This window comes from Sulfurovum sp. (genome assembly GCF_049668085.1).
In the GTDB taxonomy this organism is placed as follows: Bacteria; Campylobacterota; Campylobacteria; order Campylobacterales; family Sulfurovaceae; genus Sulfurovum.
This window is the reverse complement of record NZ_JBATIY010000079.1, coordinates 1-57,671: the sequence shown is the minus strand read 5'-3', so window position 1 is coordinate 57,671 and position 57,671 is coordinate 1. Positions and strand designations below refer to the sequence as shown.

The 57,671-nt window shown below is 37.2% G+C and carries 58 protein-coding genes and 1 riboswitch (1 of these 59 running past the window's edge); of the genes, 34 read left to right on the top strand and 24 right to left on the bottom strand.

Features of this window, described 5'->3' with window-relative positions:
* The 4 genes from WBM70_RS05085 to WBM70_RS05070 all read left to right on the top strand — a co-directional run.
* A protein-coding gene (locus tag WBM70_RS05085; protein ID WP_424557430.1) for a complex I subunit 5 family protein crosses the window boundary here: on the top strand, positions 1-943 show its 3' portion. Its footprint begins 731 nt before the window's first position; only the last 943 of its 1,674 coding nucleotides appear in the window; its start codon lies beyond the left edge, outside the window; the stop codon is at positions 941-943.
* Between the two features lie 490 nt (positions 944-1,433).
* The gene (locus tag WBM70_RS05080) at positions 1,434-1,568 is read left to right on the top strand and encodes a hypothetical protein (protein WP_424557429.1); all 135 of its coding nucleotides are present in this window, start codon (positions 1,434-1,436) and stop codon (positions 1,566-1,568) included.
* Between the two features lie 17 nt (positions 1,569-1,585).
* Positions 1,586-1,723 carry a hypothetical protein gene (locus tag WBM70_RS05075; RefSeq protein ID WP_424557428.1) on the top strand — a complete coding sequence of 46 codons (138 nt, stop codon included), beginning with the start codon at positions 1,586-1,588 and terminating at the stop codon, positions 1,721-1,723.
* Between the two features lie 433 nt (positions 1,724-2,156).
* Positions 2,157-2,423 carry a hypothetical protein gene (locus tag WBM70_RS05070; RefSeq protein ID WP_424557427.1) on the top strand — a complete coding sequence of 89 codons (267 nt, stop codon included), beginning with the start codon at positions 2,157-2,159 and terminating at the stop codon, positions 2,421-2,423.
* Between the two features lie 82 nt (positions 2,424-2,505).
* Here WBM70_RS05070 and WBM70_RS05065 read toward each other — a convergent pair whose 3' ends face one another.
* The 4 genes from WBM70_RS05065 to WBM70_RS05050 form a co-directional block, all read right to left on the bottom strand.
* Entirely contained in the window at positions 2,506-3,090 is a 585-nt protein-coding gene (locus tag WBM70_RS05065; RefSeq protein ID WP_424557426.1) for a cytochrome b/b6 domain-containing protein, read from the bottom strand.
* A gap of 86 nt (positions 3,091-3,176) precedes the next feature.
* Positions 3,177-3,803 carry a DUF1104 domain-containing protein gene (locus tag WBM70_RS05060; protein WP_424557425.1) on the bottom strand — a complete coding sequence of 209 codons (627 nt, stop codon included), beginning with the start codon at positions 3,801-3,803 and terminating at the stop codon, positions 3,177-3,179.
* Between the two features lie 176 nt (positions 3,804-3,979).
* A complete protein-coding gene (locus tag WBM70_RS05055; protein ID WP_424557424.1) occupies positions 3,980-6,178 on the bottom strand; it encodes a cytochrome c peroxidase in 2,199 nt (732 codons plus the stop codon).
* A gap of 212 nt (positions 6,179-6,390) precedes the next feature.
* Positions 6,391-7,914, bottom strand: coding sequence for a DUF4403 family protein (locus tag WBM70_RS05050; protein ID WP_424557423.1), 1,524 nt, complete (start codon positions 7,912-7,914; stop codon positions 6,391-6,393).
* A 211-nt stretch (positions 7,915-8,125) separates the two neighbouring features.
* Here WBM70_RS05050 and WBM70_RS05045 point away from each other — a divergent pair, with 211 nt between their 5' ends.
* Positions 8,126-8,833: an HlyD family efflux transporter periplasmic adaptor subunit gene (locus WBM70_RS05045; RefSeq protein ID WP_424557422.1), complete on the top strand. Its 708-nt coding sequence runs from the start codon at positions 8,126-8,128 to the stop codon at positions 8,831-8,833.
* A 125-nt stretch (positions 8,834-8,958) separates the two neighbouring features.
* On the top strand, positions 8,959-10,611 hold the full coding sequence (locus WBM70_RS05040) for a molybdopterin-dependent oxidoreductase (RefSeq protein ID WP_424557421.1): 1,653 nt from the start codon (positions 8,959-8,961) through the stop codon (positions 10,609-10,611).
* Positions 10,612-10,635: 24 nt separating this feature from the next.
* Here WBM70_RS05040 and WBM70_RS05035 read toward each other — a convergent pair whose 3' ends face one another.
* The 4 genes from WBM70_RS05035 to WBM70_RS05020 form a co-directional block, all read right to left on the bottom strand.
* Positions 10,636-11,355: a fumarate reductase iron-sulfur subunit gene (locus tag WBM70_RS05035; protein ID WP_424557420.1), complete on the bottom strand. Its 720-nt coding sequence runs from the start codon at positions 11,353-11,355 to the stop codon at positions 10,636-10,638.
* 2 nt (positions 11,356-11,357) lie between these two features.
* Entirely contained in the window at positions 11,358-13,328 is a 1,971-nt protein-coding gene (locus tag WBM70_RS05030) for a fumarate reductase flavoprotein subunit (protein ID WP_424557419.1), read from the bottom strand.
* Positions 13,318-14,088, bottom strand: coding sequence for a fumarate reductase cytochrome b subunit (locus tag WBM70_RS05025; RefSeq protein WP_424557418.1), 771 nt, complete (start codon positions 14,086-14,088; stop codon positions 13,318-13,320). The genes WBM70_RS05030 and WBM70_RS05025 overlap by 11 nt, the downstream gene beginning before the upstream one ends.
* An 83-nt stretch (positions 14,089-14,171) precedes the next feature.
* A complete protein-coding gene (locus WBM70_RS05020; protein WP_424557417.1) occupies positions 14,172-14,753 on the bottom strand; it encodes an adenylate kinase in 582 nt (193 codons plus the stop codon).
* A gap of 186 nt (positions 14,754-14,939) precedes the next feature.
* Between WBM70_RS05020 and WBM70_RS05015 the strand changes: the two genes are divergently transcribed.
* From WBM70_RS05015 to WBM70_RS05005, 3 genes are read left to right on the top strand one after another with little or no spacing between them, the layout of a single operon-like run.
* Entirely contained in the window at positions 14,940-16,124 is a 1,185-nt protein-coding gene (locus WBM70_RS05015; protein WP_424557416.1) for an aspartate aminotransferase family protein, read from the top strand.
* Positions 16,099-17,298, top strand: coding sequence for a TolC family protein (locus tag WBM70_RS05010; RefSeq protein WP_424557415.1), 1,200 nt, complete (start codon positions 16,099-16,101; stop codon positions 17,296-17,298). Before WBM70_RS05015 ends, WBM70_RS05010 begins: the two co-directional genes overlap by 26 nt.
* Positions 17,288-18,274, top strand: a complete 987-nt coding sequence (locus WBM70_RS05005) for an SAM-dependent methyltransferase (RefSeq protein WP_424557414.1) — start codon at positions 17,288-17,290, stop codon at positions 18,272-18,274. The genes WBM70_RS05010 and WBM70_RS05005 overlap by 11 nt, the downstream gene beginning before the upstream one ends.
* A 7-nt stretch (positions 18,275-18,281) precedes the next feature.
* Here WBM70_RS05005 and WBM70_RS05000 read toward each other — a convergent pair whose 3' ends face one another.
* From WBM70_RS05000 to radA, 3 genes are all read right to left on the bottom strand, one after another.
* Positions 18,282-18,659, bottom strand: coding sequence for a hypothetical protein (locus WBM70_RS05000; protein WP_424557413.1), 378 nt, complete (start codon positions 18,657-18,659; stop codon positions 18,282-18,284).
* Positions 18,660-18,752: 93 nt separating this feature from the next.
* On the bottom strand, positions 18,753-19,103 hold the full coding sequence (acpS, locus tag WBM70_RS04995) for a holo-ACP synthase (RefSeq protein ID WP_424557412.1): 351 nt from the start codon (positions 19,101-19,103) through the stop codon (positions 18,753-18,755).
* Between the two features lie 16 nt (positions 19,104-19,119).
* Positions 19,120-20,472, bottom strand: coding sequence for a DNA repair protein RadA (radA, locus tag WBM70_RS04990; protein WP_424557411.1), 1,353 nt, complete (start codon positions 20,470-20,472; stop codon positions 19,120-19,122).
* A gap of 139 nt (positions 20,473-20,611) precedes the next feature.
* Between radA and WBM70_RS04985 the strand changes: the two genes are divergently transcribed.
* Positions 20,612-21,292 (top strand): lysophospholipid acyltransferase family protein, encoded by a 681-nt coding sequence (locus WBM70_RS04985; protein ID WP_424557410.1) that lies wholly within the window; start codon positions 20,612-20,614, stop codon positions 21,290-21,292.
* Here WBM70_RS04985 and WBM70_RS04980 read toward each other — a convergent pair whose 3' ends face one another.
* From WBM70_RS04980 to WBM70_RS04970, 3 genes are read right to left on the bottom strand one after another with little or no spacing between them, the layout of a single operon-like run.
* Complete coding sequence (locus WBM70_RS04980; protein WP_424557409.1) at positions 21,293-21,850, bottom strand: hypothetical protein; 558 nt, start codon at positions 21,848-21,850, stop codon at positions 21,293-21,295.
* Positions 21,851-21,865: 15 nt separating this feature from the next.
* Positions 21,866-22,732, bottom strand: a complete 867-nt coding sequence (ftsY, locus tag WBM70_RS04975; protein WP_424557408.1) for a signal recognition particle-docking protein FtsY — start codon at positions 22,730-22,732, stop codon at positions 21,866-21,868.
* A gap of 6 nt (positions 22,733-22,738) precedes the next feature.
* The gene (locus WBM70_RS04970; RefSeq protein WP_424557407.1) at positions 22,739-23,479 is read right to left on the bottom strand and encodes a TlpA family protein disulfide reductase; all 741 of its coding nucleotides are present in this window, start codon (positions 23,477-23,479) and stop codon (positions 22,739-22,741) included.
* Positions 23,480-23,538: 59 nt separating this feature from the next.
* Between WBM70_RS04970 and WBM70_RS04965 the strand changes: the two genes are divergently transcribed.
* The 7 genes from WBM70_RS04965 to WBM70_RS04935 all read left to right on the top strand — a co-directional run bounded on the left by WBM70_RS04965 (position 23,539) and on the right by WBM70_RS04935 (position 28,818).
* On the top strand, positions 23,539-24,102 hold the full coding sequence (locus WBM70_RS04965; RefSeq protein WP_424557406.1) for a 5-formyltetrahydrofolate cyclo-ligase: 564 nt from the start codon (positions 23,539-23,541) through the stop codon (positions 24,100-24,102).
* Positions 24,103-24,113: 11 nt separating this feature from the next.
* Entirely contained in the window at positions 24,114-25,637 is a 1,524-nt protein-coding gene (gene rny / locus WBM70_RS04960; RefSeq protein ID WP_424557405.1) for a ribonuclease Y, read from the top strand.
* 48 nt (positions 25,638-25,685) lie between these two features.
* Positions 25,686-26,219, top strand: coding sequence for a peptidylprolyl isomerase (locus WBM70_RS04955; protein ID WP_424557404.1), 534 nt, complete (start codon positions 25,686-25,688; stop codon positions 26,217-26,219).
* Positions 26,220-27,125 (top strand): tRNA 5-methoxyuridine(34)/uridine 5-oxyacetic acid(34) synthase CmoB, encoded by a 906-nt coding sequence (gene cmoB, locus WBM70_RS04950; protein ID WP_424557403.1) that lies wholly within the window; start codon positions 26,220-26,222, stop codon positions 27,123-27,125.
* A 133-nt stretch (positions 27,126-27,258) separates the two neighbouring features.
* On the top strand, positions 27,259-27,918 hold the full coding sequence (locus WBM70_RS04945; protein WP_424557402.1) for a winged helix-turn-helix domain-containing protein: 660 nt from the start codon (positions 27,259-27,261) through the stop codon (positions 27,916-27,918).
* A 281-nt stretch (positions 27,919-28,199) separates the two neighbouring features.
* Positions 28,200-28,583 carry a thioesterase, FlK family gene (locus WBM70_RS04940; RefSeq protein ID WP_424557401.1) on the top strand — a complete coding sequence of 128 codons (384 nt, stop codon included), beginning with the start codon at positions 28,200-28,202 and terminating at the stop codon, positions 28,581-28,583.
* Between the two features lie 52 nt (positions 28,584-28,635).
* Positions 28,636-28,818: a hypothetical protein gene (locus WBM70_RS04935; protein ID WP_424557400.1), complete on the top strand. Its 183-nt coding sequence runs from the start codon at positions 28,636-28,638 to the stop codon at positions 28,816-28,818.
* A gap of 14 nt (positions 28,819-28,832) precedes the next feature.
* Here the strand turns inward: WBM70_RS04935 and WBM70_RS04930 are convergent, their stop codons facing one another.
* Positions 28,833-29,438 (bottom strand): MBL fold metallo-hydrolase, encoded by a 606-nt coding sequence (locus tag WBM70_RS04930; protein WP_424557399.1) that lies wholly within the window; start codon positions 29,436-29,438, stop codon positions 28,833-28,835.
* Between the two features lie 16 nt (positions 29,439-29,454).
* On the opposite strand from WBM70_RS04930, the gene WBM70_RS04925 reads away from it, so the two are divergent.
* The 6 genes from WBM70_RS04925 to WBM70_RS04900 all read left to right on the top strand — a co-directional run bounded on the left by WBM70_RS04925 (position 29,455) and on the right by WBM70_RS04900 (position 36,291).
* Positions 29,455-30,282: a ferritin-like domain-containing protein gene (locus tag WBM70_RS04925; RefSeq protein ID WP_424557398.1), complete on the top strand. Its 828-nt coding sequence runs from the start codon at positions 29,455-29,457 to the stop codon at positions 30,280-30,282.
* The gene (locus WBM70_RS04920; RefSeq protein ID WP_424557397.1) at positions 30,279-31,190 is read left to right on the top strand and encodes a tetraacyldisaccharide 4'-kinase; all 912 of its coding nucleotides are present in this window, start codon (positions 30,279-30,281) and stop codon (positions 31,188-31,190) included. The genes WBM70_RS04925 and WBM70_RS04920 overlap by 4 nt, the downstream gene beginning before the upstream one ends.
* A complete protein-coding gene (gene argB, locus WBM70_RS04915; RefSeq protein ID WP_424557396.1) occupies positions 31,187-32,038 on the top strand; it encodes an acetylglutamate kinase in 852 nt (283 codons plus the stop codon). Before WBM70_RS04920 ends, argB begins: the two co-directional genes overlap by 4 nt.
* 11 nt (positions 32,039-32,049) lie before the next feature.
* Positions 32,050-33,252, top strand: coding sequence for a hypothetical protein (locus tag WBM70_RS04910; protein ID WP_424557395.1), 1,203 nt, complete (start codon positions 32,050-32,052; stop codon positions 33,250-33,252).
* Positions 33,253-33,317: 65 nt separating this feature from the next.
* A riboswitch (cyclic di-GMP riboswitch) is annotated at positions 33,318-33,392 on the top strand.
* A 251-nt stretch (positions 33,393-33,643) separates the two neighbouring features.
* The gene (thrC, locus tag WBM70_RS04905; protein ID WP_424557394.1) at positions 33,644-35,110 is read left to right on the top strand and encodes a threonine synthase; all 1,467 of its coding nucleotides are present in this window, start codon (positions 33,644-33,646) and stop codon (positions 35,108-35,110) included.
* Between the two features lie 14 nt (positions 35,111-35,124).
* Positions 35,125-36,291, top strand: a complete 1,167-nt coding sequence (locus WBM70_RS04900; protein WP_424557393.1) for a LysM peptidoglycan-binding domain-containing protein — start codon at positions 35,125-35,127, stop codon at positions 36,289-36,291.
* Here WBM70_RS04900 and abc-f read toward each other — a convergent pair whose 3' ends face one another.
* Positions 36,292-38,226 (bottom strand): ribosomal protection-like ABC-F family protein, encoded by a 1,935-nt coding sequence (gene abc-f, locus WBM70_RS04895; protein ID WP_424557392.1) that lies wholly within the window; start codon positions 38,224-38,226, stop codon positions 36,292-36,294.
* A gap of 99 nt (positions 38,227-38,325) precedes the next feature.
* Between abc-f and WBM70_RS04890 the strand changes: the two genes are divergently transcribed.
* The 5 genes from WBM70_RS04890 to WBM70_RS04870 are packed head-to-tail and all read left to right on the top strand — an operon-like array spanning position 38,326 to position 42,258.
* Positions 38,326-39,597 carry a M48 family metallopeptidase gene (locus tag WBM70_RS04890; protein WP_424557391.1) on the top strand — a complete coding sequence of 424 codons (1,272 nt, stop codon included), beginning with the start codon at positions 38,326-38,328 and terminating at the stop codon, positions 39,595-39,597.
* A complete protein-coding gene (gene prmC / locus WBM70_RS04885) occupies positions 39,587-40,417 on the top strand; it encodes a peptide chain release factor N(5)-glutamine methyltransferase (RefSeq protein ID WP_424557390.1) in 831 nt (276 codons plus the stop codon). The genes WBM70_RS04890 and prmC overlap by 11 nt, the downstream gene beginning before the upstream one ends.
* 2 nt (positions 40,418-40,419) lie before the next feature.
* Positions 40,420-40,899, top strand: coding sequence for a DUF4149 domain-containing protein (locus tag WBM70_RS04880; RefSeq protein WP_424557389.1), 480 nt, complete (start codon positions 40,420-40,422; stop codon positions 40,897-40,899).
* A 4-nt stretch (positions 40,900-40,903) separates the two neighbouring features.
* Positions 40,904-41,392: a DNA-deoxyinosine glycosylase gene (locus WBM70_RS04875; protein WP_424557388.1), complete on the top strand. Its 489-nt coding sequence runs from the start codon at positions 40,904-40,906 to the stop codon at positions 41,390-41,392.
* Positions 41,392-42,258 carry a symmetrical bis(5'-nucleosyl)-tetraphosphatase gene (locus tag WBM70_RS04870; protein WP_424557387.1) on the top strand — a complete coding sequence of 289 codons (867 nt, stop codon included), beginning with the start codon at positions 41,392-41,394 and terminating at the stop codon, positions 42,256-42,258. Before WBM70_RS04875 ends, WBM70_RS04870 begins: the two co-directional genes overlap by 1 nt.
* A 24-nt stretch (positions 42,259-42,282) precedes the next feature.
* On the opposite strand, the gene WBM70_RS04865 is transcribed toward WBM70_RS04870, so the two are convergent.
* The 3 genes from WBM70_RS04865 to WBM70_RS04855 form a co-directional block, all read right to left on the bottom strand.
* Positions 42,283-42,531 (bottom strand): hypothetical protein, encoded by a 249-nt coding sequence (locus tag WBM70_RS04865; protein ID WP_424557386.1) that lies wholly within the window; start codon positions 42,529-42,531, stop codon positions 42,283-42,285.
* A 243-nt stretch (positions 42,532-42,774) separates the two neighbouring features.
* A complete protein-coding gene (locus WBM70_RS04860) occupies positions 42,775-43,956 on the bottom strand; it encodes a glutathionylspermidine synthase family protein (RefSeq protein ID WP_424557385.1) in 1,182 nt (393 codons plus the stop codon).
* Positions 43,957-43,959: 3 nt separating this feature from the next.
* The gene (locus WBM70_RS04855) at positions 43,960-44,544 is read right to left on the bottom strand and encodes a UPF0323 family lipoprotein (RefSeq protein ID WP_424557384.1); all 585 of its coding nucleotides are present in this window, start codon (positions 44,542-44,544) and stop codon (positions 43,960-43,962) included.
* 160 nt (positions 44,545-44,704) lie between these two features.
* Between WBM70_RS04855 and WBM70_RS04850 the strand changes: the two genes are divergently transcribed.
* Complete coding sequence (locus tag WBM70_RS04850; protein ID WP_424557383.1) at positions 44,705-46,657, top strand: alkaline phosphatase PhoX; 1,953 nt, start codon at positions 44,705-44,707, stop codon at positions 46,655-46,657.
* Positions 46,658-46,729: 72 nt separating this feature from the next.
* Positions 46,730-48,433 carry a hypothetical protein gene (locus WBM70_RS04845; protein WP_424557382.1) on the top strand — a complete coding sequence of 568 codons (1,704 nt, stop codon included), beginning with the start codon at positions 46,730-46,732 and terminating at the stop codon, positions 48,431-48,433.
* Positions 48,434-48,487: 54 nt separating this feature from the next.
* On the opposite strand, the gene ftsZ is transcribed toward WBM70_RS04845, so the two are convergent.
* The 4 genes from ftsZ to WBM70_RS04825 all read right to left on the bottom strand — a co-directional run bounded on the left by ftsZ (position 48,488) and on the right by WBM70_RS04825 (position 54,072).
* A complete protein-coding gene (gene ftsZ, locus WBM70_RS04840; RefSeq protein WP_424557381.1) occupies positions 48,488-49,633 on the bottom strand; it encodes a cell division protein FtsZ in 1,146 nt (381 codons plus the stop codon).
* 37 nt (positions 49,634-49,670) lie between these two features.
* Positions 49,671-51,062, bottom strand: coding sequence for a cell division protein FtsA (gene ftsA / locus WBM70_RS04835; RefSeq protein WP_424557380.1), 1,392 nt, complete (start codon positions 51,060-51,062; stop codon positions 49,671-49,673).
* Positions 51,059-52,534, bottom strand: a complete 1,476-nt coding sequence (locus WBM70_RS04830) for a peptidylprolyl isomerase (protein WP_424557379.1) — start codon at positions 52,532-52,534, stop codon at positions 51,059-51,061. Before WBM70_RS04830 ends, ftsA begins: the two co-directional genes overlap by 4 nt.
* Positions 52,535-52,827: 293 nt before the next feature.
* The gene (locus WBM70_RS04825) at positions 52,828-54,072 is read right to left on the bottom strand and encodes a tetratricopeptide repeat protein (protein ID WP_424557378.1); all 1,245 of its coding nucleotides are present in this window, start codon (positions 54,070-54,072) and stop codon (positions 52,828-52,830) included.
* A gap of 127 nt (positions 54,073-54,199) precedes the next feature.
* Here WBM70_RS04825 and WBM70_RS04820 point away from each other — a divergent pair, with 127 nt between their 5' ends.
* The gene (locus WBM70_RS04820; protein WP_424557377.1) at positions 54,200-54,664 is read left to right on the top strand and encodes a hypothetical protein; all 465 of its coding nucleotides are present in this window, start codon (positions 54,200-54,202) and stop codon (positions 54,662-54,664) included.
* A gap of 13 nt (positions 54,665-54,677) precedes the next feature.
* Here WBM70_RS04820 and WBM70_RS04815 read toward each other — a convergent pair whose 3' ends face one another.
* On the bottom strand, positions 54,678-55,253 hold the full coding sequence (locus WBM70_RS04815) for a class II aldolase and adducin N-terminal domain-containing protein (RefSeq protein WP_424557376.1): 576 nt from the start codon (positions 55,251-55,253) through the stop codon (positions 54,678-54,680).
* An 84-nt stretch (positions 55,254-55,337) separates the two neighbouring features.
* Between WBM70_RS04815 and rsmH the strand changes: the two genes are divergently transcribed.
* From rsmH to WBM70_RS04800, 3 genes are all read left to right on the top strand, one after another.
* Positions 55,338-56,273 carry a 16S rRNA (cytosine(1402)-N(4))-methyltransferase RsmH gene (gene rsmH / locus WBM70_RS04810; protein ID WP_424557375.1) on the top strand — a complete coding sequence of 312 codons (936 nt, stop codon included), beginning with the start codon at positions 55,338-55,340 and terminating at the stop codon, positions 56,271-56,273.
* Entirely contained in the window at positions 56,263-56,532 is a 270-nt protein-coding gene (locus tag WBM70_RS04805; protein ID WP_424557374.1) for a hypothetical protein, read from the top strand. The genes rsmH and WBM70_RS04805 overlap by 11 nt, the downstream gene beginning before the upstream one ends.
* On the top strand, positions 56,532-57,671 hold a 1,140-nt coding region (locus WBM70_RS04800; RefSeq protein ID WP_424557373.1), incomplete at its 3' end, for an efflux RND transporter permease subunit. The genes WBM70_RS04805 and WBM70_RS04800, both read left to right, overlap by 1 nt.

The following is a 57,671-nucleotide window of genomic DNA, read 5'->3' as shown; positions in this document are numbered from 1 at the left end:
TGCTATGATCATTTTGGGACTTTTTACAGCTTTTTACGGTGTAATCATAGGGTTAACACAGCGCGATCCCAAAACGGTTCTAGCTTATTCAAGTATCAGTCAGGTCGGAATCATTACAATGTCAATTGGTTTAGGGATGCAAGTGCCTGAAATTTGGCCTGTCATGCTTACAGGAATTGCATTTTATGCACTTCATCATGGTCTTAGCAAAGGAGCACTGTTCTTAGGTGCAGGTCTTTGCGGAAGCCAGCAGCAGATCCACCGGGTTTGGATATGGTTGGGGCTTTGGTTACCTGCTTTGGCAATAGCAGGTGCTCCGTGGACCAGTGGTATGCTCGCCAAGGATTTAGTTAAAAGTTATTCCTTGTATGCACCAGCTCCCTGGGATACATTATTGCCACTCTTATTGTCAGGCAGTGCAGTAGCTACGGCACTACTCATGGCAAGACTGCTGTACCTAGTACGTCCATCTGCTGAACCCTATGGAGCTGAACCGTTGATTGGTCTAGTATTACCATGGGTGGCATTACTGCTAATTATCATCTTAGTTCCTTGGTTACCAGTCTATTCATTTGAATACTCCATGAGCAACCAAATATTTGGAAGCCTATGGCCACTTCTGTTAAGTCTTGTTATTAGCGTTGGGGTATACAGAATTCATATATTTCAGACAGCAAAACCAATTCCCGCAGGCGATATACTTGTATGGATTGAATCTGTATTAAGTGTATTGCGAAATCATTTGAAAAAATTGAATGATTTTGCTCAACAATATATTTTATTGCAGCAATATAGTAAGTTACGAATCAACTCCATTCAAACAGTTTTTTTTACGAAGTTAGGACAGATAGAATCATCTTTGGCCCGCTGGGAGGTATCGATGCTATTTATGGTCATTATCATTACCTTGGTAGGGCTTCTTCTATATGGAAGTTCGACTTAATGAATTAATGTGTAGTCATAGCCATCATAGGTATAGGATTCCTTGCTGCAGTACTTAGCTTTCTCCTGAATAATATATGCTATCATCATGCTCTCATGGATATTAGGAACGATCAAGTAGGATATGTAGAAATTGAAGTACTTGTCTGTGGAAATATATACCAGAATCTAATTTTGGTTTTCAGAGACTCCACAGGTTCACTAGTACCCCTTCATTATCTACATGTTTTTGTACAAAGAAGTATAGGGGGCACTTGAAAGTAGGACTATCGATTACTTTACCAGTGCTATTCATCGCACTTTTGGGTTTGCCCTATATATTTTAAGATTTATGATGTCTCTAATAAGTAAAAAACCTTAAAAAATATATAACTTTATAAGGTTTTCTTTTCACACTACTTTCACACTTCTAGTTTATACTTCATATTGTAATTCAAAAACACGGTTCTGATCTTAAGATCAGATGGATATTTAAATAAAAAGGATTTTATATGAAAAAATTAACGACAATACTACTTTTAACAATCGGTTTGGCATCAAGCGCTATAGCACATCACCCATCACCATCAGATACAGCGGGTGGAAATATGTCAGATAGTTCAGGTCACCTTACGGTATTTGGATAAGATAAAGAAGGATTACTATGAAAAAATTAACAACTATAGTTTTATTAGCGATCGGTTTAGCATCAAGTGCATCAGCACACCACATGGCAGAGTATGATGATGCTGGTGTAAATATCCCTGAATCTTCTCCGCACCTATTGATGACATTTTATTAATAGCTAAGACATTCTCTTCCCAAGGCATATCCTTCAATCTAGGATATGCCTTTTTCTCTTTTCTCCCAGAAAAACAACTATATCTAGCTTCACACTAAATTCATACAATCAGAATATACTAACAACATGAAAGCTATATAACATTATCCCTTTTTCATAGTTTGGCTTTCTAGGTAACTTTTTTTAATTTAATGTGTCACCCTCCCTAAACTTCCTTTTGGGTGTACTCCTTTAAATTGTCCAAAACATAAAGTTGCCTTCCCTCTAAATATAAATACACCAACATAAACCTATTATTAACAATGATAAAGAGAAGAAGAACTTTCATTAATGGTGACTAACTTATTTCATGTCTTACAATCTTCATGGACGCTTCACACTTTTTTTCTATACTTTTAATGTAAAAATAATATTTATAATTTAAGGATCTAACATGAAAAGAACATTATTAACCTTAAGTGCCGTGGCACTTCTAGCTTCACCTTCACTATTTGCAGTTGAGGATAGCCTTCAAGAACACCTCAGAATGGAACAGAAACTTAAACAACAAGAACAAAAAAGATTAAAAGATGGTAGTGGTAGCGGTAACAAACATCAATACAAATACCAAAATCAACATCAATATAAGGGTACCAGCCCAAGTAGACCAAATACAGGTTCAATGGGAGGACAAAGAAGTGGGGGTGGGGGTCGCCACTAAAATAGAATATTATGCTAATGATATATTTTATATGCAACAAATAGAGCGCGTTGAAGGTATTGATAACATACCTTCAATTGAACTACTTCTCATCTCCTCCATTAACCATATCTGAGATAATCCCTTTTTCATCTTGATTTTCTGCTATAAAAACACCGATGATATGCAGAGGTACAAATATAAGAATAGCATTAAAAACAAGTTCATGAATCTCTTTGATGTCATGTGCTACATCTTTGGTAAGACCAAGTGCTTCATAAAAATGGATCATCAACCCACTTACAGCCATAAAGACAAGAACCCCATAGATCACAATATAGCCTAACTTTACTATCTTTTTATAAACGTTTTCTTCTTTGAGATTTTGGTAGTTTTGTTTTCCGCTTTGGGTAAAGAAGAGGATGGCTCTCCATAGCAACAGAGCAGCTAAAGCATATCCAAGGATGATATGCCATTCCCACATGGGGGCACGTATCGCCTTAGCAAGTACTTTTGCCTGTTCTGCTGTAATTTCCAGATTGATCTCAAAGAGTTTCTGTGTCAAGAGTTCGCTGTTTGTTCTCCAGCTTAAAAATGTTTTTCTCAAAAATACAGTTCCAAGCAATCCTAGAACGACTGCTGCATGTATCCAGTGCCAAATTCTAAAATCTAAACGCCATCTTTTCATAGCTACCACCTTATTTCAACTATATAGATCTATTGACTTATTTTGTCAACCCTTATGCCTTGGGCTGAACAATTGTTTACACAATCTTAATTATTTTGCATGTTCATTCTCTGGCTTTGGTGTAAGCGGAACTCTTCTTGGCTTATGCTTCCATCATTATTGGTATCAATATCTGAAAATACAGGCTTGTTTCCTGCATTTTTCCCTTCTCTTGTACCTGGGCTTTGACAATTACCATTTGCACAGTTTCTTGTGTTGCACTTATTCATCTGCTCTGTTTGATGTAAACGGAATTCTTCCTGGTTTAATATGCCATCGTTATTTTTATCCATCGTGGAAAATGCAGGGGCATTTCCTGCATTTCTAAGCATTTTTCCTTCTTTAGCCTTCTGGTTCATACGTTTTGCTCGTGCTTCTTCCAATTCACTTTGCGTTATCTTGCCGTCATTATTAAGATCATACTCAGAAAAGCTAGGTTGATTCTTCATACAGTTTTGTCCCATTCCTTGACCTTGTCCTCTCATACCTTTATACTTTTGTCGTTCTTCCGGAGTCATACTCTGCATTCTTTTTTGCATCTCTTCTTGAAAAGCAGGACGGTCTGCTGCAGGAACAGTCCCTCGCATATTAATCATCTCATCCATGCTCATCTGTGAAAAATCAGCGGCAAATGCCCCTGATGCTAACAGTGTTATGATTATTAATTTCTTCATCGTTTATCCTTTTATACTTTTGAAGTAAAGCATTATCTGTTTTTTTGATTATACTGCAAATAGTTTACTGTTGCAATATTCGTTGAGTTAAATGAAATGTTTTATATGCTAGAGATCATGTAGATATTGATGCAAAGCTTCCATCCCTAAAGAGATGGAAGGAATAAATAAAGGTTTTATGATTGAATTCTTCGTCTAAATGGATAAAGCAGTCCTAGTGCCAAGATAAACAAGAATGACATATCAAAGTGCTTACTGTTAGGATCGTATGTACAACCACCTCCGCCTCCGCTAGTACTAACATTTTCTGTTATAGAGGGGTCTTCATCCACCATAGCTGTATCAGTTGCAGGTGCTAAATTTTTATAGAATGTTGGAAGAGGATCTCCACCTTCTGCACCAACTGCTGGAATTTCAATTAAAATATCTTTTGCCTGTCCATTTTCATCCATTTCAACAGCTGTATTGTCTCCAACATGTCCTGCAGGTACAAATAGTTGAGGATGATCAAACGGTGCCTTACGGTATAAAACACGCTCGTCAGTCAACGCTTTTAAAAATGCTACAAGACTTGCTTTATCAGCATCATCAAGTCCTGGACCTGAGTCAAGTAGTTCACCTGTTAAGATACCCAAACCAGTGATTGGTGATTCTTCCATTCTATCTGCCGAGTATCCAATGATAGGATGTGATAAACCTTCATCAAATTCCCTAAAGTTACCACCACGGAAGTAAAAATCTATCACATCTTCAAGTGTACTTTCTCCACCATTATGAAAATATGGTGCAGTCAATGCAATATTTCTTAATGGTGGAATCTTAAATGCACCATCATTTCCAAGGTCGGCAGTCATTTCTTCAGTGTCATCAATGTTAGGGTTGTCGTATAATCCCAACTGTGTTTGACGTGCATAACCCAATGCATTTCCAAAAGGGTCAATCCCACCGACACCAAGGTCATCCAAGGTAGGACGTACACCGATGTTGTTAAAACCTTCATCAATGAGGTCACCTTTCCTGTTACGTGTGAGACCCTGTTCGTTGATACGGCTTACAGAAGCAAAAGTAAGTTCACTACCGCCATGACAGTTCAGACAACGTCCTTCAGCATCAGCTAAATGGAAACCGACGATCTCTTGCTCAGTCAATGCTGAAGTATCGCCCTCTAAGTATTGGTCAACACGTGTGTTATCTGAAACAAGTGTTGCTTCATACAGTTGAACGGCTAAACCAAAGTAGAGTGAGAAGTTCAACTCCATTTGTGTATGTGTGGTATTGTCTTCTAATGTAATGGTCTCATTTGAACTCCACCATTCAGGCTGAAAAGCAGCTCTGATCATGGCATCATAACTTGTTACATTTAATCCTGTACCATTTGAGTCTACAAGCTCTCCCAAGACACTGTCTGTAGGAGAAACTTTTTGATTAGCCAAAGGTTTTGCAGCTAAAATCTCACGAGTCACTTCACCAATTCCTTGGTTTCTTCCCTGACCGCTATCTGTATCATTAAATAGGATCTCTACTCCTACATCCGACCATGTCCTACCGTCTGCTGACATCTCGATATTACTTGTAATTGGGTCTGTAGCTTGTGATGCCAAAGATGCATTATCAATACTGATATTTATACCTGTTGCTTTTCCATCAATTACTTTATAGACAAGAGCATCTACATCCGCATCTCCATGTGTATTTTTACCATTAAAGATATTGCTTGCACGTCCATCCCAAAATTGTCGGTGATTAAACACAGCATTAATGACTGTAGGTGAATTTCTTGCCTGCACACGTCTGGTATTTGTGCCAGCGACTTCAAAACCATCTGGATCAGCTAAAAGGTCTCCTTCTCCAGCCTCAGTGAATAAAGAGTAATGTACTCCTTGGGAACCCAATACATCATCTGTATCACGTAATACGTTTGAGATAAATAAATTTGGATCTGATTTTACATGACGAGGAAAGTCCGAGACACTTAAGTGATAGTTTGGTCCCTGATCTTCATCAAATACATTACTTGAATTAGAAGTTCCATCTTGGTTTGCATGTGCAAAACCAGGGTTAATCTGGTTTTTAGCACGGCTGTCAGCACCTGCATTAAAGTGACATGAAGCACAGGCGGTAGCACCATCACTACCTAATTGCATATCCCAAAAAAGTGCTTTACCTAAAGCAATGGCATTTTGCTTGTTTTTTACATACACATCTAAATCTGCAGGTTCTGGAATGGGAACAGTTTTTAACGATTGAATCTCCGGTCGTATACTTCTTTCTCCGCTTGCGATCTCTGACAATATCTGCTCTGTCATATCAGCATGTGTTTGTGTTAATAAGAGTGTGCTTCCTATCAAGAATGATCTTAAATATTTTATTTTCATACCCATACCTTTAATATTTTCTAAATAATATGATAATTTAGAAGTATGAAGTGAGTGTGAAAAGAAGAGTAAATATTTGTGAAGTTAGACGAAAACCTTATAAAATGTTCTACATAGGAGGTTTTATAAATACGGAAGTAGGGCACAACTTGAAGTTGCACCTATGATAATTATATATTTTATTTTTTAAATTACTAAATTTTCTTTACGATTTATAATTTGGCATTTACATCCAATATACCGGAGAGGTGTGTATTGAAGTTAACACCTTCTTCGTTCACTAGAATCTCTTCTATTGTAGCTTCTTCTAAACGTCCAGTAACATTGAGATCACCATGATAGACGCTATTTAGTGCTTTGTTCGCTTTCTTGACAGCCTTATCAATTCTTTTACTATAATCATATTGTACGATGCTTTCAAAATAATATTGTATTGGTCCAAGATCCGTTGCGTCGACCAATAGATCAAAAAGATCACTGTTTGTATTGGAATCATATTCCATTTCGTCAAAAACGAGGCTTGATGTCTTTGTGTCGATTTTTGGTAAACCAGTGAAAGTTATTTCTCCTTTTACATCAAACCAATTGAATTTATCAATACTTCTCAACCATTCATCTCTATTATCGTAACTCACCTCTGCGCTCATCTCTATTTTCCCTTCACTGCCTTTTTTTATCTTTGGGTTAGTGATCCTTAAAATCCCTGGCATAGCACTTTGACGCATATCAATGATATATCCATTTGGATGTTTTTTGTTTGTTCTGGCTAATAGCTCATCATATGTAACCACGACAGGCAGATCAAAATTAAATATTCCTTTTTGGTAACAGATCAATTCAAGATCTGTAAGTTCAGTTTTGTTGTAATCTACAGGAGGTTTACCTAGAAAAATCTGTGTTTTACCTTTTGCACTTATAGTACTTTTAAGCACTTGGTCAACGATATCAATTTGAGAACAAGCGGCAATTTCAGGTCTGAACAGTAGATATGTTTCTCTATCATCATCTATTTTGAAAGGTTCTTGAATGTCTTCCCACTCTTCGCTCATCTTCCCTTTTATATCAAGTTTTGCAAGAAGTTCCGGTACTCTCTTCGCAAATTTATCCATCCTTTTTCGAAGTTTAGGTTCTATGACTTTTTTAATGTTGATCTTTATGAGATCAAACAATTTTAAATTGGGTTCACTTGACCAGGTAAAATCGTGTGCAATGTCAACAGAAATTGTCCAGTCCTTGTTAAAACGTAGTGTGGCATCTAGATATAGGACAGCTGCGGCTCTTGCTGTACCATAGAGATATCCATCCGCAGATGCTTGTGCCTTAATTGGAAATGCAAAAGTTAATGTCGATCCTTTACCAGATACCAAGATACGCCCATTTCTTTTTATCCAGCCTTTTACATCACATTTTATTTTTGGGGTTGTTCTTAGATCAGTTGTCCAATCTTTGCAAGATAGTTTAAAACCTTTCATCCTGCATTTTGGAAAAGTTGGTACCTTCATATGTTGTGGTCTCACACAGACCTTATCGCGCTCATCTAAGTCGGCTAGATCATTTTTGATATATTTATTAAGGTGTTTTTCCAAGACACTTAGATCAGCCTGTATAGGTAGTGTGATGATGGAATCATTGTGATCATGGACATTAGCAATAATACTATTAGGGTAAAGAAAAACAAGGAATAGAAAAAGATAGATAAAAGGCTTTATCGGATTGGAGTGTTTATTTTTACGCATAGGTCTCTCTTAGGTTCTTTATTTAGCATATTCAAAAAATGTATTAATTAGTGTACTATAATTTTTATATAATCCCTAATATAATTTGATTGATTTTACAGTTAACTGTAAGTAGTGGCCGGTGAAATACTCATATTCTTTGTACTTATTGTGATTCAACATTTAGCACTTAATTCTATTTTGCTATAATCATTCAAAAAAGAGATTATTAATGAAAATTCTTCTGTTATTATTTACGCCACTTTTCCTATTTGCAAAAGTACACTATGCCAAAGTAGAGCCTTATGAATCTGTGATCCTAAAGTCTGCAGTCAGTGCTTTGGTAATGGATGTAGATCTCGACGCTGAAGGGAGTGTAGTAGATCAGAAACGTGTTATTTATTTGGACGATCGTTTAGATAAAATGAACTTGAAAACATCAAATGAAAATCTTCTCATTCTTCATGAAACTTTAAAAAGACAAGAGTCATATTTTCAACGCATGGATAAGTTGAAAACAGCTTCCACGACCCAAAAAGACAATGCATTTTACAGTTTTGCTTCTTCAAAAACACAGTATTTGGATGTGCAGTATAAGATCGCTCAGCTTGAAGACAGTATTGAAAAAAAATCTATTGTACTTCAAGATATGTATCTGTATGAAATTATGGTACGCAAAGGTGATTATGTAACTCCTGGTTCACCTTTAGCAAGAGTGGTAGATGCGAGCAGAGCAAAGTTGGTACTTTTTTTAGAGCCTGCGGAGTTGGAGCAGATAGAGCAAAAAACTGTGTATCTTAATGGTGAGAAAACAGACTATAAAGTTGATAAAGTATGGAGAGTGGCAGATGAGAAGTTTATCTCTTCTTACCGTGCAGAGATCTATATTACTGCGCCAAAGGGGTCCTTTTCTAAACTGCTGAAAGTAGAGATCAAATAATTTATACAGCTTGTGGACTTGATTGCTATGATGCGTGTCGTATCTACGTAGAGGAGGGGAAACTCAGCGGTGATGCTTCTCATCCTGCAGGTAACGGAGCACTTTGTGCTGTACTTAACAAGTATATGGATGAGACCCCGCGTATCACCAAGCCAATAGTGGATGGCAGAGAGGTGAGTATGGAGGAGGCATTGACAGCAACGGCTGCAATACTTAAAGCTAACAATAGCCTACTTTGGAGAGGTTCAGGCAATGTAGGTGTGATGCAGGAGGTGAGTGACCTTCTCATGGAACAGACAGGGGGAATACTGACCAAAGGAAGCCTCTGTGACGGTGCAGGTGCAGCAGGGATAGAAGAGGGTAGAGGTGTCAATAAAACACTTCCTCTTGAACAGATAGAGAAGTCTGAAGTGGTTGTTATATGGGGTAGAAATGTTACAGTGACGAACGCTCATATGATGCCGTATCTGGAGGGAAAAAAACTTGTTGTGATCGATCCTGTTAGAACAGAGATCGCCAAGAAGGCGGATCTGTTTCTTCAGATCGCTCCTGGTACAGACTATTATGTGGCATTGATGCTTTCACGTCTCATCCTCATGGAGGATCGTGAAGTAAAAGTGCGTATGGATGAGTTTGCTCCTGAGTATGAAGATCTTTATGATTTTAGCAGAGAACACCATACAAAAGCTATACTCCAAGATATGGAAATAGATCTTGATGATCTTGGAAGACTACTGAACTATTTATATAATAGAAAAGTAGTCTTCTTGATTGGTGTTGGTGTGCAGAAATACACTACGGGTTCTTATGCTCTTCATGCGATTGATTCACTGGCAGCTAACCTTGGAATGTTTGGTCGTGAAGGGTGTGGTGTAAGCTATCTAGGAGACAGTAAACTTGGTTTTGAAAATCCGTTCAAGACTAGCTGCAAGCGTGTTTCTAAGGTCGATACGGCATTCTCTGACTTCGATACGGTACTGGTACAGGGAGGCAATCCAGCGGAGAGTATGCCTGACAGTAACCGTGTAAGAAAGGAGTTGGAGGGAGTAGATAATCTGATCTACTTTGGTCTGCATGAAAATGAGACTTCAAAGATGGCTCGTATCGTGATCCCGGCAAAGAGTTTCCTTGAAAAAGAAGATGTGAGACTCAGTTATGGACACCAATATGTTACACCGATGAAAAAAGTGGTCGATAGTGAAGTAGGCATCAGTGAGTATGATTTTACGAAAGCTATGTTTGAAACACTTGGACTGAATGGACTGGAAAGCGAGGAGTACTACATCAATACTTGGCTTTCACAGTGTAAAGAAATGAATGGTGAACTGGTCAGCCCTGTATATGAGGCAGTGCCTTACAGTGAAGGCTTTGGCGCGGATGGGGATGATGCGTTTAAGTTTATCAAAGATCATAGTGATAACTTTATCAACACCAAGCGCATCACTAAGTACCGTAAGCAGCGTAAAAACAAATCAGAAGCTGAGATGCTTTGGTTAGTCTCTCCCAAATCACGTGGGACTATCAATACACAATTTAAAAGAGATAGCAGGATAAGACTTAACCCTGTACTTGGTTTTAAAGATGGTGAGAAAGTTAAAGCCTGCTCTGAGTATGGTGAATATCTCTTTGAAGTAAAGTGTTCTGAAGACCTTAGAACTGACATCGCATTGATCACCAGTAATACAGTAGGTCTAAACTTTCTTACCCCTTCGGTTATCAGTGAAGAGGGTGAAAGTGCATGCTATCAAGAGGTTAAAATATCTATTGAGAGAGTATAAATTCTCTGATAGATCGAAAAAAGATCAATCTATCTTTACCATCTTTCGGCGCATATAGGCTATTTTACTCTGGAGTGGTAGGTCTTTAGGGCAGTGGTCTTCGCAGGCAAGTAAGCTCATACATCCAAAGATCCCTTCATCATCACCGATGAGTTCATAAAAGTCCTCATCTGTTCTTGCATCGTGCGGATCGATAGAAAATCGTGCAACTCTATTCAGCCCTACAGCGCCTACAAAATCTTCTCTCATAATAGCCGTAGAACAACTGGCTACACATAAACCACACTCTATACATCTATCCAGTTCAAAGATCTCTTCAGCCACCTCCGGTTCTATTCTTTTTTCCAGTTTGGAAATATCGGTCTCTTCATTGGCAACGATCCAGGAGTTAACACGCATACTCATCTTTTTCATCCATGAGCCCGTATCGACAGAGAGGTCTTTGATGAGTTTAAATGTTGGTAGGGGTAAAAGTTCTATTTTCCCCTCTTTGAAATCACTGGTTAATGTTTTACATGCCAATCTCGGTTTTCCATTGATCACCATACCGCAAGCCCCACAAATACCAGCCCTACATACAAAATCTGAACTCAGATCATGATCGATACTTGCTTTGATCTTTGTTAAAGCAATGTAGAGGGTCATTCCAGGGGTCTCTTCTAGTTTATACTCAACAAACTTTGGTTTGGAATTACAATCAGAAGGATTGTATTTTAAGGCCGTGATGGTTATCTCTCTACTCATCCTTAATCTCCTAATCTTTCATTTTTTCGTTTATATGCTTGTTGCAGTTCATAAGGCATCAGTTTCTCTTGGAGTTCGTATCTGTCACCTTGGTGTTCTTCCACGATCTTATCTATTTCCTTTTGTCTTTGTTCACTCAATGGATTCTCCATGATAAATCCTTTTCTACCATAACCTCTAAAGGCAGGAGGCATTTCCATTTTCTTGATGTCTAATGCTTCATATTTTAATGTAGGTTCTAGATCCTCTTTATTTTCCCAGTAACTTAGGGTCTTATTGAGCCAATTTACATCATCTCTTTTAAGATAATCTTCTCTATAGTGTGCACCTCGACTCTCTTTTCTGTCTCTTGCACCTTTAGCAACACACAGAGCCACTTTTAACATCATAGGTACTTTGTATGCCTCTTCGAGTTCAGGGTTTAATAATCGACACTTGTTGGCAACAGTGATATTCTTTGTTTTTTGCAGTAATATTTTTAACTCTTCTACTGCTTCTTCGAGATCTTTACCATTTCTAAAAATACCCACTTTTTCTTGCATAATGTTTCGCATTTCATCTTTGATATCATAGATCTTTTCATCTCCATCTCTTGCTAAGAGCTCCAAAATATAATCATCTTGTTTTTTGAGTTCATCTTCAACGACTTTGGTATCAATCATTATTTCAGTCTCTTTACAATAATCAGCAAAATAGTTACCTACGATCATACCGGCAACAACTGTTTCACTTACTGAGTTCCCTCCTAGTCTGTTAAAGCCATGCATATCCCAGCATGCAGCTTCACCACAAGAGAAGAGTCCTTTAATATTGATACTTTGACCTTTTGGTGTAGTTCTGATCCCGCCCATGGAATAGTGTTGCATCGGTAGAACCGGCATCCAACCTTTTTCACCCTCATCTGCAGGGTCAATACCGTTAAAGGTCTTACTGATATCCTGAACATCTCTAAGGTTCTTTTCAACATGTTTTCTGCCTAAAATGGAGATATCAAGCCATAGATGGTCTCCATAAGGAGATTTTACACCTTTCCCTTTTTTGATATGTTCCAACATTCTTCTGCTTACGACATCTCTACTTGCGAGATCTTTCTTCTCAGGTTCATAATCTGGCATAAATCTGTAACCATCTTTATCTCTAAGTACACCACCATCACCTCGACACCCTTCTGTCAATAAAATCCCAGAAGGAACAATAGGCGTCGGGTGGAATTGCACCGCTTCCATATTTCCCAGTGCTGCACCGGCTTCTAGGGCGATAGCATGTCCTGTACCCTTACATATAGTTGCGTTAGTAGATTGTTTATAGATGCGACCGTATCCACCGGTTGCGATCATCGTACCCTTTGCCACATACGCAACAAGACCACCATGTTTTAGGTCTCGTACAATGGCCCCATAACATTGGTCATCTTTAGTAATAAGTGAGATAGCTTCCATTTTATCTTGGATCACTACACCTCTTTTCATTGCTTCATTGGTGACAGCGTAAAGCATGGTGTGACCTGTTGCATCTGCAGTATAGCAAGTACGCCACTTTTTTGTCCCACCAAAATCTCTGGCATTGATAAGACCGTGGGCTTCATCTTTTTCTGTGATCGTTGTATGTTCCGCATTGATGACAACAGGTCTGTCACCTCTGGATATACGGTTCCAAGGCACACCCCATGCAGCCAGTTCTCTGATCGCTTTGGGTGCAGTGTTAACGAACATCCGTGCCACTTCCTGGTCACAACCCCAGTCGCTACCTTTTACTGTATCGCTAAAGTGTACATCTTCATTGTCACCTTCACCCATAATACTATTCCCAAGGCTTGCTTGCATACCACCTTGTGCTGCTGCGGAGTGAGATCTCTTCACCGGTACTAAACTTAAAACGATCGTATCTAAACCTCTTTCACTTGTGGCAATAGCAGAACGAAGTCCTGCCAATCCTCCTCCAATGATCAATGCATCTGTATATCTAATGCGCATGTTGTACCTCTGCTTGTGGTGTATATCTCTCTCCATAGTTGGCCTGATGTTCAGCACCTATCTTCATATAAGCGATCAGTGTTGCAACACCCAGTGTCAACATTACACCACTTAATATCCACTTTGCTTTTTTAAGTCGTGCTCGACTCTTTTTAGGATCATCCCCCTCAAACCATCCCCACTTCACGCTTAATCTATATAAACCTATCGCACCATGAAATTCAACAGCTACAAGCAGCATGATGTAGAGTGGCCACATCAGGTCACTATAGACTCTGTCTGCAGAAGCATATGGACCAATATTCCCTGGATTTGTCAACATAATATATAGATGTACTGAACCCAAAAAGAAGAGAGCAAACCCTGTACCGACCTGAATGATCCAAAGTTTTGTATCTCCATGATTCATGAGATCAGAATGGGTTTTTAGACGAAGAAACTCTCTATAGGATATGGGAAACTTTCTCATTGCTAAAAACGCATGAAATATAAAAATGATAAATACAACTAAGATGGTTATGAATACAGGAATACTGCTTCCTCCTTCAAATATGAAACTAAGTTCAAATGTCTTGGTGACAGAAAGCATAAAATCTTTACTTATAAGTATAGAGGAAACAAAAAGCATATGAAATATCATGAAAATGGCGAGAAACAACCCTGTAGCACTTTGAAGGAAATCAAGTCTAGCAGGTATTCTACTTTTCTTTTTTTGCGTAGTTTTACCTAAAAGACTCTCTACAATACTCTCTTTAGACACAGTGGAATCCTTTGTTAATTAATATGAATGAAAATTTAAAAATAGGGTAAAATGGTAGTCAGGAAGCAAAATGCTTCCTACTATCATGAAGGAAGAAGATCTACTTGTTGCTGAAGAAAAGTATCAATCTCTTCTATGACACTATCCATATCTCTCTCTCCATCGATTACTTTGAGGAGGTTGTCATGGTTATAGAATTCTTCTATCTCTGCTATGGTCTCTTGGTAGATTCTCATAGTATTACTGAACAGATCTTTACTTTCGGATCCACTACTTCCTAATACACGTTCTCTGGCTACATCTTCACTTACTCTTATCTCAATAACAGAGCTAAGTTCTATACCATCGATATTATTAAGACAGTCAGCAAAGAATTTCATTTGTTTTTCTTTTCTTGGAAAACCATCCAGCAAGATAATATCCGTTGGTGCATTTCTGACTGCGTCAACAATCGTATCAATGACGATGTCTGTTGGGACCAATTCACCTTTATCGATGAAAGCCTTGTTGATCTTTCCTAGTTTACTACCTTTCTCTATCTCACTCTTGAGTAGGTCACCTGTAGAGTAGTGTGTGATATCTGAATGGTTTTTGGCAATATGACTGCCATCTGTTGTTTTTCCTGAGCCTGGTGCTCCAATAAGAAGTATGAGCTTTTTTGACATTTTGTCTCCTAAAATACTATATTGTTGTAATTATAACAAATATAATATTTATATACTTGATGTAATAGCTTAAATTAGAAATTTGAGCTATTTGGCAACAAAATGATATCGGTAACAATTAGATTTTATCATCATAAAATAACACTTCGCTATAATACTGTAAAGACTAAGATAGATGGACAAAAAATGAATTTAGAAGAACAAGATAAACATTATGTATTGCAGACCTATGCGCGTGACTATACGAATTTTGTAAATGGTGTGGGTTCTACACTTTATGATGATAAAGGAAAAGATTATATAGACTTTGCATCAGGTATAGCCGTAAATTCTATAGGACATGGAAATGAGAAGCTTGTTGCAGCGATCTGTGAACAGGCAAAAAACATGATCCATATCTCTAATTTACAGGTAATAGAACCTCAGGTAAAATTGGCAAAAAAAATGGTTGAACTGAGTGGATATGATATGGGAGTATTTTTTGCGAATTCTGGTGCAGAAGCGAATGAAGGTGCTATTAAAATAGCACGCAAATATGGAGAGACAAGGTTTGAAAAGAAACGCTATAAGGTGATTACTCTGGAACATTCATTCCATGGGCGTACAATCACGACTGTGAAAGCCACAGGGCAAGAGAGTTTTCATACGCCAAACTTTTCACCATACCCGGCTGGATTTTCTTATGAAAAATCTATAGCTGATGTCTATAAAGCCATAGATGATGAAACTGTAGCCGTACTCATAGAGTTGGTACAAGGCGAGGGTGGAGTCCAGCCTTTTGAAAAAGAAGAGATACAAAAATTGGCAGCACATCTTAAATCTGAAGGTATTTTGCTTATTGTGGATGAGGTACAAACGGGTGTGTACCGTACAGGTGAATTTTTGGCTTCTAATTTGTATGAGATCGAGCCGGATATTATCACATTGGCCAAAGGACTTGGCGGTGGAGTACCCATTGGTGCGGTGATGACAAAACATAAAGATGTTTTGGTCGCAGGTGATCATGGGAGTACTTTTGGCGGTAATTATTTGAGTACTGCTGCAGGACTAGCAGTTTTAGATGTGTTGCATCCTTTATATGATAATGGAACCATAGATGAAACCTTGGTTTATTTTTCCCAAAAACTACAAGAGTTGGTTGTGAAATATGAAAGTTTATTTGAAAAAGAAGTAGGGCTTGGATTGATGCGTGGACTTCGTGCCAAGAGTGCGGATATTCAAGCTGCTGTGATCAAAAATTGTATGAATGAAGGTGTTGTTGTATTGAAAGCGGGACGTAATACAGTCCGTTTTCTACCTAGTATTACGATCAGTAAAAATGAAATTGATGAAGGGTTTAAACGTTTTGAAAAAGCTATTTCTTCTTTGTAGTCTATTGGCATCATCTGCTTTATATGCAGATGAGTTGGGTGATATACTTTCAGATAATAAAGAGTTACTCTTTGATTATCAGTTCCAAAGTAATGAACTTGAGAGTGATATACTTTCTAAGAGTTGGATGAATCCTGTGATTTTACAATATAGTAGAGATTACTCTACTCAGATTCAGGATGTTACTAGAGAGACTGGAAGATACTCTGTCATTGTAGATCAGCCTATCTTCAGATCTGGTGGCATCTATTATGGTATCAAATATTCTCAGGCATTCCGTGATGCTAATATAGCAGAGTTAAAACTACAGAAACGTACGATGATAGGTGATGCAATCTCTATACTTTTTAACTTGAAAAAGACAAAACTTGAACAGGAAAAGTTGAAATATCAGATCAAAAACGACATCATTGATATACGCCAAAAACGTGACAGTTATGAATCAGGTTTGTTGGACAGTAGTTTCTTGGATCAAGCTATTTTAAAGAAGAGTCAGGATGAAACGGCATTACTTCAATTGGAGCTCACACTTATGGAGCTAAAACAGCGATTTGCACTTTTAAGTGATAAAGATCCAAACGCACTGCGACTTCCTAACTTAAAACTGATGAGCAAGACAAACTATAGTTCAGACAACCTGGAGCTTAAAAGAGACAGACTACGTGCAGAACAGTCAGACTACAATCAAAAGGTGACCTGGGCCAAATATCTTCCTACGGTCTCTCTTCAAGGACAATATACAGGTTTAGGTGGCGATGCTCCACTATTTCAACCCTCGGGCTTGAAAGATCAGTACTATAATTATGGGTTTAGCATTTCAATGCCATTGGACATTAACTCTTTTTCTGATATTGAAGCCAGTAAAGTTGAAAAATTAAGAGCAGCTGTAGAAGTACTTGATCGAAAAGATACGGTAGTGGAAGAGTATAACTGGATACAAAATAGTTTAGGTATCTTAGATAAAAAGATTAACTTAGCACAGAAAGATGAAAAAGTTTATAAAAGCCTTTATCGTCTAACCAAGAATCTTGCTGAGGCAGGGGAAAAGACCTCTTTCGATGCAGATATTATGAATAACTCTCTGCAGATCAGAAAGTTAGACCAAAAGATATTCAAGATCGATAAACAAATACAGTTATTGAAACTTTATGTACGGGTAGAGAATGCAATTTAGCAGCTACATGAATGAGTGGCTGTACGGTGAAGATGGGTACTATAAAAATTTTAAGGCTATAGGAAAATCAGGGGATTTTTATACGGCAGTGAGTACGAGTAGTTTCTTTGGTGCAAGTATTGCCAATTATTTCTATTCTCTTCTGAAAGAAGGGAAAGCAGATAGAAATGGTTGGCTTATAGAGATAGGTGCACACCAGGGATACTTGATATGCGATATGATACAGTGGCTCTATACATGTGATCCTACTCTAGTGAGTACACTAAAGTTTGGTATTGTGGAACGTCAACCTGAAGTACAAAAAGCACAGTTAGCTTATATACAAGAGCGTTTTGGAGATGATGTACAGATCACACATTTTAATGACATTTCAGAAGTTGAAACAGCCTATGCTTTTGTCGTGGCTAATGAGATTTTTGATGCATTCCCTTGTGAGCTTTTTAAAGATGAAAAGATCGCTGAAGTAAATGAACATAGGATAGAGTGGGTAGGTGCACCAGTAGAGATGTTGTCATGGGCTAAAAAACACTATTTAACACAAGGTGAGATAGCGGTAGGCTATGAAGATCTTGCAGAAAAGATGGCACGTGGTATAGAAAAATGTGATTTTGTCTCTTTTGATTATGGTGAGAAGTATGTGCGAAATGATTTCTCTATACGTGTCTATAGATCACATGAAACCTTTCCTCTGTTTGATGAAGCACTTACTTTATCTGAATCCTATAAACAAGATGATATTACCTATGATGTAAATTTTGGACATGTCTGTGAAGCTTTTGTAGCAGCAGGTTTTGAAGAAATGTTCTATGAGACACAAGCACGAGCTTTAATACGTTTTGGACTCATTGATATTCTTGAACTTTTTTCCAAGCAGACGACTCAGTCAAGATATGTAAGTGAAGCTGACAAGGTGAAAACACTCATTTCTCCTACTATGATGGGAGATAGGTTTAAGTTGATACATTTTAGAAAGTAGGCTACAATTACCTTGCAGCCTTAATCATTTTACATCGTTTAATGGAGGCAGCTTCACTCCCAAACATTGCAGCATACTTATCAAACTTCTCTTGTGTGATCATCGCAATACATTCTGTTTTATCCATAGTATCGGTAGGGACTTCAGATGCTTCTACAGCTGTGGCAACTTTTACTTTTTCCTTACTCGCTTTAGGGTACATGTAATCAGCATCAAAATTCGTATCATTCACATCTTTTAGTTTGATCTCTTTCTTGGGAGGAGGTGGTGGGAGATATGTTTGTTTTGCTACAGGTGCACTGTTTGTATCTTTACTTTCAACTTCAGGTTGGTCACATCCTCCTAAGAGTAAAAGGAGAGTGATGGGTATGATGGCATATTTCATATATACTCCTGTTCAATATTATAGGGCTATTGTAATATAATCTTCTGAGAATTACAATAAAATAGACCTTAAATATCAAGATAAATGAAATACTTATTGGTTAATGACGGCAACGGCAATGGCAAAACCACCATCGTGGCTAATGGAGAGTGAAGATGTTTTGATTTTATGTAGTTCTTGTGCTTTTGGCGTTAATGTAAATATCGGTGCTCCACGGGAGTCCTTGGTGATGATAATATCATGAAAAGATAATGTACTACCGATCCCGCAACCCAATGCCTTTGAGATTGCTTCCTTTGCTGCCCAAAATCCAGCAATGGATGCTGTTTTTTGCACAAGCTCTATCTCTTTTGGATGTAAAAAACGTTGTTTAAATTTATCACCAAATTGTGCCAATGATTTTTCGATTCTATCGATCTGTACAATATCTGTTCCTATTTTCATAACACTATTATAGCTACTACATCCACTCAACTACTTTAGAGACTTCATCGGCAACAAAACATTTAATGTTCGTTTTTTCAAGAGGCTTATTGGGTACAACAGCTTTTGTAAAGCCTTGCGTCTCTATCTCTTTAAGACGCTGAGTGAGGCCTAAGACCTCTCGTATTTCACCAGTAAGACTTACTTCGCCTAGAAAAAGTGTTTCTGCGCTTAGTTCTCTGTCTCTGTAGCTACTTAGTATCGCTGCGATGATGGCAAGATCTGCAGAAGGTTCGTGAATCTTGATCCCCCCTGAAACGTTGATAAACACATCATAAGTACCAAGAGGCAGGTCAAGTTTCTTTTCCAGTAGGGCTAAGAGCATCCCTAAACGATTGTTATCAAAACCGGTAGAACTTCTTTTTGCATGACCATAGGATTCTGAAACCAAGGCCTGTACCTCTACGATGATAGGCCGACTACCTTCCATAATGACAGTGAGTGCTGAACCTGATTGGAGTTTATCTTTATTAAAAAACTTTCCTGCCATACTTTTTGCATCGTTCAGACCTTCTTTATTCATCTCAAATATGCCCACTTCATTGGTCGCACCAAAACGGTTTTTAAAACCACGCAACAGGCGCAAGTCAGAGTTTGTGTCACCTTCGAAATATAAAACCGTATCTACCATGTGTTCAAGGACTCTCGGACCGGCGATAGAACCATCTTTTGTGATGTGCCCAATGATAAAGATAGGTATATGCAAAGATTTTGCTATACGCATAAGCTCAAAAGTGATCGTACGTACCTGTGTGACTGATCCAGGTGCAGAGGGGGTTTCATCAGTATAGAGTGTTTGTATGGAGTCGATGACTATCAGTTCATAATTTTCATTGTTTATCTCTGAAAGAACAGAACCAAGATTTATCTCCGGGAGTAAATAGAGGTTATCATGGTTTGCATCAAGTCTGTTTGCACGCAGTTTTATCTGTCCGGCAGACTCTTCTCCTGAGACATACAGAACTTTTTTTGCAGCTCTGGCAAGGTTCCCTGCAATTTTTAGTAAAAGTGTAGATTTACCTACACCGGGGCTACCTCCTATAAGTGTCAGGGAACCTGGTACAATACCTCCGCCCAGTACAAGGTCAAGCTCTCTGCTTCCTGAAGGAAAACGGATGATATTGTCTTCTTCTATCTGTGTAATAGGTTTTGCTTTAGACAATACAGAAGCTGAAGCACTACTGCCTGATGTTTCTTTCAAAAATTTAATTTGATCAGCACTCAGTTCGATCATGGTTTCCCATTGATCACAAGAAGTACATTTTCCCATCCATCTAGGAGATTGAAATCCACATGCTTGACATTCAAATAGTGTTTTTTTCTTAGCCACGATTCACCTTTAATACTTATATGATAGGTATTATAGATCTAAATTAAGGGTGAGGAAAAAAATATGTCAAATTGTAATGTTTTTTAGATTTTAATTCTTTTGGTTATAATATTATTATTATACTTACGAAGGATAACGATTGAAATTCAATCATATTAAACAGCTTTTTCATGCACTTTATTTAACCAATAGTTTCGGATTGAAGTTAAGAAAAGTGAAAACCCCAATGGAAAAGAAAAAGTTGCGTTTAGCTTATTCTGAAAAGCAATTATCATCACTCAATATAAGTGTTAAAGTTGAAAATCCTGAGAAGTTACCTAAAGATGGGCAATATCTTATCGTGATCAACCATAGAAGTATCATTGATCCGCCTATTGTCGAGGTATCACTTAAAGATACAAACTTATATGGTCCATGGATCTCAAAAAAAGAGCTTTATAATTCATTTTTCTTTGGACTTTTTGTTCGTAATGGAGGTTCCATACTTCTAGATAGAGAAAAAAGCCAAATGAGTGGTTTTTTTGCTGAGACAAAAGAGGCAGTAAAACGTGGTGAATCTATTTTTATCTTTCCCGAAGGTACAAGGAATAAGACAGGGAAGCCTCTCTCAACATTTAAAGAGGGCTCACGTCTTATTGCTTTAAAAAATAGATTACCTATCTTGCCTTTTTATATAAAAACGAATGCTAATGAAGTGTTGAATGCAGCTTTAAATGATAGTAAATTGGAACAGGAAGTGACCATTGTGCTGGGTGATTTGATAGATTATAAAGAGAAAACAAGTCTAGAAATACTCTATCGTCAAATGTTCTCTATTTAATTAATACTGTAAAAATGAGTGTTCTTTCTCTTTTATATAAGAGATAACTTTCTGAAGTTCTCCAGAGTTTTGGGCTGCTTTTAAAACGATTTGTGCTGTATGTCTTGTGAGAGAAGTAGTGATAATCTGAATCGTTTCATCTTGGGTACGAAGCGTAATAGTACATTTTTCTTGTGACTCTTTTGTTTTGATATCACCAAGGTTCTGATCTATGATAGCAAAGAGTGCAACATCAAAAGCAAGTTTTTTATCCATCAATAACATTAATGTTTGTTCAATAGGTGTTTTACTATTTGACGGAGCAGTTTGACTGTTCACAATAGTATTTTCATGTACTGTATCGGGCTCTTTTCCGAGGGGTTTTCTTCCTCGCATCACAAGAAGAATTAAAGAGCCTATAAAAGAAAGAATAAAACCTATCAAGACTCCGGAAAGAATACCGAGCTTCAGTGCTTTCGAAAAATCATAATTTAAACTGAAATAAACAACAGAGCCCAGAGTCACAATAAGACTTATTGGCATAAGTAAGTTAAAAAATATATGCATATAGGCTCTCATGAATCGTAATCCTTTCTAAATAAAAATTTCGTCTAAAATACTATTAATATATTCGTTTGCCTTAAACTTGATAAGGTCTTCAGGCTGTTCACCTGTACCTATATAAAAAATTGGCATTTTTAACTCATCGGCAATACTGAGAACAGAACCACCTTTGGCTGTACCATCAAGCTTGGTAATAATTATACCATCAATTCCAATCATTTCATTAAAAGCTTTTGCCTGATTGATAGAAGAGCTTCCTTGTGTACCATCAAGTACAAGCATTTTACGGTGAGGGGCACCATCAAGTGCTTTTCCTGCAATACGGATCATCTTTTTTAACTCTTCACTCAAGTTTGTTTGCGTATGCAGTCTCCCCGCTGTGTCTATAATGACATTATCAATACCTTTGGCTTTAGCAGACTCAATGGTATCGTAGACTACAGCCGAGGGATCATGTCCTTGCTGTGTAGCAATGATAGGAATATCCAGTTTTGTCGCCCATCTTGTAAGTTGTTCTATCGCAGCGGCACGGAAAGTATCTCCTGCACCCAGGATTACTTTCTTGCCCTCTTGTTGATATTTATACGCCAACTTTGAAATAGTGGTGGTCTTTCCTGCACCATTGACACCTATGATCATCTCAACGAAAGGGGTTGCATCACTCTCTTTAAGATCAGACTCATATTGAAAGATAGAGATTAGAGAGTTGAATGCTTGTATTCTATTGACCTTATTAGGCAGTGGCTCTAAAAGTCTTTCTACAAGTTCATACTGTACATCTGCCTCAAGCAAGATATCTTCAAATTCATCTTTGGGGATATCTTTTCGTTTCGTTGGTGCAACATCTTTGATGGCTTCAGTGGTCTTACCTAAAACTTTTTTAAATATATTGAACATGATCTATTACCTTGACTTTAATTGTTTTTTGGCTTGTTGTATATCGTATTCTATCATTTCTACGGGTACTGTACCTTCATAATGTGTGAAATATTCACCATCAACATACATTACAGTAAGTGGGATGGAAAAATTTTCATCTAACTGGAGTTCATTGGCCAGGAGGTTTGCAAAGGCATCGTTATCCATAGTATGGGATATAAAATAGTTTATCTGCTGTTTAGCCATGAATGTCTCCAGAGCAGGTTTGTCGATGTTGTCATGGGTAAGGATACCTGTAATAAAAAGTTCTTTTTGATGCTTTTTTTGAAGATCATTTAAATAAGCGATCTGTCCTATACAAGGTGGACACCATGTTGCAAAAAGGTTCACCATAATAATAGGCTTCTCCTTTTGAAGTAAAGTTATCTTTTGATCAGAAAGAGTGACTTGGAGACTTTCATTTTTGGTGTTGACAAACGTATATTTATTTGTTTCTTTTTTTGATACAGATATATTTGTCTCTCCCGTAGATATTTTTTCTAGAGATGTCTCTTCTTTTGGGAGATGAAGAGATGGTTCCTCTTGTTTTTTTTCTAGTTTAAATCTTTTTTCTTCTTGAACGATAGTATCCGTTTGTGGAATAACTTCAGTCGTATTCTCTATGGGAATAGGGGTAGCATCGGGTTTTTCATCTTCCCATACTATTGAAATAATGACGACAATAATAAGTGATATGAGTAAAAGCAGAGCACCTTTTTTATGCACACAGACCCTTTTGGTATAATTAGTATGGCGATTATAGCCAAAGAGCAATAAATAACAAGATGAGTGAACGGATCGATATGACAAAAGAGGGTAAAAAAAAGCAATTTAGATGTGAAAGTCTGAAACGATTAAAACAAGCTTCAGGATTCGGCAGTTATCAAAAAGACAAGAAGATATTAGAAGTTTTATATCGATATATTGACCAAAGCAATGCTAAAAATGTGATGCTTTATATACCTTTAAAAATGGAAGTGAATTTATTTCCACTCATAAAACGTTTGCGCAAAGAAAAAAGAGTGCTCTATGTGCCGTTTATGGAAGGTACAAGTTTTAGGTTGGTAAAATATAGACTTCCACTGAAGAAAAAAAAGTTTGGGATACAAGAACCCAATGATTCAAAACAATATAGAATAAAACATATAGATTTAGCTATCGTACCTATTGTAGGAGTAGATGCAACACATAGACGTGTTGGATTTGGTAAAGGTATGTATGATAGATTTTTTGAAAAACAGAGTAAATATATAAAACAAACAGTTTTTGTAGCGCGTGAATTATGTTATAGCAAAGAGATCGTAACAGACGATCACGATGTAGAAGCAGACATGATCGTTACATCCTAAAAGGATACAAAATGTTAGAGATCATCGTACCCGGTGTGGCCGGTGTAGCTACAGGTGCAGGTATATGTTACCTGTGGACCAAAAATATGGCAAAAAATAGATTTTCATATATAGAGATGGAAGCCAAAGCCAAAGCCAAAGCAATAGAGAAAGAGACAGAACTTTTACTTAAATCTACGCATGTAAAGATCAAAGAGAAAGAGTTGGAACAAGAGCGTGAATTTCAAAAGCGTGTGCTCAAGGTGGATGAACGCAACCGTGTATTGATCCTGCAAACGAAAGAATTGACTTTAAAAGAAGATGCATTCAAACTTTTGGAACAAAGAGTATTAGATAAAGAACTACACTTAGAGAATCTTGAGAATAAAAAGCAAGAAGAGATCGCCAATACTGTAGATAAAATGCAAAATATTGCTTCTTTAACAAAAGAAGAAGCAAAAGCATATATCTTAGAAAAAGTAGAAGAGCAGAGCCGTGCAGATGTTGCAGGTATCGTGCGTAAGTATGAGCAGATGGCAAAAGATGATGGTGAAAGAAAAGCCAATTATATTTTGGCACAGGCAACAACACGATATGCCGGTGAATTTGCAGGTGAACGTCTTATCAATCTTGTGAACTTACCCAGTGATGAGCATAAAGGGCGTATCATCGGTAAAGAGGGTAGAAATATCAAGACCCTTGAAATGCTCTTAGGTGTGGACATCGTGATCGATGAAACACCAGGTGTGATCCTTGTGAGCAGTTTTAATCTTTATCGAAGGGCTATTGCAACCAGGGTCATAGAGATACTGGTAGAAGATGGACGTATACATCCTGGCCGTATAGAAGAAGTACATGCTAAAGTAGAAGAAGAGTTTGAACAAAAAACCTTTGAAGAGGGTGAAAATATTTTGATAGAACTAGGTCTTTTCCCTATGCATGAAGAGCTTGTAAGGCTTTTAGGTCGTATGAAATACAGAGCCAGTTATGGACAAAATGCACTGGCGCATACCCTCGAGGTAGCGAAATTGGCACGTGTGATGGCAGCAGAAATGGGTGGAGATGAAAAACTCGCCCTTCGCGCAGGTCTATTGCATGATATTGGAAAAGCATTGACACAGGACCTGGGTGGTTCGCACGTAGATATCGGTGCAGATCTTTGTCGTAGGCATGGAGAACATCCTTCTGTGATCAATGCTATCTATGCCCATCATGGCCATGAGGAACCAGACTCTGTAGAGAGTGCTGCGGTATGTGCTGCAGATAAACTATCTGCGGCTAGACCAGGGGCTAGAAGAGAAGTACTTGAAAGCTTCACGAAACGTGTGAAAGAAGTAGAAGATATAGCATTGAGTAAAGAATATGTGAATCAAGCTTATGCTATTAATGCAGGTCGGGAGATACGTGTTTTTGTAAATGCGAATAAGATGGGTGATAATGAAGCAGTACTTTTAAGTAAGGAAATTGCAAAAGACATACAGGAAAAAGTGCAATATCCAGGGGAGATCAAAGTGAATGTGATCAGGGAAACCCGTGCTGTCAATTATGCAAAGTAAAATTTTAAAATGGTTATAATATTAAGAAATTAGTTAAAGGATATATGAATGAAGAAAATTTTAGTAGCGATACTATTTATAGGATTGGGTTTTCAAGCATATGCAAAAGATACTGTAGTGGTATTAGAAACAAATGTAGGGAAAATTGAATTGAAGATGTATCCTGAAGTGGCACCACTTGCAGTAGAAAACTTTACAACACATGTAAAAAACGGTTACTACAATGGACTTATTTTTCATAGAGTGATCAAAGGGTTTATGATCCAAGGTGGAGATCCTACAGGTACAGGTAGAGGCGGTGAGTCAATTTGGAAAAAAGATTTTAAAGATGAATTTGCACCTAATGTTGTTTTTGATAAACCATTTTTACTCGCTATGGCTAACCGTGGACCAGTAACAAACGGAAGTCAATTTTTTATTACACTTGCACCGACAGCTTGGCTAAATGGTAAACATACGATTTTTGGTGAAGTGGTCAAAGGACAGGAAGCGGTACGCAAGATAGAGAATGTATCAGTCACTAGAGGGAATAATAAGCCAATATTTGATCAAGTCATTAAAAAAGCCTATATTAAAAAATAGATGGATTTAAACACTTTACGAGATGAGCGTAAGAAGTGGCTTACGTGGAAAAATATAATTCCCTATCAAGAAGCCATTAAAACGCTTAAAACATATGAAGATGTTGAAGTGAAACTTGGGGATAGAGTTGAGGTTCAAATTCCAAACTTATCTAACGAGGATGCTCAGCAGATAGAAGAGACGGCACTTCTGATGAAGCCTTGGCGAAAAGGGCCATTCCAACTCAATAACCTGTTTATAGATTCTGAATGGCAAAGCCAGATCAAATACAATCTCCTTGAACCACACTTCGACCTTAAGGACAAGATTGTTGGAGACATAGGATGTAATAATGGTTATTATTTGTTTAGAATGTTATCACAAGAGCCTAAAAAACTTATAGGGTTTGACCCCTCTGCTATTTATTACTCACAGTTTCAATTTCTCAATCATTTTATAAAGTCTGACATTGTGTATGAACTTTTGGGTGTAGAACATGTAGAGTTTTATGAACATAAGTTTGATACACTTTTTTGTTTAGGTGTACTCTATCATAGATCTGATCCGGTTGCGATGCTAAAATCACTCTTTAAAGGACTTAATAAAGACGGTGAGCTCATTTTGGATACATTTATGATAGATGGTGAAGGTGAGATGTGCTTGACTCCTAGAGACCGTTATTCGAAAATACCAAATATCTATTTTGTACCTACTGTCAGTGCTTTAAAGAACTGGTGTTATAGGGCAGGGTTTGAAACAGTTGAAGTATTGGAAACCATGAAAACAGAATCTAATGAACAACGAAAGACAGAGTGGATAGATACACAAAGTCTTGAGGATTTTCTTGATCCCAATGATGATACCAAGACAGTTGAAGGGTATCCTGCACCTAAAAGAGTCTATATAAAAGCAATCAAATCACGTTAAACTCGCATAAAAACCTCAATATTTAAACTTACTTTTATTTTTAAATAAGGTTGATTTAGCTATAAATACGCTAATAAAAGAGAAAAGTGGACAAAATTTAAGTTTTGTCCACTTTCTCATTGAATGGAAATAAATGAGAATATTAACCGTAGGTTTCAATGACGAATACGTCAAAGAACTTGAAAAAGAATTAGATAAATACTTTATTTGTATTGTTGACAATGCAAAAGATATGTATGATGCGACCAATTTTACAGATTTTAGACACTATGAACTTGTAGTGATCGTTGATGAGGGTGTAAAGTTTTCACTTGAGCGTTACGTCAATGAAGTGAAAAAGAAAAAGAGTGAAACGAAGATCATGATACTCACAAGTAATGTGCAGGCTCAAGCTGGTTTTTTCAATTTGGGTGTAGATGATGTGATCTATCAGCATTGTGAGTATCCAGATCTTATCGCTGCACGAGTTTTGGCAAATATGAGACACCTTTTTGGTACACAAGTAAACATTGATAAGCTTGTTATTGATATTGCAAATAAAAAGATAGAGTATGATGAGAAGATCGTTTCTCTTAATGGTAAGACATTTGATATTTTGGCATACCTTGCACTTCGTAAGCAACGTGTCTTTTCAAAAGATGAGATCATCAATGCACTTTGGGAAGAACCTGAGTATGTAAGTGATAACACTGTTGAAGTGGCGATCAATCAGATTCGTAAACGTTTGAAGAGTATACTGGGGTTTCAAGTAATTCATACTGTACGCAGACGCGGGTATAAATTTTCTTATTAATTAGTTCTTCTGGAGAAAGAGCAAAGCTCCTTCTCCATTCATCTCACTAAAGCTACGCCTTTGGCGAGAATTCATTTTTTCAAATTTTCATAATTTGTAAATATTTCCTCTTATTTTAACTGCGGTATTGTTTCTCTCTTTCTTTTTTAGAAAAAGTAAGCAAAAATCGTCATTCCTCTCGAATCGCTTCGCTTGCAAGGTCGTTCGAAATGACAAAGTACACTTCGTGTGATTAATAGATTATTTTTAGCTATAATTTTAAAAATTATTTAGGATTAGTTATGCAACTCAACACCCATCTAAATATCAATACCTCACTTTGTGGAAAAGTGATAAAGCTTCAAGAAAACTCTGCAGAGGTTCTTCTTCATACCACACAGCAAATGTCTGCTGATACACAGGGTCTAGTACACGGTGGTTTTATATTTGGCGCAGCAGATTATGCCGCAATGAGTGCAGTGAATGACCCTTATGTAGTTCTCGGTGCATCAAATTCGAAATTTATAGCCCCCGTGAAGGTAGGTGATGCAGTTATCTGTAAAGCTTCGATTGTGAATATAAAAGGTAAAAAAGCTGAGGTAGAGGTAGAAGCTTTTGTGAATGAAAAGTTAGTGTTTGAAGGCAATTTTACAACGTTTGTATTACCGTCTCATGTCTTAGGCTAATAGAAGCTTATGCTATACTTCATTTTTTAAATACGATACAAGGTAAACGACAATGAAAAAATTTTTACTCTATGTTTTTTTAGCTCTGGCAATACTTACTGCTATTTTGGCTTATATTCTCTACAGTGAAGGGGCATTTGAAACATATGAACCTACAAAACAAAGTGATCTAGAACCTTTTATGAAGTGTGAAGCAGGAAAATGTGCTCCAGGAAAATGTGGTGGAAACAAATAGTATAGAGACTATGATTAAATAGTTCTCTTTACTTGGTCTATCCAAAAAGGGATGACCCTTTGTTCTGCTTTTAGGGTAGTACTCATTCCATGACCTGGATAGATCGTGTAGTCACCTTCTAAAGTAAGTGCTTTTTCCAAACTCTTTACCATATCTTCTCCACTTGAGGAAGGGAAATCCCATCTTCCTATACTCTGTTCAAAAAGAAAGTCTCCACTGAACCATACATCTTTTATCTCTATGATGCTGCATCCGGGAGTATGTCCTGGAAAGTGACGAAATTTTATCTTTACACCTTCAATATCGAGTTCCTCATCACCCACGATGATATGATCAGGTTCACTTGGAGGTGTACCTTGTTGCAGTGGATCATCTGTGAGCATAAAGACATCTCCTTTAGGGCAATAGATCGGGAGCTTCAATTTCTCTTGTAGTTCTGCATTGGACCATACATGGTCAAAGTGTCCATGTGTGTTCAGTATGGCAACAGGATTCGTGACATTGTCAAGCACCCATTGTGTTGCACCCATGCCAGGATCTATGATGAAATCTTTGCTGTCAACAGTGGCAATATAACAGTTGGTTTGGTAAGGGCCCATAGGTTGGATTTTGATTTGCATGTGATATAATTCTCCTATGAATATATATGAAGTCTTAGAGCAAGCCATTATCAGTGATGATATTCTTATTAAAGAGGATTTGACCGCTCAGTGTTTGGAGTATTGTATCCAAAATGAAATAAGGTGTGATGATGATTTTACTCCTCTGTTATTTGCAAAACCATCATATGCTTCTAAATGTCACATTGTAGATCCCAGAGAGTTACCCGCTAGAAAAGACTTTGAGAGTAAAGAGGGATTGGCTACATTGGTACATGCCATTGCCCATATAGAGTATTCCGCTATAGATCTGGCACTTGATGCGGTGTATCGTTACCCGGACATGTCTGGTGCGTATAAAGTAGATTGGCTTGAAGTAGCAGGTGATGAGATACGTCACTTTAAAATGCTCCAAAGTATATTGACAGAACTTGGATATGTGTATGGAGATTTTCCTGTACATTGTGGACTTTTTGACGCGGCAGAGCATACGGCACATAAGATCTTGGATCGTATGGCGATCATCCCGCGCTACTATGAGGCATCAGGTCTTGATGTCAGTCCTCAGATCATTAAAAAATTGGATAACAAACGTAAAAATCCTCAGGTCAAAAAACTAATAGATGCTTTACATATCATTTATGATGAAGAGATAGACCATGTACTCAAGGGTGATAAATGGTTTAAGTATCTTTGTAAAAAAGAAGGAAAAGCAGAGGGTACAGAAGAAGAGGTTTATTTTGAAATACTTGAACGGTATCATTTACTCTCAAAACACCGTCCGCATGTAAATGTTGAAGCAAGAAAAGAAGCAGGATTTTCATGTTCTGAGATAAAAAAATTAGGTGCTAAGGAGTGTTCATGAGGGTCTTTTTTGAACAGATGTTTTTTGCACCACAATGGTATCATTATCCAGTGATACTACTGCTCTTTCCACTCTCTCTACTCTATGGTATCATGATGACAGTACGAAGAATGGTCACTTCAAAAAAAGACTTTAGCATTCCTATCATTTCTGTAGGAAATCTTATAGTGGGGGGAAGCGGTAAGACACCTTTTGTTATAGCACTTGCTTCCAAACTTGAAGACGTCGTCATCATCTCACGCGGGTATGGACGAAAAAGTAAAGGTTTGATTCAGGTAAGTTCTAGGGGAGAGATACTTACAGATGTTACACAGAGTGGAGATGAGCCTATGCTGATGGCAGTGTCGTTACCTAAAGCAAGTGTCATAGTCAGTGAAGATCGAGAAATTGCCATAGCGTTAGCCAAAGAGAAAGGTGCCAAATGTATCATCTTGGATGATGGGTTTAACCGTGTTGAAATAGCTAAATTTGAAATATTACTTGAGCCAGAACGTATTTCCAATTATTTGCCTTTCCCTGCAGGTGCATTCAGAGAATTTTGGTTTAATAAAAAGTATGCAGATATTGTAGCTAAAGAGGGAGAATCTTTCACAAGACAAGTCGATTTTGAAAATCTTAGATCAAAGATGCTGCTTGTAACGGCTATTTCAAATCCAAGTAGGCTTGACACTTATCTCCCGGAAGGTATTGTACAAAAAGTCTATTTGGAGGACCATGCCTATTTTGAAGAAGAGAAATTGAAAAAACTTCTATTGGAGTATGCAGCTGAGAGTCTTCTTGTGACACAAAAAGATATTGTAAAAATGCAAGGCTTTAAGTTGCCTATCTCTCAAATGAAGTTAAAATTAGAGATTAAAGAGACCATCTTTACGCAAGTAGATGAATATATAAAGGGATATCCAAAATGAACAATAAGATCGATGTTGTAAAGACACTGCTTGAGGCTTTACCGTTTATCAAAAAATTTGCTAATGAAAAAATAGTGATCAAGTATGGTGGTTCTGCACAAACAAGTGATGAACTCAAGGAACAGTTTGCACAGGATATTGTTTTACTGCATCTTGTAGGAATGAAACCCATCATTGTACATGGTGGAGGTAAAAGCATTACAGATATGCTTGCTGACCTGGGAGTAGAAACGAAATTTGTGGACGGACAACGTGTCACGACAAAAGAAGTGATGCGTATCGTAGAAATGGTATTGAGTGGAGAGATCAACAAAGAGATCGTTTCTTTACTAGATAATCACGGATCTAAAGCCATTGGAATTTCCGGAAAAGATGGCGGTTTTTTAAAGGGGATCCCTAAAGATTTTGAAAATTTTGGTTATACGGGTCTTATCGAACATGTCAATCCTGAAATAGTCAACAATATCATTGATGATGGCGCAATACCTGTCATTGCTCCAATCGCAGGAAGCAGTACGATGGGACACCCAGGGTTTAATATCAATGCGGATCTTGCAGCAAGTAGAATCGCTGTAGCCTTGGAAGCAAGAAAGGTACTTTTTCTGACAGACACACCGGGTGTGTTAGATAAAGATATGAAACTCATTACAACTCTAAGTATAGAAAAAACCGAAGCCCTTAAAGAAGATGGAACGATACAGGGAGGTATGGTACCTAAAGTGGATGCTTGTATAGAGGCATTACGTGGCGGAGTAAAAAAAGCACACATTATCGATGGACGTGTTAAGCATTCATTGCTTCTGGAAATCTTGACAAGTTCAGGTGTAGGAACTTGTATCGAATTATAAAGGTATAGACTATGTTAAAAAAAATATGTATTACGTTTCTTGCTACAGTATTACTCGTTTCTGTTGTAGAGGCAAAAAAATCTAAGAAGAAAGAACCGATTCAAAAAGAAGAAGTTTATCATGCCGTATGGAAAAAAACGTATGGTGGAGATGAGGGTGATATCGCACATGGTATCGTAGCACTTGAAAATGGTGACAGCGTTTTAGTCGGTACATGTAAATCATTTGGTGCAAAACGTACAGATATTTGTGTTTCACGTATGAATGACAAGGGTGAAATGTCATGGCGTTTATTACTTGGTGGTGAAAAAGAAGATGATGGTAAAGCTATCATCCGTACAGCAGATGGAAACCTCATGGTATTGGGAAGTTCTAAGTCATATGCAAAAAACTATGACAGAGATCTTTATGTAGCAAAAATCTCTCTTGAGGGTAATGTGATCTGGGACCAAAGCTTTGGGGGTGACCGTATTGAATTTGCTGGGGGTATTGCAGAAACCGATGATGGTGGTGCACTTGTAGTTGGAAACACTACTTCATATGGCAGAGGGTATAAAGATATATATATTGCCAAACTCAATAAAAATGGAAAAATGATCTCATCGTTTATCGTTGGTGGAAACAAGGAAGATAGTGCACAAGCCTTGACGCGTACAAAAGATGGAAATATGGTATTAGTAGGATATCGTGAAAAAACTGGACGTGCTGGAAATACAGACTTCTTTGTACTGAAAATGGACCAAAATGGAAAGAAGATCTGGTCTCAAACCTATGGGGGAGATCAAGCAGATCGCTTAAATGGTGTTGTGGCTACAGAAGATGGCGGTATCGTGGCAACAGGTTCGACCTATTCATATAATAGTGAGAACTCAGATATGTCTATTATGAAGTTAAGCTCAGATGGCCAGATGCTTTGGCATAAGATCTATGGATTTAAATATTATGAATATGGTAATGCCGTAGCTACTACACCTGATGGTGGTGTTATGATCGCTGGGGGTACAAATACTCTAGGGAAAGGTGATCACAGTGCCTATATGATAGCTCTTGATAACTCTGGAAAAGCTGTTTGGTCTCATGTATATGGTAGCAGAGGTAAAGACAGTACAAATGCCATTACACGTTTGTCTGATGGAAGTATGGTAGCTGTTGGAGGAAGTGACAGTTACAGCAGATCGACAAAAATCTATATATTGAAGATAGATAAAAAATAAAAATCAAAGATACTTAATAAAGATTAAGTATCTTGGTGTTATAATTCTTTCATACGGTTTTACTGTATTGAAAAAGCCAAGTTCATCGCGAGGTGGGTACGGAAAGTTATGGGTCTCACGTAGATCGCCAGACTACCAATAGAGATATAAACTCATCTATCTTTTTAGAAAGTTTCTTTCTTCTATTACCTGAGTATTTTAGTGTTCTGTTTGCTTCTATAAGTTTTATTAGTTGACATTCTTTTCCCTAAAAACATCTTCTCCTATTTTTATAGGGTAAATAGACACTAGATACTTAGAATTACTTCACACTTAACTTCATTTCTTTATTCTTACAACCCTTAGCTTATTTAGCTATAATTTTACTTCATATAAACATAGGATAATATAGATGCAATTTATTGAGACACGGGGCAATGACGGGCAGAAACCCTCATCTGTGCCATTTTCAGAAGCGATACTCAGCCCAAGTGCTAGTTTTGGTGGGCTGTATGTACCCAAAGAACTTCCGAGTTTGGATACGAACTTTTTAGAAGGGCATCTCTCTAGCCATTATAAAACTTTGGCATTAGATTTTTTAGAACAATTTGGTATAGATATTGAAACAGAAGTGCTTGAAGAAGCTTTAAAAAGATATGATGCTTTTGATGATCCTTCCAATCCGGTACCACTTTCACAAATAGAAGATGACTGTTTTGTTTCAGAACTTTATCATGGACCCACAAGAGCCTTTAAAGATATGGCACTGCAACCTTTTGGTTATGTATTAAGTAAATTGGCACAAAAAAGAGGTGAGCATTATCTTATCATGGCAGCGACAAGTGGTGACACAGGTCCTGCTACACTGGAAACATTTAAAGATCAAGAGGGTGTACAGGTAGCTTGTCTTTACCCTGATGGCGGTACATCAGATGTTCAAAGATTACAAATGGTTACTGAAGATGCTTCAAATCTTAAAGTGATAGGAGTCAAAGGAAACTTTGACGATACACAAAATACACTGAAAGATTTATTGGCATCTGATGATTTTAGGGAAGAGTTAGATGAAAGAAATATTAAACTTTCAGCGGCAAACTCTGTAAACTTTGGACGTATCATCTTCCAAATTATTTATCATATTCACTCTTACTTGGAGCTGGTACGTAATAAGAATATCCAAATGGGTGAAAAGATCTACCTTGTTGTTCCAAGTGGGAACTTTGGTAATGCTTTGGGTGCATATTATGCAAAAAAATCAGGTCTTCCGATTGAAAAGATCCTTATTTCATCCAATATCAATAATATTTTGACAGATTGGATCACAAATGGTGCGTATGATCTTACAACAAGAGAACTCATACAAACAGAATCTCCGGCGATGGATATTTTGAAAAGTTCAAATGTTGAGCGTATTATGTTTGACAAATTTGGTGCAGCACGTACAAAAGAACTTATGGAATCATTAGCTACTGATGGTAAGTATCAATTGACTTCAGATGAGCTTGCATCGTTACGCAAAGATTTTGACGCTTCTTTCTCAGATGATGAGGAGTGTGAAGGTGTAGTTGGTTCTTATGCTAAGAAAGGGTACGTTATGGACCCACATACAGCAACATGTATAAGAGCCTACAAAACCTTAAGAGAAAAAAACCTTAAAACAGTTGTCTACTCAACTGCTGAATGGACAAAGTTCAGCCCAGCTGTTTCAAAAGCATTAGGTCATGAAGTAAAAGATGATGTAGAAGCATTAAAATGGGTAAGTGAACATGCAGGAGTCACTGTGCCAGCAATGATACATGGTTTATTTGAGAAGCCTGTTATTCATTCTGTAGTAGTAGAAAAAGAATCCATCAAAGGAGAGATGTTAAACTTTTTATAGTTTGACATAACGTAATGTCCAGAAATTATTTTGCATTTTTATTCTTATTTATTTTTATAGAGACAGCTACTGCAAAATCAATGATTGATTGCAGGGTTGCTATTGGAGGTATTACAGAGTGTTACCCCTACGGTTCTAAGCTGCTGAAAACCAAAGAAATCGTTTATGACCTGGATAGAAAAAAACTTATCAGAGTAAAAACTTTACCTAGACCTGAAAAAAAGCGTTTTATGAGAGTCGTCTCAGTAGAAGAGATGCTAGATAAATATGTCAAAATTGAAGATTCTATGCGTTTTAAAGGGAGTGCCACAGTACCTATTAAGACTATAGTCGTTAAAAAGCCTGTCTCGGAAGAACTTATAGATGAGAAAATAGAAAAGATAGATGGTTATGAAGTTGATCCTGTGATCGAAAAAGAACTTTTAGAGAAAGATACTTCTGATAAACCAAAGATCATACATGGCCAATACACTGTGGTTAGAGGCGATGTCCTGAGTAAACTTGCAAAGAAATTTGGATTTAAGACCAAAGAACTTGCAAAGATGAATGGGTTAAAAACAAATGATTCTTTACTAATAGGACAAAAATTAAAACTTCCTTTCGAACAAACTGTGATCGATGCATTGGTGTCGGCTACGTATAAAGTAGATGAGGGTGATACACTTATTTCTATCGCTAAAAAATTTAATCTTGAACCCAAAGCATTGGTCCAATTCAATGGAATTAAGGATAATACTTCGATACGAGCAGGAAAGATCATAAAACTTCCACTTCCTTATGTTTTGGCAAAGAAGAAAAAAGATGAAGCAAAAAAGAAAAAACGTGCAGCACAAAGAAAGAGTGGTAAAGTAAAACTGCTTAGAGAATTTGGTAAACGTAAACTTCGTGTGACGGCAACAGCGTACAGTTCACATGCAGGTCAAACAGACAGTACACCTTTCCTGGCAGCATGGAATAATCGTCTACGTCCAGGCATGAAGGTCATTGCAGTCTCTAGAGATATGCTTAGCAGATATGGCATGCGTAATGGAACAAAAGTACGTATAGGTGGACTTCCTGGTTACTATAGAGTACGTGATAAAATGAATAAACGTTACAAAAAACGTATAGATATCTATATGGGACTTGATAGAAGAAAAGCGCTACGTTGGGGAAGACGGAGTGTTGTGATATATTGGTAATCAGAGAGACTCAAAGACCTCTAATACTTCTAGATATCTCTCACTCTTCTCTTCATAGATACTTTCTAGTTTGGATAGTTCTTCACTGAGAGCAGTGAGACCTTTTTCCTGATAACACTCAGGATTTTGCAAACATGCATTAAGCGCTTCTATTTCCTCTTCCAAAGCTTCTATTTCATCAGGTAATGTATCATAATCCTTTTGTTCTTTATAGCTTAGTTTTGTCTGTTTCTTTTCATTGATATGTACCTCTTTTTTAACACTTGAATTGACTTCCTTTTCCAGAGTATCTAGTTCTTTCATCTCTTTTTCTATCTCTAGGTATTCAGTATAGGTTTGATATGACTCCTCAACCACACCATTACCTTTGAAGATAAAGAGTTTAGATGCTATTTTATCTATGAAATAGCGGTCATGGGAAACAAACAGGATAGCTCCTGGAAAGTTGATGAGTTTTTCTTCCAGGATGTTAATGGTTTGAATATCCAGATCGTTGGTAGGTTCATCCAAAATAAGACAGTCTACTTTTTTGGTTAATAGTAATGCCAGTGCTACACGGTTTTTCTCTCCTCCTGAGAGCATGCCTACTTTTTTATCTAAGAACTCTTTAGGAAAAAGAAAAGATTTTAAGTAACCATAGACATGAAAGTTAGTTCCCTGTACTTCAATGTTGTCACCGCCATCAGGACAGAAGGTCTCTATAAGTGATTTATTGTCATCAAGCATTTCTCTGTGCTGATCAAAGTAACCTATGGAAAAGTCTCCTTGTTTAATCAGACCACTTTGGGGTTTTATACGTCCAAGCATCAGTTTTAAAAGGGTGGACTTTCCTGCACCGTTAATGCCAACAATGGCTATCTTGTCTTTTTGCAAGATACGTGTACTAAAGTGCTCTATGAGTTTTTTCCCCGGAACTTCGTATGACATGTTTTCAAGTTCGAAAAGCATCTTTTTTCTTGAGACACCTTCATCACGGTTAAAGTGTTTTTTCTCACGTTCAAGTTCGACCATCATCTTACGAATAAGAGTAGGGTTTTTCTTAGCTTGATCACGAAGCTCAAAGACACGTTTTTTACGTCCTTGGTTACGTTTTTCTCTGGCCTTTACTCCTTTGCCTAACCACGCTTCTTCTTGTTTAAGAAGTCTTAGCAGGTTTTCGTGTCCTTTTTTCAGTGCATGCATACGTGTTTCTTTTTGCTCAAGGTAGCTCATGTATCCACCCTTATAACTTATGAGTTCTTGATTATCTACTTCTACAACCCGTGTGGCAATAGTATCTATGAAATGTCTGTCATGTGAGATAAAGAGTAGGGTAAAGTTCTCTTTGAGAAGCATCTCTTCTAAAAACTCTACCATATAGACATCAAGGTGGTTGGTGGGTTCGTCAAGAAGTAATACATCAGGTTTTTTTAGTATAAGAGAGGCTAAAGCTACACGGCGTTGTTCTCCTCCTGAAAGAGAAATGACAGGCCGGTCTTCATAGGCTTTGAGTTGAAACTCCTGTAGAACACGTTCTATTTTGTCATCAAGGTTCCATGCATTGTGGTGGTCTAGAAAAGAACTCACCTTTTCCAATTGTTTGAGAAGTTCTTCATTTTCAAAATCTTCTGCCACTTTCAGGCTGAGGGCATCATACGCTTCTTTAGCCTTTTTGAGCTCGGTCAGTTCATTAAATATAGCTTCCCTAACGGTGAGTTTTGGATGAAAACGGGGTTGTTGTGCAAGCATCTCGATTTGGATGGAACTATTTATGACCCTTTTGCCTTCTGTGGGTTCCTCTTCACCTATGATGATCTTCATCAGTGTGGATTTTCCACATCCATTTTGCCCCACGATCGTTACACGTTCACCTTCATTTAGATGAAAATCAACCCCATTAAGAAGTAATTTAATGTCATACTGTTTTTTGATATCAAAGAGGTCAATAAGTGCCAAAAGTGTTCCTTGTTGTATATTGCATGCAATTATATCAAATTGAGTGGGATTTAAGGCTTGATTTGGTATATTCCTCCCATTACCAACCAAGGACATTTTATGTTAGAAATCATTATTATCTTATACTCTATTTATACATTTATGAAACTCTATATCTCTATTATGCAGATAGGGTATATCAATGTAGAAAAAAGAAAAACACCTGTACTGATGTCAGCAGAGAAATATTTAACTGCAGGAAACTATGCAGTCGCGAATGGGAAACTTTCCCTTGTGACGACGTTTGTTGATTATTTGGTATTTATCTGGTGGGTATTTACCGGTTTTGCCTGGCTCTCTTCCATGATACAGTTCGACGGCAGCATCATGCAGGCAGTGCTCTTTTTGTTTGGATTTATCATTGTTAATTATATTATAGGACTTCCATTTGAACTTTACCAAAAGTTTAAGATAGATGAAGCTTTTGGATTTAATAAGATGACGGCAAAAATGTATGTGATTGATGTAGTGAAATCAAGCCTTCTGTTTTTTATTTTAGGCGGTGCCGTATTCGCACTTTTGTCTTGGATCATCATTAGCTATGAGATGTGGTGGCTCTGGGGCTTTGCAGCGATGTTCGCTATAGCCATTATCGCAAATCTGTTAGCACCTACCTTTATGGCACTTTTTAATAAATTCTCTCCACTGGATGAAGGGGAACTCAAAGAGAAAATTACAGCAATGATGACTCAGTCAGGGCTTAAAAGTGATGGTATCTTTGTCATGGATGCCAGTAAACGTGACAGCCGTCTTAATGCATTTTTCGGAGGTTTGGGTAAAAGTAAACGTGTCGTACTTTTTGACACTCTTTTAGAAAAGCTCAACACCAAAGAACTTCTTGCCGTACTAGGACATGAACTGGGGCATTTCTCACATGGTGATATCTGGAAAAATATAGGTCTTATGGGTGTACTGTTGTTTATTGCATTTTATCTGTTCGGACATTTGCCGGATGCACTTTTCACACAGATGGGTGTGATTCCTGAGGCAGGGGTACAGATAGCGATGTTGATGTTGTTATTGCCGCTTGTAAGTTTTGTCTTTACACCTTTTATGTCTTATGTCAGCCGTCATAATGAGTATGCAGCAGATGAGTATGGTTCACAAATGGGAGGTAAAGAGAATCTTGTTTCTGCATTGATGAAACTTGTGACAGAAAATAAGGCATTTCCAAAATCACATCCATTGGTAATTTTCTTTTACTATACGCACCCACCAGTACTGGAAAGACTAAAAGAGTTGGGCTTTGATGCATCCAATACTATTGTGGGTGAAGAAGCAGCATTGTCTAAGGATGGTATCTTCTCACATATGGACAGCAATGACCATTAGAGAAGGGCTCTCTTGGGCCAGAGAAGAGCTTCAAGAGGCTTGTGAACGTCCTGCCTTTGAAGCAGAAATACTTTTAGCCTTTCATCTTAAGAAGGACCGTACCTATTTGATCATGCATGATATGCAAAATATCATGAATGTTGATGCCTTTCAAAAGCTTATTCAAAGAAGGGCTGCACATGAGCCATATGAGTATATTGTAGGTTCAGCCAGTTTTTATGATATTCATTTGGATGTGGAACCAGGTGTACTGATCCCACGTCCTGAAACAGAGATACTGATAGACTTGGTAGCTGAGATCATAGAGAGTGAGAATATCACGAAAATAGCTGAAATAGGTGTGGGTTCTGGTGCCATCTCTATTGTGCTAGCACGGAAATTTCCTCAGCTTCACATTATCGCAACTGATATTTGTGATACACCACTTAAAGTGGCAGGAAAAAATATTGAAACTTTTGGTCTAAGCAAACAGATCGAACTTTGTAAGTCTAACCTGCTTGATGAAGTAGTTGAAAATGTTGAACTCGTGGTTTCCAATCCTCCTTATATTGCAGAAGACTTTTTACTTGAATCCAATGTCATTGACTATGAACCCAAAGAAGCACTTTTTGGTGGAAGAGTAGGAGATGAATTACTTAAACAGATCATTTTAGATGTGAAGGATAGAAACATAAAGTATCTTGCCTGTGAGATGGGATATGATCAAAAAGAGACCTTACAAGATTTTGTTAATCAAATAGGGGTAGAATACATAAAATTTTACAAAGATCTAGCAGGGTTTGATCGCGGATTTGTAATTAAATTGAATGAAAGCGAGTAAGAATGAACAAATATTTTAGAATGGCAACCATGGCATACCTTATACTTTTGGGTGCGATGCTTGGGGCAGGGTTATATGCCGGTATAGTAGTGGCACCTGTAACATTCAATACAGACCAATGGATAGGTACAGAAGTATTAACACAATTTCAAGAAGGTCAGATCATGACAGAGAATTTTTTGAGACTCTCTTATCTGGTTAATGTGGTAGTTGTTGCTATACTGCTTTATGAAGGTTATAAGTATAAAAAATTTGAGAGAGATATTGTGACACAGGTTGCAACATTTTTTGTGTTGGCAACAGGACTTCTATTCTCACAGTACTATATTCCAGATATTATTGCGTTGCAGGAACAGGGTGTGGAAGCAACAAAATCCGTAGCATTCTTAAACACGCACAAAGGAAGTGAGATCAATTTTAAGATTTTTTCTCTGGCCTTGTTAGTACTTTTAGTTCAGAATATGCGAAAGGCATGTAAGTAATAGTATGAGTGAAGTTTTAGCACATCCTTTCAAACCGATTGTATTTAAAGATACTCAGATACTGATATTGGGTTCTTTTCCTAGTATTCAGTCTTTTGAGAAGAACTTTTACTATGCACATCCACGTAATCAATTTTGGAAGATCCTTGAAAATATGACAGGCTATCCTGTGAACAATCGTGACCAGAAGGTCTGGTTACTCAAAGAGTGTAAGTTTGGGCTTTGGGATATGGTAAAAGTATGTAGTCGAGAGAACTCTCTTGACAGTTCTTTGGAAAATGAAGAAGTGAATGACTTAGGTACTTTTTTAGAAGATCATCCAAGTATCACAAAATTGGCTTTTACAGGAAAGAAGGCAGAAGCACTTTTTAAAACACATTTCCCACATTTGAGTATAGAAACTGTCTATCTTCCTTCCCCTTCGGCTGCTTACGCAAAGATGCGTTTTGCTCAAAAAGCAGCTGAGTATAAAAAACAGTTGGGGTATGTGTAATGGCAGTTTGGGCGATAGGAGATATACAAGGATGTTATGGCTCCTTAAGAGCTTTATTGGAAAAGATTCATTTTGATCCTGAAAAAGACAAGCTTTGGATCGCGGGAGATTTGGTCAACAGAGGTGAAGGTTCATTAGAGACCTTGGAATATCTTTACAGTATCAAAGAAAATGTTGAGATAGTTCTTGGAAACCATGACATTACCCTTATAGCAGCTTATTATGGTATTAAAAAGTCCAATCCGACTATTGCCCCTATACTTGAGTCACCAGAGGCTAAGAAGCTCATAGATTGGCTTAGAGGACAAAAGTTTTTACATGTGGATTATGAACTTGGGTATTGTATGGCGCATGCGGGTATCTCACCCGAGTTTGATCTGGGTATGGCAATGATGTATGCAAAAAATGTAGAGGAAAAACTAGCAAGTGAACATGCTGCTGTGTGGCTTGAGCAAATGTTTGAACAAGGTGAGAGGCGTTTTAACAGGGATGCAAGTCTTATAGACATAGACCGTTACATTGTCAGTTCATTTACCCGTATGCGTTTTTGTTACGGGGATCATAGACTTGATTTTGATCAAAAAGGTCCACCAACAGATGCGGTAAGGGAGAAAGGACTCAAACCCTGGTTTGAATGTAATGACCGTAAAGATATTCATTTACGTATTATTTTTGGACACTGGTCTACTTTGGGATTGTATGAAGATGATCATGTATTGTCCTTGGATACAGGATGTTTATGGGGTGGTAAACTTACTGCTGCACGTATAGATTGTGATGAAGTTGAGATCGTTTCTATCGATTGTAGTAAAAAAGAAGAAAGTGAAGTTGAAGAAGATACTTCACCCACGATCTTACAAATTTAATATATTATAGGCTATAGTAGTCTATTAGATTTCACATGTAGTGTCATAGTCATCATGTTCCTCTCTGTCCAGTTCATTCCTCCAGACAGATAACTGTATAGCAACTGATGCGTATGGTTCATGAAAACCTTCACTGGCTTTTATCAGGCATTGCAGGTAGTCATGTGGATTGAGGTCATGATTAATAAACCATCGAGCCAACTTTATATCATTTTGTTCATTGATCAGCTTACGCAGTTCCCTGCGTTCTGTTTCTGTTAATTTTCTTCTCATACGTTATTTCCTTTCTTTCCGAATTTTTTGTTATACATTTTGAAATGCTTGCCTTATGAATGTAGTAAATAATTACTTATCTTTTATTATAATAAATGTTATATCCTTATATGAAGCTGGATGGTTTCAAAAAAGATTCTATGAAAGTGAAAGGAGATGGTGGAAAATGTATTTTCTATATAGAACTTGTTTGGGAGTTATTTTAAACAAGTTCAAATAAGGGAAAGGGGAATATATGGTTCCCTATCCTTTTACAATATGCCCTACAAACTTAGACATATTATCTAGGATCTTTCCACCTTTTCTAAAACCAAGACCGCAGGCTTCGTATGCATAGAATACACCTGCTTGGTAAGATAGACCTTGTGTGTCAGTTACCAGTTCTGTATAATCCTGATAGACCATTTTGTAACTGTCATAGTTGCCTGCTACAGTTTCTAGATCATTTGAGTTCTCATCCAAAATACTTACACTGCCACCTTCTCTCCCAAATACAGGTTTCTTCACTTGTTTTTTCCCTTCCAATGGTTCAAAGGAACTTTCAAGTAGAAGAGGATGGTTAGGATAGAGGTCCCATAGGATCTTTAGCAAGCCTTTACTCTGAAAAAGAAGGGTGTAGGCAGGATTGAAGATGATGGCTTTTTGGTTTTTGATGATATTGGTAAGAAGCATTGCCAGGTCTGATTCTTCCAGTGCAATGTCTTCCCAAGGGATGAGTTTAAACCAAAGTTCATAGTGCTTATCCTCATAAAATATACCGTCTTCAGGAGAGAACTCTATATCATCTATGTAAGCGAACTCTGTTTGAAAACCTGCTTCTGTCGCAATATGTTGAAGCAGTCTGACAGTATTTTCTTCTTCTGAATTTCCTTTGACAGAGGTAAAGAGAAAATTCCAGCCGTCATAACGTTCTTCAAAGGTAGAAACATCTTCTTCCAGTGTCACCAGACGTTTAAAATTATCTACAAGTGACTCATACAGTGCATTGAATTGACTCTCTTCTTCAAGGCCATTTTGCTTGAGTATAGCCCACTGTATAATGGCTGTTTCAAATAAGGCAGTAGGGGTGTCTGCATTAAATTCCAAGAGTTTGATAGGTTTACTATCTAGACCTCCTGCTAGATCAAAACGACCGTAAAGATGCCAGTGAACATCATTTTCCCATGATTCTTTGATCACTTCTACAAGGTTAAAAGGGATACCTATCTCATGGAAAAGATTATTTTCTACAACATGTTCTGCTGCTTCTATATACATGTCATACAAGGTATTTGTTGCTTCATAATATGCTTCAGCCTGAGCTTCAGAGATTACAATCAGTTCATCAGAGATATAACTGCTTTCATCTGAGTCTGTATGCCAGACAAATCCGAGTGATTCTAAATAGTCAGTGTCCAGTGGTATGGTTTTTTGTAAATTCAACATTGTTTAGCCACCAAAGAAACCGCCAGTACGGCTTGTAGATTTTTTATTTCCGAAGAATCCACTTTTTTTACTGCTGCTTTTTTTCGCAGAATCAAAACTTTTTTGGCTTTTTGAGAAAGTGGAAGGAGATTTGTATCCAGCTTTTCTGTTATTCTGATAGTTTTGATTACCAAAAAGTTTGGACCCTATCCAAGAGCCGATCACTGCTCCTGCCATACTTGCTAGGAGTACCTCTCCTAAACCCATACCGCCCTGTTGTGACACTTGAGCATCTTGTGCTTGAGTGAGGTTGGAAGTACCATTGTCAATTTTGGCTGCTTCTTCAGCAACTAAGGCATCCATCTCTGCTTGTGTCAATACACGTTCTGTACCATCAAGCTTCTTAAGTACAATACGTGTTTCTTCTGCAGGGAATTCATCTTTGATCTGGTATCTGCCTGGGGCAGTCTCTTCTATAATGACAAAAGCATTCTGTGCTTTTTGCTGTTCTTGTTGCTGCTGCTGTGTACATCCTGTAACACCAGTCGCTAAAAGTGTACCAAGACCAGTTGCAGTGGCAATTGTTGAAAGTTTTTTTAATTGTTTCATGTTGTACCCATCTATAATATAATTGGAGTAATCATAGCAAAAAATGATTAATTTATATGTTATAGTAAGAAATTGTTGTAGAGTGTTTTTTAGTTTTGGTTAGGTTACATGAATGTAACCGGATTATTATAATTTTGTTACATATAAAGGAGAAGATTCTGTGGTAAAAATAAATATTTCAAAGGATCTTATCGTGCGTATCACAATATTCTCTCTTGCAGCAGTAGCTGCAGTTAGTATGGCAATAAATGGTTGCAACAATGATGCAACTGCTGAATCAACATCAACAACAGGTACAGAAAGTACAGCGTTAACAAATGTAGATGCATTAGCCAAAGTCAGTAGTATAGCATTTGCTCCAGTAGCACTTTCATCCAATGACAGTGAAAAAATCGAGATGAGGGTTTCACCATCGATCACAGTAAATTATAGTGATAACACAAGTGTTACTCATGACCTAAGCTATAAAGTGTTAGCAACTATGGGTGATACTATCGGCACAGGAAAAATTGGTCTAATGACCGATATCAATGATGATCCAATTTTAAAAGGTAATGATGAAGATATTTCCGATGGACCTGATGGTAATTCACTGATATCAGTAGGGGATAAACATTATTTGGTGACACATATGGAAGAGGCACCGGGAGAACTTTACAATACAGAAGTGAAGGTCGAAAATGGTGTTTTCTCTGCAGTGAATACGAAGCCGGTTGATCTTTCAGCAATGGGTGGGACCATTATTAATTGTGCAAGTTCTAAAACAGTCTATGGAAGTCATTTAGGAGGTGAAGAAGATTATTCACTTAATTCTATTTTTGCAGATCAGAATTCACCTTTTTATGCGGACTGTGCATTAGATGGTACAGGCAATGATATGCATGGTGTCGTGAATTATTTCTGTTCTTATGTAGATAACATGAATAAATATCTCTTAGACGCAAATATTGATAAGACCAATGGATATAATGGAGACAGATTTTCTCCATATAATTATGGTTATATCGTAGAGGTACAACCACAAGAGGATGGATCTACTAAAAGTGCAAAACACTATGTGACAGGTAAATATACACCTGAATTGGCATCGATGATGCCTGATGGTAAAACAATATATATGTCAGATGATGGTACGGCGAAAGGTTTTTGGAAATTTGTGTCTGATACGAAGATAGACACATTCCAAGCCAACTGGGAAGGTACACTTTACGCAGCTAAAGTCACTCAGGTCTCAGCTGAAAATGGCGGGAGATTTGATCTTTCATGGATAGAGTTAGGTCATGCATCTGATAATGAGATCAAAGCAATGATTGACAGTAAAATGAAACTCACAGATCTTTTTGAGATAGCAAAACCAGATGAAAATGGAACATGTGTAACGGGAACAAAAGTGTATGAAGACAGTCAATTTGAATGTCTTACTTTGAAAGCTGGCCAAGAAAAAGCAGCAGCATTCTTAGAATCTCGTAAATATGCGGCATATAAAGGTGCGACGATCGAATTTAGAAAAGAAGAAGGTCTAACGTACGATAAAGACAGCAATGCACTTTATGTAGCTATGAGTGCAATTGAAAAAAGTATGGAAGATGATTATAAGGGAAATGAACCGGCAAATCACATTAGGCTAGAAAAGAATATTTGTGGGGCTGTGTATAAAGTATCTTTAGATAGCAATTACAATGGTACAAGTATGGAGGCAATGGTCGTTGGACAACCTTTAGATGTAAACGATACCTATGCCGATGAATGGACATGTCATCCAGACGGCATTTCCAACCCGGATAACATTACTTATATCGGGTACAATACACTGCTTATCAGTGAAGATACAACAAAACATGTGAACAATATGAGTTGGGCATACAATACACAAACAAAAACAATGACAAGAATTGCTTCACTTCCTATCGGAGGAGAGGTTACGGGTGTAGATACGGCTGTAGTAGGGGATAAAGGTATTTTACTTATCAACACACAACATCCGTTTAAAGACAATCCTAAAGCAGCTGATGGAAGTAAGCCAAACAGTGCATTGATAGAAAGCGCAACTGATGATCAACTGAAAGCTACTATCGGATACTTTGATGGTCTTCCAGCAGATATCTTTAAATAAACCACTATATATACAAGGCTATGGCATCCTGTAATTTACAGGATGCTTTTTTATTTGTGATTTAGGACTATAATGATAAGAAACACTATTTTACTGACACTGCTTCCCCTACTTATAAGTTGTGGCAATAACTCTACCTCAAATACGTCTCTAGCATCAGATTTGTCTTTAGTAGAGAGTTATATCCAGAACTTAGAAGATGAGAATAATATAAGTTATACGAAAATTATGAATACAAGAGGTTCATACATCACTTCCATGTGTTACACTAAAACAAGTGATGAAACAACAAATACAGTTTTTAATCCATGTTATAGTTGTCATACTAAAGGTGAAATCCCCAATTATTATAATGATACCAACCTGCAACTGGAGTATAATTTTCCTGCAGAAGTAATGAAAAATCCGTTTACAAACCTTTTTAAAGAGAGAAGTACTCAAGTAGCATCCATGACTGACAATGCTACTTTACAATATGTCAGAGAGTCCAATTATTTAAATCATGAAGGAGATATTTTACCTGCATTGGACCTTCCTAGAGAGTGGAAAGGATATAGACCAGACTGTTATTTTAATTTTGATGATGAGGGATTTGATCAAGATCCTAAAGCTAACTATACAGGATGGAGGGCTTTTAGATATTATCCATTTCTAGGTACATTTTGGCCTACCAATGGTTCAACTGATGATGTGATTATAAGACTAGATCCCATTTTCACTCAAGATGAGAATAACACATTCAGAAAAGAGATATATGCACTTAACCTGGTGATCGTAGAATCATTGATAAAACAAAAAGAGATACCACTTCCTTCCGGTATAGATGAAAAGATCTATGGTGTAGATCTGAACAGTAATGGTATCTTGGATACTGCCTTGAATATTTCTCCTTCAATAGAAAGCTATGTAGGTCTGGCAAAGCTATATCTTAGAGAGGGAAAAGTACATTTAGCTCGGGGACTCTTCCCTGAAAATACAGAATTTTTGCATTCAGTAAGATATATAGACTGGGATAATGCAAAAGAACAGATAGGTATGTCTGCAAGAATGAAAGAACTGCGTTATGCCAAAAAATACACTTGGAAGCGTTATGGTGAGATTCAAAGAGCAGCCCAGTCAGAACTTTGGGAATCTCTTGCCCTGGATAGCACTGAAGGACAGATAGCTCTTTTCAAAGGTAATTATGAAGAGGGATTACGAAACGAAATAGGGTGGGTGTATCAAGGATTTATAGAAAATAAAGAGGGAAAACTCAGACCTCAGACGCACGAAGAAACAATAAATTGTATGGGATGTCACTCTCATATTGGTGCAACCACAGACTCTGCATTTGCCTATGCACGTAAATTTGAAGGTGTGAATAAAGATCAAAATGACTATGGTTGGAATCATTGGGGTCAGAAAGGGCTTAATGGAATTCAAGAACCTATAGTTGAATATTTAAACCATGGAAAACAGTATGAGTACAGTTTTTATTTACTTAATAACCACTCTGCTAATGAATTTAGAAATAATGATGAAGTACAGAGTAAGTTCTTTGATCTCAATGGAAGTATCAAGGAAGATATGCTCAATGCACTACATAAGGATATAACAGTATTACTTTTTCCTTCAAAAGAGCGTGCTTTAGAATTAAATAAAGGATATAAAGTTATAGTCGAAGAACAGAGTTATATCTATGGGAGAGATACGCATATAAAGCCTATAAAAAATGTTTATAAAGTGATAAAAGAGGGGCAAGTTACAGGGATAGAAAACCCTATTGTAAGACCTTAATGAACTAAAGAGAGATGGAAGGGTCTCTCTCTAAAAGGGAGAAAACAGCGGTTTTTAATCCATCTGCTTTCTAAGGAAAGTAGGTACATCTAAGATGTCTTCATTCTCACCATTGTAACCACCAACAACCATTTTGCTTCTTACAGTGTTGATGTCACAAGTGTTGGCATTTAACAGTGTTTTTTGTTTTGTCACTGTTGGTTCAGGAACAGCATTTTTGTCTTCGAACCCAGTAGCAACGATAGTGATCTTCACTTCATCAATAGCCATGTTTTCATTTGTTGTTGTACCAAAGATAACAGATGCATCTTCATCTGCACTCTCTTCAACGATACTCATTGCTTCACCGATCTCCATAATAGGATAATCAGGATGAATGTCAAAGTGTACAAGTACACCCATCGCACCATCAATAGAGATATTGTCAAGCAGTGGTGACTCGATAGCAGCTTTTGCTGCATCATAGGCTGCATTTGTACCTGTACTGTATCCAGCACCCATAAGAGCAAGACCTCTATGACTCATAACTGTTTTCACATCGGCAAAGTCAAGGTTGATATCATTATCTCCATGAGAAAGGATCACTTTAGAGATACCGCCAACTGCTTGTGCAAGAATGTCATCTACCATTCTAAAGCTCTCTTTGATACCAAGGTTCTTTTCAACGATTGAAAGAAGTTTTTCATTTGGTACAACGATAATAGAGTCACTTTCTCTTTTAAGCTCTTCTAGACCTTCTTTTGCAAGTTTCGTTCTTTTTCTGCCTTCAAATTTAAAAGGACTTGTTACGATAGAAACAGTAAGTGCGCCAACTTCTTTTGCCGCTTGTGCAATGATCGGTGCTGCACCTGTTCCTGTACCACCACCAAGACCAGCAGAGATAAATACAATATCGGAACCTTCAAGCATTTTTTTGATGTCTTCAAAGCTTTCAAGTGCGGCTTCTCTACCTTTGTCAGGAAGCATACCTGCACCAAGACCTCTTGTTGCATTGATACCTAACTGCATTTTGTATGGTGCTAAAGAACTGTCCAGTGCCTGTGCATCCGTATTTGCTACAATAAGATCAATACTGTTGATCCCCTCATTGATCATATGATTGATCATGTTTCCACCACCGCCACCGACGCCGATAGCTTTGATTTTTGCTCCATTTGTATGACATTTCGTTTCGACGATGTCTATTTCAAACTCTTCCATGTTTTCCCCCTTTTATTTGATGTGTGTAAAAAATACTTTAAAAAAGCTGCCTTGCCCAGTTGGCTATTTTTTTAAATGGATTTTTATTTTCGTGACCTAGATCCGGTAAGTCATCAAATGATATGACTGACTCTTCCTGATCTTCTTTTTGACCCTCTTTTTCCTCTTGACGACCTTTAGAAGGGTGTGCCTCTTCCGTTTCATTACGCTTATGACCTATTCTGATATCATTCAGGTTTTCTTCATACGCCGCTTTTGAGTGAAGCAACTCTTGCTCAAAATCTATCTCATATTGTGTATGACCACCTGCCTTATAGAGTAGTAAACCTACTACTGTCGAAAATGCGGGATCTTTCAGTTCATCAAAAAGACCATTAACATTATCAGGGTAACCTACTCTCACAGGCATGCCATTGAAGATAGCCTGTGCCAATTCTCTCATACCTTTGAGTTTGGTCATACCTCCAGTAAGAATGATACCTGCACCTATCTGCTCTTTAAGTGCAGATTTTTCAAGTGACTTGGCCAAGATCATAAGTGCCTCTTCTACACGTGAGAAAATGACAGAGTGCACAACTTCCAAAGAGACACCGTTACGTGTCTCTTCATCACCTATGATAGGTAATTCTATGATTTCATTTGAACTCTCTATGAGACTTCCATGACGTATTTTGACATTTTCTGCTATTTGTAGCGGTGTATGTAATGCCATAGAAAGGTCATTAGTGATATGGTTCGAGCCTACACCTAAGAAATCGTTATATCTGATCGAATTCCCAGTGTGAATGACAAGGTTACTTGTTTGTCCACCTAGATCGATGACAGCCACACCAAGTTCTTTTTCGTCTTCATCCATTGTGGCTATAGCAGAAGCATAACCACTTAATACGATTCCATCTATCTCTACCCCAGCAGATCTAACAGCTTTTTTAAGATTTGAAAGGTTTGATTTTTGTGTCATGATAATGTTGACATCTACTTCCATACGGCTGGCATTCATACCAAACGGATCTTCTATAAAATCTTGGTCATCTACTCTAAAATTGTATGGCAATACATGGATAACATCATATTCAGTAGGCACATTTGCATTGTAAAGTGCCGTTTGCATGACACGATTGATCTCTTTTATCGAGATATCTTTATGTGGTATGTTGACAATACCAGTTGAATTAAGACTCTTTGCATAAGCATTTGAAATGGAAACAGTTGCAGAAGTAATATTACTTCCTGCAATACGTTTTGCATCGTTGATAGCTTTTTTGATAGATTTTGAAGCAAGTTCTATATTGGTTATGGCACCTTTTTTAACCCCTTGGGATTTAGAGATACCATGTCCTTGAATGGTGACTTCGGAGTCTTTGATTTCAGCGATGATAGCGCATATTTTAGTAGAACCGATATCAATAGCTAAAATTGTGTCACTCAATTTGTCAGCCCTCCCATATAGACTTCTGTAGGATATTGTTTATCTAACATTTTAATCAAATTTGATTCAAATGTAGTTTGTTTTAGCTTATTAACAGTCTGTTTTACAAAAGCTGTCTGATTTTCATCCATCGGAAGCAGTTTTTGTTCCAAGATATTATAAACTATAACTTTATCGAATACGCTAATAATACCCTTTTCTTTCGATGATGTAAAGAGTTTTTGTAAAAATTGTAAACTTTCTTGGTTATTTAGTGGATTTAGGTTGACATTTTCCTCTAATTTCACAAAATCAGAGACGATCGCGTCGTTTTGATCAAAGTTCTTAAGTGTTGACTCTGCCAATGTCAAAAGTGCTTCTTTTTTAGCTTGGTCGGCATAAAGTACTGTTACTTGTTCTTTAGCCTCTTCGAAAGTTTTTATCTTCGGTGAGACAATGTTTTCTATCTTTATCGTGGCATAGGTATCTGAAACAACTTTAGGTTTAAGTATATCTCCTACAGATTTTTCTTTGAGTGCAGTCCATACTTCTTCTGTAAATTTAAGATCACCCATTGGAAGTGTGATCTTTTCACTGTTGTCAAGTTTACCTTTTTTAAATGCGATATATGCTTTTTGTGCTGCTTTTTTTGTCTTCTTGATCTTCAAGTCACTTGTTGCCAAAATTTTCGCTTCTTCGAAAGGAAGCTGTTTGCCTGTTCCATCTGTATAATTGAAACTATTTGCATCATAGTGTACTTTTACTTCTTCATCGGTAACAGCGGTATCTTTACTGTCTGTCCAAACAATAGAGAGATCGTACATTTGTGGGGTTAAAAAGTTCTCTTTTTTCATTTCCCAGAATTCTTTTACTTTAGCTTCATCTATGACGAAGTTCAGATCATCGTTTGTCAATACCTTGTAGGCCAATTTGTCACTGACATTCATGGCTGCAGCAACAGCTTCTTCTTCAAGGGGTAAAGTACCCGCTAAAAGTAAAGAAAATGTCTTTTCTATGAGGAGCTCTTCTCTGAGTGTATTTTCAAATACATTGGCTCTAAGTCTTTGACTTTTAAGGTACCCTTCGTAGATCTCTTTATTAAAAACACCGTCTTTTTGGAACGAGCGAAGCTCTTGCAACTTCTGAGCTACTTCAGCATCTGAAACAATGATGCCTGCATCTTTTGCAAAATTAAGTACTTTTGCCTGTGTTGCCAATCTAGCAAATGCCTGTTTAACCAGTCCCATCTCTTCAGCTTTTTTATCATCAAGTGTACCTTGCATAGCTTGATTATATTGGTTGTATAGACTACTGTACACCATGTTGAGTTTTGTTTGTTCTATCTCAATGTCACCAACTTTAGCAACATTCCCGGCTTTTGAACCAAAACTGTAACTTCCCCAACCTACAAAACCTGCACCAATAAATGCGATTGTTGCTACCCAGATTGTCCATACCAGATATTTATTGTGTTTTTGCATCCAACTAATCATACTTCATCTACCTTCAATCGAAAAATTTGTACAATATTCTACCTAAAATAAGCTTATCGCTAATGAATCGGAGTGAGAAAAAAGTATGTCTAGTCAAAATATGAAAATGATGTATACCAGGCATTTTATTGCGATTATAATGAACATAAAGCTTTTTTACACTCCCACAGTTACACGGGGAATCCTTTGGCATGTTCTGCAACATTGGCAACCTTGGAGATTTTTGAACAAAATGGTATCTTAGGTGAAAATGATAAGAAGAGCAGTTATATGAAAAAGGTAGCTAAATAAACTTACTTTTTAAAGAAGCCACGATTTTGTTTTTTTAAACGAGTGTAATGTTTTTGGGCTCTTTTGATGCCAAAGTCATTTGCTTCTTTGTAACACTGTTCCGCTTTTTTCTGGTCTTTACTTACGCCTATGCCATGTTCATAAAATTGTGCTATATCACAAAGTGCTTCGGGATAATCCTCCAGAGCTAAACTGTGCATCTGTTCAAATGCTTCAGATATATCTTTTGTCAACAAAATACCTCTATAGAGTTCTCTTGCCAACATAAATTGCGCAAACTTTGATTCAGTAGCTGCGCAGACCAACAGTAAATGTGCAGCTTCATTCACTTTTTCCTCTTCAGTAAGTTTGTTTATATAGGTAAGTGTCTCTTCTATCTCTTCTTCAGTATATCCTTCCTGAGAGATTTTTCTCATGAGGTTTTCAACTGAATCAAACTTTTCATATGTTTCTTCTATAGGAGGATACTGTTTCTTCATACTGATAAGTTTTTGTGCAATATAAGGTATGGCTTTATAATTTGATCGCTCTAAACTTTCTTGAAGTTTTGCAACAGGTTTTAATTCCTTGAGAAGATCTTCTTTAGAAGGTATATCATTTGTGAGGATCATATCATCTTCTTCTGGAAGCGTTTCTTCTTCAGGTTTCTTTTCGGTGATCATTTCTTCTCTTACTGTTTCCTCAGTATCAAAAAAAGTATCTCTAGGTATAGTATCGCTAGCAATTGTTTGTTCAGTTACTTCCTTTGAAGATTCAAAAAAAGTATCTTTTGAAGTATGGACAACATCTAATTCTATGTTGTCAGGCAGAACATTATCAATGTCGATATTGAGTAAAGCTTCATACTCTCTCTGATCTACATGTTTTGTTTCAGATCTGGCTTTATCGGGTGTAGGAAGCTCATCAAATAAAAAGTCATTAATATCGATCTCTTTTGGTGTATCATTTGAACTTGGCGTGACAAAAAGATCAAATTCATCAATAATAGCTTGGTCTTCTTCATTGATCGAAGACTTCTCTTTTTGTGAAGTTCTTTGAATGATATTCTCTGTAGGTGTTTGTATATATGTGTTGATAAAACCTTGAGCCTTTGCGTAGTTTTCTGCCTGAATAGCGCTAACGATCTCTTGTATCTTCAGATCTGTTTTAAGCGGTGCTAATTTTAAAATCTGAAGTTGTATAGTCTCTACATCGGTAATAGAAATGGCATGGTTAATGATACTTAATCTTTTCTTTGTCTGATTCATATTAGGTATCCTATGTAAGGTTATATTTGGAGGAGTATAACAAAAGTATGCTTTACAGAAGTGTTGACACATGACTAACAGTCATTTTTGATTATAATATAAAGTATTTATTTAGGGGTAAGACAAAATGAAGAAATTTTTTATACTTATTTTGGTATTAATGATCGAATTGAACGCAGCAGATAGAAGGTTGGTGACAGGAACATGGAAGTCTGTAGACCAATCGAATAACCATGGTACAAAGGTCATAGAAAAAGAGTATCTATACTTAAATGGAAACGGTACCTTTACTATAGTATTGCTTGTAAGTGTACAAAAAGGTGATGCGTTCGTTAGAGATCTAGAGATAAAAGGCTCAGGTATCTGGAAAGTCTCAAATCATACACTTGTGGCAGTGGTCAAAAAAATGGAAGTACCTTTTGCCAAAGAAGTATATCGTATCTCTCAAGAGTCTTTACGTCATCTTGCAACCACTTTTAAAAACAGATTTGAAAAAGAACCTATACGTATACTCACCATAAAAAGTATCGATCAAAATAACTTGATTACTGTCAATGAAGCATCTAAGCAGACAAACTATATTAGACAATAAATAGAGTGCCTGTTTAAAGATTTGCAGACAAAGCCAACAACCTACATGAATTCTCTAAAATAGAGATCTTTTTTGCCATCTCTGTGATGTCTCTGTCATAAGAGATGAGACCAAAACCTTTGATAAGAAGCAGATGAGTGTCATGTTTCTGGAAAAACTGTGGTATTTCATAAGGTGCACGTTCCAACCAGTCGTCCATATTTTTCGGATCGTATACGATGACTTCACCTAAGATTTGTTTTCCAAAGTAGTCTTGTGGAGAGACCTTCCCGTGTTTGAGTGAGTATGCGGTTGCATATGGTGGCATGGTATAACAGACATATTTTGCATTGGGGATGGTTTCGTAGATATGTTCATGTATGTGTACATCTGAATTTGCCAAACTCCAGCGATAGTCTCTTTTATGACAGTCAAGTCTTACAAGTGAATCTTCTGTCACTTCATCTAGGATCGTATCTTTAGAGTTAATGATAAATCCACTGTTACTTACACGTGCAGAGATAGAGCCATGATATACACTAAAGAAGTTTTTGTTAAACAAAGAGAGTGAAACATGTTTAATGTCTTCGATAAGATGATTATCTACCATATATTGAGCCTTTTTTCATCTAATTTCGCTATTATAACATTGATAATTAAATTTAACTAATGATTGTATCTCCAAAGGATTTTAATGCAAACACCTCATATCCCTGTACTTTTAAATGAAGTGTTAGAAAGCTTTAAAGATGTAGGAGAAGGTTATTTTGTTGACTGTACACTTGGGTATGCAGGGCATAGTTCTGAAATGTTAGCCAGGTATGAAAACTTGAAACATATAGGAATAGACAGAGACGATGAAGCTTTGGCATTTTCTAAAAAAAGTTTAGAACCTTATGAAGGACGAAGCACACTTTACAAAGGCACTTTTGCAAACGTATTTCCTATATTAAAAGAGAATCCGATAGTGGCAGTCTTGGCAGACTTTGGTGTTTCCTCTTTACAGTTGGATAAAAAAGACAGAGGTTTTTCCTTTACCTCTGAGACACTCGATATGCGCATGGATGCAAATGCTGAACTTTCTGCGTATGAAGTGGTAAATGAATATCCTAAAGAGAAACTTGAGTACATTTTTGATACGTATGGTGAAGTACGTTCATTTAAAAAATTAGCCTCTGCAGTAGTAGAAGCCAGAGCACAAGAACCTATTAAATCTGCAAATGAATTGAGTGAAATAGCTAAAACAGTTATCCCCGCAGGCGGAAAGATACACCCTGCGACTTTAATGTTTCAAGCCATTCGTATAGAAGTGAATAATGAACTGGGTGAAATAGAAGGTTTGCTCGATGCTTTAGAGCAAAAACATGTGAAGGGTGAGGTTGTCTCTTTGATCTCCTTTCATTCATTGGAAGACCGTTTGGTAAAGAATCGTTTTAAAAAATGGGGACAATCTTGTATCTGTGACCCACAGGCGATGCGTTGTACCTGTGGTAAAAATCATGCTTTAGGTAAAGCGTTTTCCTCTAAACCTGTAACAGCGACCAAAGAGGAACTCAAGATAAATCCGCGAAGCAGATCGGCAAAACTAAGAAGTTTTAGATTTAAAAAAGAGAGTGATCATGGTAAGTAAAAAGAAAAAGTCTAAGCCTAACGGTATTACTTTTGGTATGGCAATGGTCATATTGATGTCTGTTACCATTGTCTTGATCTTGACAACGATCAAGATCTATTTGAGTAATCAAATTTATTATGAGAGTAAAGTGGTAAATAAAATGAAAAGAGAAGTTTCTGCACTCAAAGCAGAAAAGATGATGCTTGAACAGAGTGTTGAGGCATTAAGATTTAAGAATAGAGTGGCTGACACTATCTTTGCTATTCAGGAAAACTAATGATACGTAGTTTTATCAGTTTTGCAGTAGATAAACCTATTATCAACCATATTTTGATGGTCTTTATGATAGTACTCTCTATATTTTCCTATCAAAATATTCCTAAAGAAATTTTCCCTCCTTCTGCACTTGATAAGATCACTGTGCAAGGTGGTTATGCTGGAAGTAGTGCAGATGTATTAGATAAAATGGTTGTAAAGACCATTGAGGATGACCTGAAGAATATATCTGAGATAGAATCTTTAGAAACTGTGATCCAAAATGGCTCTTTTATCATAAAGGCTAACATAAAAGAGGGAAGTGATAAAAGTAGAACCCTTGATGATGTGAAAGATGTCATCTCTAATGTGAGACGTGATCTTCCGACCGATATGAATGAACCTACTGCAAAGCTTGTACAAAAAGATTTCCCTTTAGTTATTGTTGCCATCTCAGGAGATGTAACAACAAGAACACTGCTTGATATAGGTAACAAGCTTAAGAGTGATCTGAGTCGCTATCAGGAACTTAGCGGCCTTACGGTTTATGGTGATGTCGATGATGAGGTTTTGGTACAGATCAATGATGAAAAGATCGATGCGTATGGATTGGCTAAAGACAGTGTATATCAGGCAATTGCTAATATAAGTTCAATTTTTCCCATTGGTACCTTGAAACAACAAGGAAATCATCTCTATATTTCTACGATCAATGGTGAAAAAAGTGCAAAAAAAGTAGAAAGTACACTTATCACTGTTGATAATCAACGTATACGAATAGGTGATATAGCCACAGTGAAATTTGGACTAGGTGATCGTGGTGAGATCTCTCATTTTAACAGTATACGAAATGTTTCACTCAATATTAATAAGACAGAAGATGGCAATGCTATTGCCTTGAGTAAACAGATCAGAGAAGATCTAAAGGTATTCGCTAAAGAGTATCCAAATATCACATTTGAAGCTTATACTGATACGTCAGTTTGGATCAAGAACAGGTTGAATTTAGTCTCTTCAAATATTTTATTTGGACTTATATTAGTATTCTTGGCACTTTTATTAAGTGTGAATTATCGTATTGCTTTTGTAGTTGCCATTGGTATTCCTGCAAGTTTTATGATCACCATTATCGGTGCTGACCTCATGGGATACAGTTTAAAT

What these genes read in the sequence shown, in the direction of transcription:
- ftsY (WP_424557408.1), bottom strand. Translation starts at nt 22,732, where the DNA reads ATGTTCAATATATTTAAAAAAGTTTTAGGTAAGACCACTGAAGCCATC.
- WBM70_RS05005 (WP_424557414.1), top strand. Translation starts at nt 17,288, where the DNA reads ATGCAATTTAGCAGCTACATGAATGAGTGGCTGTACGGTGAAGATGGG.
- WBM70_RS04940 (WP_424557401.1), top strand. Translation starts at nt 28,200, where the DNA reads ATGCAACTCAACACCCATCTAAATATCAATACCTCACTTTGTGGAAAA.
- WBM70_RS05035 (WP_424557420.1), bottom strand. Translation starts at nt 11,355, where the DNA reads ATGAGTAGAGAGATAACCATCACGGCCTTAAAATACAATCCTTCTGAT.
- WBM70_RS04815 (WP_424557376.1), bottom strand. Translation starts at nt 55,253, where the DNA reads ATGGTAGATAATCATCTTATCGAAGACATTAAACATGTTTCACTCTCT.
- WBM70_RS04845 (WP_424557382.1), top strand. Translation starts at nt 46,730, where the DNA reads ATGATAAGAAACACTATTTTACTGACACTGCTTCCCCTACTTATAAGT.
- WBM70_RS05045 (WP_424557422.1), top strand. Translation starts at nt 8,126, where the DNA reads ATGAAAATTCTTCTGTTATTATTTACGCCACTTTTCCTATTTGCAAAA.
- WBM70_RS04890 (WP_424557391.1), top strand. Translation starts at nt 38,326, where the DNA reads ATGTTAGAAATCATTATTATCTTATACTCTATTTATACATTTATGAAA.
- WBM70_RS05055 (WP_424557424.1), bottom strand. Translation starts at nt 6,178, where the DNA reads ATGAAAATAAAATATTTAAGATCATTCTTGATAGGAAGCACACTCTTA.
- WBM70_RS05075 (WP_424557428.1), top strand. Translation starts at nt 1,586, where the DNA reads ATGAAAAAATTAACAACTATAGTTTTATTAGCGATCGGTTTAGCATCA.
- prmC (WP_424557390.1), top strand. Translation starts at nt 39,587, where the DNA reads ATGACCATTAGAGAAGGGCTCTCTTGGGCCAGAGAAGAGCTTCAAGAG.
- WBM70_RS05030 (WP_424557419.1), bottom strand. Translation starts at nt 13,328, where the DNA reads ATGCGCATTAGATATACAGATGCATTGATCATTGGAGGAGGATTGGCA.
- WBM70_RS04935 (WP_424557400.1), top strand. Translation starts at nt 28,636, where the DNA reads ATGAAAAAATTTTTACTCTATGTTTTTTTAGCTCTGGCAATACTTACT.
- WBM70_RS04920 (WP_424557397.1), top strand. Translation starts at nt 30,279, where the DNA reads ATGAGGGTCTTTTTTGAACAGATGTTTTTTGCACCACAATGGTATCAT.
- WBM70_RS05040 (WP_424557421.1), top strand. Translation starts at nt 8,959, where the DNA reads ATGGATGAGACCCCGCGTATCACCAAGCCAATAGTGGATGGCAGAGAG.
- WBM70_RS05065 (WP_424557426.1), bottom strand. Translation starts at nt 3,090, where the DNA reads ATGAAAAGATGGCGTTTAGATTTTAGAATTTGGCACTGGATACATGCA.
- ftsZ (WP_424557381.1), bottom strand. Translation starts at nt 49,633, where the DNA reads ATGGAAGAGTTTGAAATAGACATCGTCGAAACGAAATGTCATACAAAT.
- WBM70_RS04930 (WP_424557399.1), bottom strand. Translation starts at nt 29,438, where the DNA reads ATGCAAATCAAAATCCAACCTATGGGCCCTTACCAAACCAACTGTTAT.
- WBM70_RS04925 (WP_424557398.1), top strand. Translation starts at nt 29,455, where the DNA reads ATGAATATATATGAAGTCTTAGAGCAAGCCATTATCAGTGATGATATT.
- WBM70_RS04830 (WP_424557379.1), bottom strand. Translation starts at nt 52,534, where the DNA reads ATGATTAGTTGGATGCAAAAACACAATAAATATCTGGTATGGACAATC.
- WBM70_RS05000 (WP_424557413.1), bottom strand. Translation starts at nt 18,659, where the DNA reads ATGAAATATGCCATCATACCCATCACTCTCCTTTTACTCTTAGGAGGA.
- WBM70_RS04880 (WP_424557389.1), top strand. Translation starts at nt 40,420, where the DNA reads ATGAACAAATATTTTAGAATGGCAACCATGGCATACCTTATACTTTTG.
- WBM70_RS05050 (WP_424557423.1), bottom strand. Translation starts at nt 7,914, where the DNA reads ATGCGTAAAAATAAACACTCCAATCCGATAAAGCCTTTTATCTATCTT.
- WBM70_RS04980 (WP_424557409.1), bottom strand. Translation starts at nt 21,850, where the DNA reads ATGAGAGCCTATATGCATATATTTTTTAACTTACTTATGCCAATAAGT.
- WBM70_RS04825 (WP_424557378.1), bottom strand. Translation starts at nt 54,072, where the DNA reads ATGAATCAGACAAAGAAAAGATTAAGTATCATTAACCATGCCATTTCT.
- WBM70_RS04860 (WP_424557385.1), bottom strand. Translation starts at nt 43,956, where the DNA reads ATGTTGAATTTACAAAAAACCATACCACTGGACACTGACTATTTAGAA.
- WBM70_RS04865 (WP_424557386.1), bottom strand. Translation starts at nt 42,531, where the DNA reads ATGAGAAGAAAATTAACAGAAACAGAACGCAGGGAACTGCGTAAGCTG.
- rny (WP_424557405.1), top strand. Translation starts at nt 24,114, where the DNA reads ATGTTAGAGATCATCGTACCCGGTGTGGCCGGTGTAGCTACAGGTGCA.
- WBM70_RS04965 (WP_424557406.1), top strand. Translation starts at nt 23,539, where the DNA reads ATGAGTGAACGGATCGATATGACAAAAGAGGGTAAAAAAAAGCAATTT.
- WBM70_RS04805 (WP_424557374.1), top strand. Translation starts at nt 56,263, where the DNA reads ATGGTAAGTAAAAAGAAAAAGTCTAAGCCTAACGGTATTACTTTTGGT.
- rsmH (WP_424557375.1), top strand. Translation starts at nt 55,338, where the DNA reads ATGCAAACACCTCATATCCCTGTACTTTTAAATGAAGTGTTAGAAAGC.
- WBM70_RS04945 (WP_424557402.1), top strand. Translation starts at nt 27,259, where the DNA reads ATGAGAATATTAACCGTAGGTTTCAATGACGAATACGTCAAAGAACTT.
- WBM70_RS04910 (WP_424557395.1), top strand. Translation starts at nt 32,050, where the DNA reads ATGTTAAAAAAAATATGTATTACGTTTCTTGCTACAGTATTACTCGTT.
- WBM70_RS05070 (WP_424557427.1), top strand. Translation starts at nt 2,157, where the DNA reads ATGAAAAGAACATTATTAACCTTAAGTGCCGTGGCACTTCTAGCTTCA.
- WBM70_RS05015 (WP_424557416.1), top strand. Translation starts at nt 14,940, where the DNA reads ATGAATTTAGAAGAACAAGATAAACATTATGTATTGCAGACCTATGCG.
- WBM70_RS05060 (WP_424557425.1), bottom strand. Translation starts at nt 3,803, where the DNA reads ATGAAGAAATTAATAATCATAACACTGTTAGCATCAGGGGCATTTGCC.
- WBM70_RS04855 (WP_424557384.1), bottom strand. Translation starts at nt 44,544, where the DNA reads ATGAAACAATTAAAAAAACTTTCAACAATTGCCACTGCAACTGGTCTT.
- WBM70_RS04900 (WP_424557393.1), top strand. Translation starts at nt 35,125, where the DNA reads ATGTCCAGAAATTATTTTGCATTTTTATTCTTATTTATTTTTATAGAG.
- argB (WP_424557396.1), top strand. Translation starts at nt 31,187, where the DNA reads ATGAACAATAAGATCGATGTTGTAAAGACACTGCTTGAGGCTTTACCG.
- cmoB (WP_424557403.1), top strand. Translation starts at nt 26,220, where the DNA reads ATGGATTTAAACACTTTACGAGATGAGCGTAAGAAGTGGCTTACGTGG.
- WBM70_RS04955 (WP_424557404.1), top strand. Translation starts at nt 25,686, where the DNA reads ATGAAGAAAATTTTAGTAGCGATACTATTTATAGGATTGGGTTTTCAA.
- WBM70_RS04820 (WP_424557377.1), top strand. Translation starts at nt 54,200, where the DNA reads ATGAAGAAATTTTTTATACTTATTTTGGTATTAATGATCGAATTGAAC.
- WBM70_RS04875 (WP_424557388.1), top strand. Translation starts at nt 40,904, where the DNA reads ATGAGTGAAGTTTTAGCACATCCTTTCAAACCGATTGTATTTAAAGAT.
- WBM70_RS05020 (WP_424557417.1), bottom strand. Translation starts at nt 14,753, where the DNA reads ATGTCAAAAAAGCTCATACTTCTTATTGGAGCACCAGGCTCAGGAAAA.
- WBM70_RS04870 (WP_424557387.1), top strand. Translation starts at nt 41,392, where the DNA reads ATGGCAGTTTGGGCGATAGGAGATATACAAGGATGTTATGGCTCCTTA.
- thrC (WP_424557394.1), top strand. Translation starts at nt 33,644, where the DNA reads ATGCAATTTATTGAGACACGGGGCAATGACGGGCAGAAACCCTCATCT.
- acpS (WP_424557412.1), bottom strand. Translation starts at nt 19,103, where the DNA reads ATGAAAATAGGAACAGATATTGTACAGATCGATAGAATCGAAAAATCA.
- WBM70_RS05080 (WP_424557429.1), top strand. Translation starts at nt 1,434, where the DNA reads ATGAAAAAATTAACGACAATACTACTTTTAACAATCGGTTTGGCATCA.